Origin of the sequence: Streptomyces sp. NPDC015032 (assembly GCF_043080425.1) — a bacterium.
In the GTDB taxonomy this organism is placed as follows: domain Bacteria; phylum Actinomycetota; class Actinomycetes; order Streptomycetales; family Streptomycetaceae; genus Streptomyces.
In genome coordinates, this window is record NZ_JBIBVN010000010.1 from 115,344 (window position 1) to 172,294 (window position 56,951).

General features: G+C 69.8%; 50 protein-coding genes, 1 tRNA gene and 1 pseudogene (2 of these 52 cut by a window edge). 19 read left to right on the forward strand and 33 right to left on the reverse strand.

Translation table 11 applies throughout. The features are described from left to right. The 5 genes from ACF08M_RS17010 to ACF08M_RS17030 form a co-directional block, all read right to left on the reverse strand. On the reverse strand, window positions 1-912 hold the 5' portion of the coding sequence (locus ACF08M_RS17010; RefSeq protein WP_392186039.1) for a methyltransferase. 603 nt of this gene lie to the left of the window's left edge; the window shows 912 of its 1,515 coding nt (coding positions 1-912); the start codon lies at window positions 910-912; the stop codon falls past the left edge of the window. A 127-nt stretch (window positions 913-1,039) separates the two neighbouring features. Beyond that, a complete protein-coding gene (locus ACF08M_RS17015; protein WP_392186040.1) occupies window positions 1,040-1,663 on the reverse strand; it encodes a small secreted protein in 624 nt (207 codons plus the stop codon). 445 nt (window positions 1,664-2,108) lie between these two features. After that, window positions 2,109-4,571, reverse strand: a complete 2,463-nt coding sequence (locus ACF08M_RS17020; RefSeq protein ID WP_392186041.1) for a sodium-translocating pyrophosphatase — start codon at window positions 4,569-4,571, stop codon at window positions 2,109-2,111. 345 nt (window positions 4,572-4,916) lie between these two features. Then, complete coding sequence (locus ACF08M_RS17025) at window positions 4,917-5,402, reverse strand: ATP-binding protein (RefSeq protein WP_392186042.1); 486 nt, start codon at window positions 5,400-5,402, stop codon at window positions 4,917-4,919. A 558-nt stretch (window positions 5,403-5,960) separates the two neighbouring features. Then, a complete protein-coding gene (locus ACF08M_RS17030; protein ID WP_003967428.1) occupies window positions 5,961-6,314 on the reverse strand; it encodes an STAS domain-containing protein in 354 nt (117 codons plus the stop codon). A 78-nt stretch (window positions 6,315-6,392) separates the two neighbouring features. On the opposite strand from ACF08M_RS17030, the gene ACF08M_RS17035 reads away from it, so the two are divergent. Then, on the forward strand, window positions 6,393-8,930 hold the full coding sequence (locus ACF08M_RS17035; RefSeq protein ID WP_392186043.1) for a DEAD/DEAH box helicase: 2,538 nt from the start codon (window positions 6,393-6,395) through the stop codon (window positions 8,928-8,930). On the opposite strand, the gene ACF08M_RS17040 is transcribed toward ACF08M_RS17035, so the two are convergent. The 7 genes from ACF08M_RS17040 to ssd are packed head-to-tail and all read right to left on the reverse strand — an operon-like array spanning window position 8,812 to window position 13,901. Next, the gene (locus ACF08M_RS17040) at window positions 8,812-9,363 is read right to left on the reverse strand and encodes an Rv3654c family TadE-like protein (protein ID WP_392186044.1); all 552 of its coding nucleotides are present in this window, start codon (window positions 9,361-9,363) and stop codon (window positions 8,812-8,814) included. The two genes, ACF08M_RS17035 and ACF08M_RS17040, sit on opposite strands and share 119 nt — an antisense overlap. Beyond that, window positions 9,360-9,770: a TadE family type IV pilus minor pilin gene (locus tag ACF08M_RS17045; protein ID WP_392186045.1), complete on the reverse strand. Its 411-nt coding sequence runs from the start codon at window positions 9,768-9,770 to the stop codon at window positions 9,360-9,362. The genes ACF08M_RS17040 and ACF08M_RS17045 overlap by 4 nt, the downstream gene beginning before the upstream one ends. Then, window positions 9,757-9,957: a DUF4244 domain-containing protein gene (locus ACF08M_RS17050; RefSeq protein ID WP_392186046.1), complete on the reverse strand. Its 201-nt coding sequence runs from the start codon at window positions 9,955-9,957 to the stop codon at window positions 9,757-9,759. The genes ACF08M_RS17045 and ACF08M_RS17050 overlap by 14 nt, the downstream gene beginning before the upstream one ends. A gap of 59 nt (window positions 9,958-10,016) precedes the next feature. Continuing rightward, the gene (locus ACF08M_RS17055; RefSeq protein ID WP_392186047.1) at window positions 10,017-10,820 is read right to left on the reverse strand and encodes a type II secretion system F family protein; all 804 of its coding nucleotides are present in this window, start codon (window positions 10,818-10,820) and stop codon (window positions 10,017-10,019) included. Continuing rightward, on the reverse strand, window positions 10,817-11,698 hold the full coding sequence (locus ACF08M_RS17060) for a type II secretion system F family protein (protein WP_392186048.1): 882 nt from the start codon (window positions 11,696-11,698) through the stop codon (window positions 10,817-10,819). The genes ACF08M_RS17055 and ACF08M_RS17060 overlap by 4 nt, the downstream gene beginning before the upstream one ends. Further along, complete coding sequence (locus ACF08M_RS17065; RefSeq protein ID WP_392186049.1) at window positions 11,695-12,843, reverse strand: TadA family conjugal transfer-associated ATPase; 1,149 nt, start codon at window positions 12,841-12,843, stop codon at window positions 11,695-11,697. Before ACF08M_RS17065 ends, ACF08M_RS17060 begins: the two co-directional genes overlap by 4 nt. Further along, on the reverse strand, window positions 12,840-13,901 hold the full coding sequence (ssd, locus tag ACF08M_RS17070) for a septum site-determining protein Ssd (protein ID WP_392186150.1): 1,062 nt from the start codon (window positions 13,899-13,901) through the stop codon (window positions 12,840-12,842). The genes ACF08M_RS17065 and ssd overlap by 4 nt, the downstream gene beginning before the upstream one ends. A gap of 567 nt (window positions 13,902-14,468) precedes the next feature. Here ssd and ACF08M_RS17075 point away from each other — a divergent pair. Further along, window positions 14,469-15,308: an HAD family hydrolase gene (locus tag ACF08M_RS17075; protein ID WP_392186050.1), complete on the forward strand. Its 840-nt coding sequence runs from the start codon at window positions 14,469-14,471 to the stop codon at window positions 15,306-15,308. A gap of 578 nt (window positions 15,309-15,886) precedes the next feature. Here the strand turns inward: ACF08M_RS17075 and ACF08M_RS17080 are convergent. Next, on the reverse strand, window positions 15,887-16,711 hold the full coding sequence (locus ACF08M_RS17080; protein ID WP_392186051.1) for an oxidoreductase: 825 nt from the start codon (window positions 16,709-16,711) through the stop codon (window positions 15,887-15,889). Window positions 16,712-16,813: 102 nt separating this feature from the next. On the opposite strand from ACF08M_RS17080, the gene ACF08M_RS17085 reads away from it, so the two are divergent. Beyond that, a complete protein-coding gene (locus ACF08M_RS17085) occupies window positions 16,814-17,809 on the forward strand; it encodes an ATP-binding protein (protein WP_392186052.1) in 996 nt (331 codons plus the stop codon). A 236-nt stretch (window positions 17,810-18,045) separates the two neighbouring features. Here ACF08M_RS17085 and ACF08M_RS17090 read toward each other — a convergent pair. After that, window positions 18,046-18,751 (reverse strand): annotated as a pseudogene (locus ACF08M_RS17090) (hypothetical protein); the annotation flags it as partial. 301 nt (window positions 18,752-19,052) lie between these two features. Here ACF08M_RS17090 and ACF08M_RS17095 point away from each other — a divergent pair. The 6 genes from ACF08M_RS17095 (at window position 19,053) to ACF08M_RS17120 (ending at window position 27,813) form a co-directional block, all read left to right on the forward strand. Continuing rightward, complete coding sequence (locus ACF08M_RS17095; RefSeq protein ID WP_392186053.1) at window positions 19,053-21,989, forward strand: bifunctional SulP family inorganic anion transporter/carbonic anhydrase; 2,937 nt, start codon at window positions 19,053-19,055, stop codon at window positions 21,987-21,989. A gap of 258 nt (window positions 21,990-22,247) precedes the next feature. After that, a complete protein-coding gene (gene acs / locus ACF08M_RS17100; RefSeq protein ID WP_392186054.1) occupies window positions 22,248-24,203 on the forward strand; it encodes an acetate--CoA ligase in 1,956 nt (651 codons plus the stop codon). 219 nt (window positions 24,204-24,422) lie between these two features. Continuing rightward, window positions 24,423-25,829 (forward strand): Na+/H+ antiporter NhaA, encoded by a 1,407-nt coding sequence (gene nhaA, locus ACF08M_RS17105; RefSeq protein WP_392186055.1) that lies wholly within the window; start codon window positions 24,423-24,425, stop codon window positions 25,827-25,829. A gap of 47 nt (window positions 25,830-25,876) precedes the next feature. Continuing rightward, window positions 25,877-26,410 (forward strand): phage holin family protein, encoded by a 534-nt coding sequence (locus ACF08M_RS17110; RefSeq protein ID WP_392186056.1) that lies wholly within the window; start codon window positions 25,877-25,879, stop codon window positions 26,408-26,410. Then, window positions 26,407-27,504, forward strand: coding sequence for an alpha/beta fold hydrolase (locus ACF08M_RS17115; protein WP_392186057.1), 1,098 nt, complete (start codon window positions 26,407-26,409; stop codon window positions 27,502-27,504). The genes ACF08M_RS17110 and ACF08M_RS17115 overlap by 4 nt, the downstream gene beginning before the upstream one ends. Before the next feature lie 105 nt (window positions 27,505-27,609). Beyond that, complete coding sequence (locus ACF08M_RS17120) at window positions 27,610-27,813, forward strand: hypothetical protein (protein WP_361454176.1); 204 nt, start codon at window positions 27,610-27,612, stop codon at window positions 27,811-27,813. 303 nt (window positions 27,814-28,116) lie between these two features. Here ACF08M_RS17120 and ACF08M_RS17125 read toward each other — a convergent pair whose 3' ends face one another. From ACF08M_RS17125 to nth, 4 genes are all read right to left on the reverse strand, one after another. After that, a complete protein-coding gene (locus ACF08M_RS17125; RefSeq protein WP_392186058.1) occupies window positions 28,117-28,944 on the reverse strand; it encodes a M55 family metallopeptidase in 828 nt (275 codons plus the stop codon). 185 nt (window positions 28,945-29,129) lie between these two features. Beyond that, on the reverse strand, window positions 29,130-30,335 hold the full coding sequence (locus tag ACF08M_RS17130; protein WP_392186059.1) for a MarP family serine protease: 1,206 nt from the start codon (window positions 30,333-30,335) through the stop codon (window positions 29,130-29,132). Between the two features lie 89 nt (window positions 30,336-30,424). Continuing rightward, entirely contained in the window at window positions 30,425-31,309 is an 885-nt protein-coding gene (locus ACF08M_RS17135) for an NUDIX hydrolase (protein WP_392186060.1), read from the reverse strand. 63 nt (window positions 31,310-31,372) lie between these two features. Next, on the reverse strand, window positions 31,373-32,227 hold the full coding sequence (nth, locus tag ACF08M_RS17140) for an endonuclease III (protein WP_392186061.1): 855 nt from the start codon (window positions 32,225-32,227) through the stop codon (window positions 31,373-31,375). Between the two features lie 406 nt (window positions 32,228-32,633). On the opposite strand from nth, the gene ACF08M_RS17145 reads away from it, so the two are divergent. After that, a complete protein-coding gene (locus tag ACF08M_RS17145) occupies window positions 32,634-33,308 on the forward strand; it encodes a Crp/Fnr family transcriptional regulator (RefSeq protein ID WP_014046869.1) in 675 nt (224 codons plus the stop codon). Between the two features lie 163 nt (window positions 33,309-33,471). On the opposite strand, the gene ACF08M_RS17150 is transcribed toward ACF08M_RS17145, so the two are convergent. The 4 genes from ACF08M_RS17150 to ACF08M_RS17165 all read right to left on the reverse strand — a co-directional run bounded on the left by ACF08M_RS17150 (window position 33,472) and on the right by ACF08M_RS17165 (window position 36,007). Then, entirely contained in the window at window positions 33,472-34,302 is an 831-nt protein-coding gene (locus ACF08M_RS17150) for an MBL fold metallo-hydrolase (protein ID WP_392186062.1), read from the reverse strand. After that, on the reverse strand, window positions 34,299-35,207 hold the full coding sequence (locus ACF08M_RS17155) for an NUDIX hydrolase (protein ID WP_392186063.1): 909 nt from the start codon (window positions 35,205-35,207) through the stop codon (window positions 34,299-34,301). The genes ACF08M_RS17150 and ACF08M_RS17155 overlap by 4 nt, the downstream gene beginning before the upstream one ends. Window positions 35,208-35,378: 171 nt before the next feature. Continuing rightward, on the reverse strand, window positions 35,379-35,849 hold the full coding sequence (locus ACF08M_RS17160) for a RidA family protein (protein ID WP_392186064.1): 471 nt from the start codon (window positions 35,847-35,849) through the stop codon (window positions 35,379-35,381). Further along, window positions 35,849-36,007 (reverse strand): DUF4177 domain-containing protein, encoded by a 159-nt coding sequence (locus tag ACF08M_RS17165; protein WP_003967454.1) that lies wholly within the window; start codon window positions 36,005-36,007, stop codon window positions 35,849-35,851. Before ACF08M_RS17165 ends, ACF08M_RS17160 begins: the two co-directional genes overlap by 1 nt. A 71-nt stretch (window positions 36,008-36,078) precedes the next feature. Between ACF08M_RS17165 and ACF08M_RS17170 the strand changes: the two genes are divergently transcribed. After that, on the forward strand, window positions 36,079-37,089 hold the full coding sequence (locus tag ACF08M_RS17170) for an ArsA family ATPase (RefSeq protein WP_392186065.1): 1,011 nt from the start codon (window positions 36,079-36,081) through the stop codon (window positions 37,087-37,089). Next, the gene (locus ACF08M_RS17175) at window positions 37,086-38,567 is read left to right on the forward strand and encodes an ArsA family ATPase (protein WP_392186066.1); all 1,482 of its coding nucleotides are present in this window, start codon (window positions 37,086-37,088) and stop codon (window positions 38,565-38,567) included. The genes ACF08M_RS17170 and ACF08M_RS17175 overlap by 4 nt, the downstream gene beginning before the upstream one ends. Before the next feature lie 13 nt (window positions 38,568-38,580). Here the strand turns inward: ACF08M_RS17175 and ACF08M_RS17180 are convergent, their stop codons facing one another. Continuing rightward, the gene (locus ACF08M_RS17180; protein WP_187438703.1) at window positions 38,581-38,931 is read right to left on the reverse strand and encodes a WhiB family transcriptional regulator; all 351 of its coding nucleotides are present in this window, start codon (window positions 38,929-38,931) and stop codon (window positions 38,581-38,583) included. A 386-nt stretch (window positions 38,932-39,317) separates the two neighbouring features. Between ACF08M_RS17180 and ACF08M_RS17185 the strand changes: the two genes are divergently transcribed. After that, the gene (locus ACF08M_RS17185; RefSeq protein ID WP_392186067.1) at window positions 39,318-41,558 is read left to right on the forward strand and encodes a transglycosylase domain-containing protein; all 2,241 of its coding nucleotides are present in this window, start codon (window positions 39,318-39,320) and stop codon (window positions 41,556-41,558) included. 101 nt (window positions 41,559-41,659) lie between these two features. Here ACF08M_RS17185 and ACF08M_RS17190 read toward each other — a convergent pair whose 3' ends face one another. Further along, on the reverse strand, window positions 41,660-42,124 hold the full coding sequence (locus tag ACF08M_RS17190; RefSeq protein ID WP_362193320.1) for a GatB/YqeY domain-containing protein: 465 nt from the start codon (window positions 42,122-42,124) through the stop codon (window positions 41,660-41,662). 79 nt (window positions 42,125-42,203) lie between these two features. Here ACF08M_RS17190 and ACF08M_RS17195 point away from each other — a divergent pair, with 79 nt between their 5' ends. Both ACF08M_RS17195 and ACF08M_RS17200 read left to right on the forward strand, forming a co-directional pair. Continuing rightward, complete coding sequence (locus ACF08M_RS17195) at window positions 42,204-43,142, forward strand: metallophosphoesterase (RefSeq protein WP_392186068.1); 939 nt, start codon at window positions 42,204-42,206, stop codon at window positions 43,140-43,142. Between the two features lie 101 nt (window positions 43,143-43,243). After that, a tRNA-Pro gene (locus ACF08M_RS17200) sits at window positions 43,244-43,317 on the forward strand. A gap of 915 nt (window positions 43,318-44,232) precedes the next feature. Here ACF08M_RS17200 and ACF08M_RS17205 read toward each other — a convergent pair. Then, complete coding sequence (locus tag ACF08M_RS17205) at window positions 44,233-44,736, reverse strand: FBP domain-containing protein (protein ID WP_392186069.1); 504 nt, start codon at window positions 44,734-44,736, stop codon at window positions 44,233-44,235. A 301-nt stretch (window positions 44,737-45,037) separates the two neighbouring features. Here ACF08M_RS17205 and ACF08M_RS17210 point away from each other — a divergent pair, with 301 nt between their 5' ends. Next, window positions 45,038-45,208, forward strand: coding sequence for a hypothetical protein (locus ACF08M_RS17210; RefSeq protein ID WP_392186070.1), 171 nt, complete (start codon window positions 45,038-45,040; stop codon window positions 45,206-45,208). A gap of 544 nt (window positions 45,209-45,752) precedes the next feature. After that, window positions 45,753-46,559, forward strand: coding sequence for an SGNH/GDSL hydrolase family protein (locus tag ACF08M_RS17215; protein ID WP_392186071.1), 807 nt, complete (start codon window positions 45,753-45,755; stop codon window positions 46,557-46,559). 245 nt (window positions 46,560-46,804) lie between these two features. Here ACF08M_RS17215 and ACF08M_RS17220 read toward each other — a convergent pair whose 3' ends face one another. Then, on the reverse strand, window positions 46,805-47,194 hold the full coding sequence (locus ACF08M_RS17220; protein ID WP_392186072.1) for a nuclear transport factor 2 family protein: 390 nt from the start codon (window positions 47,192-47,194) through the stop codon (window positions 46,805-46,807). A 52-nt stretch (window positions 47,195-47,246) separates the two neighbouring features. Further along, on the reverse strand, window positions 47,247-48,083 hold the full coding sequence (locus ACF08M_RS17225) for a class I SAM-dependent methyltransferase (RefSeq protein WP_392186073.1): 837 nt from the start codon (window positions 48,081-48,083) through the stop codon (window positions 47,247-47,249). Between the two features lie 71 nt (window positions 48,084-48,154). On the opposite strand from ACF08M_RS17225, the gene ACF08M_RS17230 reads away from it, so the two are divergent. Then, entirely contained in the window at window positions 48,155-50,092 is a 1,938-nt protein-coding gene (locus tag ACF08M_RS17230; protein WP_392186074.1) for a S9 family peptidase, read from the forward strand. A 116-nt stretch (window positions 50,093-50,208) separates the two neighbouring features. Next, the gene (locus ACF08M_RS17235; protein WP_392186075.1) at window positions 50,209-51,138 is read left to right on the forward strand and encodes an SURF1 family protein; all 930 of its coding nucleotides are present in this window, start codon (window positions 50,209-50,211) and stop codon (window positions 51,136-51,138) included. A gap of 142 nt (window positions 51,139-51,280) precedes the next feature. Here ACF08M_RS17235 and ACF08M_RS17240 read toward each other — a convergent pair whose 3' ends face one another. From ACF08M_RS17240 to ACF08M_RS17265, 6 genes are all read right to left on the reverse strand, one after another. Next, complete coding sequence (locus ACF08M_RS17240; RefSeq protein ID WP_392186076.1) at window positions 51,281-52,588, reverse strand: hypothetical protein; 1,308 nt, start codon at window positions 52,586-52,588, stop codon at window positions 51,281-51,283. Next, entirely contained in the window at window positions 52,585-53,160 is a 576-nt protein-coding gene (locus tag ACF08M_RS17245; protein ID WP_392186151.1) for a SigE family RNA polymerase sigma factor, read from the reverse strand. Before ACF08M_RS17245 ends, ACF08M_RS17240 begins: the two co-directional genes overlap by 4 nt. 359 nt (window positions 53,161-53,519) lie before the next feature. Next, a complete protein-coding gene (locus tag ACF08M_RS17250; protein WP_392186077.1) occupies window positions 53,520-54,584 on the reverse strand; it encodes an aspartate-semialdehyde dehydrogenase in 1,065 nt (354 codons plus the stop codon). Next, window positions 54,581-55,852 carry an aspartate kinase gene (locus tag ACF08M_RS17255; RefSeq protein ID WP_392186078.1) on the reverse strand — a complete coding sequence of 424 codons (1,272 nt, stop codon included), beginning with the start codon at window positions 55,850-55,852 and terminating at the stop codon, window positions 54,581-54,583. The genes ACF08M_RS17250 and ACF08M_RS17255 overlap by 4 nt, the downstream gene beginning before the upstream one ends. A 432-nt stretch (window positions 55,853-56,284) precedes the next feature. Then, window positions 56,285-56,944: a DUF5063 domain-containing protein gene (locus tag ACF08M_RS17260; protein ID WP_392186079.1), complete on the reverse strand. Its 660-nt coding sequence runs from the start codon at window positions 56,942-56,944 to the stop codon at window positions 56,285-56,287. Then, window positions 56,937-56,951, reverse strand: the 3' end of a protein-coding gene (locus ACF08M_RS17265; RefSeq protein ID WP_392186080.1) for a hypothetical protein. 258 nt of this gene lie beyond the right edge of the window; the window shows 15 of its 273 coding nt (coding positions 259-273); its start codon lies off the right edge, out of view — the gene reads right to left on this strand; its stop codon occupies window positions 56,937-56,939. Before ACF08M_RS17265 ends, ACF08M_RS17260 begins: the two co-directional genes overlap by 8 nt.

Consider the following 56,951-nt stretch of genomic DNA (forward strand, 5'->3'; position numbering starts at 1 on the left):
GCGCTGCACGATCCAGGCGTCGCAGCCGTGCGGCACCCAGGAACTCAGGCGGTTCTGCCACTCCTCGCCCTCGACGTGCTGCCAGTTGGCGAGGAAATGGGCATATCCGCCTTCGTTCAACCGGTCGCCCGCCTGCTGCACCAGGGTCCGGCACAGATCGTCGCCGCCCATGCCGCCGTCGCGGTAGGTGAGACGGGCACCGGGCGAGATGACGAACGGCGGGTTGGAGACGATCAGGTCGTACGTCTCCGTACCGACCGGCTCGTACAGAGAGCCCTGACGCAGATCGGCCGCGGGGGCGCCGGAGAGGGCGAGCGTCAGCCGGGTGAAGTCCAGCGCTCGCGGGTTGAGGTCGGTGGCCGTGACCTGGGTGGCGTGCTGCGAGGCGTGCAGCGCCTGGATGCCGGAGCCCGTACCGACATCGAGCGCGGTGGCGACAGGCGTGCGGACGGTGATCCCGGCGAGCGTGGTGGACGCCCCGCCGACGCCGAGGACCACGCCCTCCTCGCGGGAACCGATGCCGCCCGCACCGCCGACCGCGCAGCCCAGGTCCGAGACGATGTACCAGTCCTGCCCCTCGGGCCCGCTGTACGGACGCACGTCGACCGTGGCCCGCACCTCGTCGGCGGTGTGCGTCACCCAGCCGTCCTCGACGCACTCGGCCAGGGGGAGCGCGGCGCGGGCCCGCTCGTGCGGGACGGGATGCTGGAGCAGGAAGAGCCGCACCAGTGTGTCGAGCGGGGAGCCGCCCCGGGTGGCCCGCAGCGCCGGGACCGTCTCGCTGCGGGCGAGCGCGGCGTAGGCGGGGGCACCGAGCAGGTCGAGGAGCCCGTCGGCGGTGAAGGCGGCGGCGAGCAGGGCTTCGCGGAGCCGGGGCGAACGGTCGGGCGCGGGGAGACTGGTCGTACTCACCCATTCATTGTGGCCGCTCCCGCTGACAGCGGCAGCGGCCCGGCACCCACCGGGGCCGCCGGGCACACGTACGACGGTGGCGATCGCCGCACCCGCCGTTTCGGCTACGGCTGCCGCAGCCGTTCGGTCACGACTCCTTGCTGGGCGAGGTCGACGGCGACGGGGCACCCGGCTTCGGAGAAGAGGTGCCCGGGGCCACCGATGCCGTCGGCTTCTGACAGCCCTTCTGCTTCGCCATCGCGGTGCCGACCTCGCCGGACTGGAGCTTCTTCAGCGCCTCGTCACCGCTGGTGCTGATCTTGTTCAGCTCGTCCGCGATACCCTTGAGACCGTCGGCGAACTTCGCCTGGTCCTTCGTGTCGAGGGCGTCGATCTTCTTCTGCAGGTTCGCGTACGCCGCGGAGGAGGTGTTGAGCTCCTTCACGGCCTCCTTGTGCGTGGTCTCGCCGCCGTCGACCGGCGGCGCGCCCGCCGAGTCGACAGCCGTGCCCAGTGCCTTGTACGCCTGCGAGATCTGCTGGAAGGCGGCCGAGTCGGTCTTCTGGACGTCGGCAGGCTTGCTGTTGTCCGCGGTCTGCTGCTGGATGGCGGCGTTGGCGTTCGCGATCTTCTGCAGTTGGGGCTGGACCTGGTCACAGACCTTCTTGGACCAGGCGTTCACCTTGTCGCTCTTGTCGTCGCTGCTGCAGCCCGACAGCGTCAATACCAGTACCGCACCGCCGGACAGCGCGGCCGCAAGCTTCTTGTTCACCGGATCGGTCCCTTCCAAGGCTCTCGGCCCCGGAACTTACACGTCGGGCGCCGCCCATCCGGGTGCCGGGCGTCCGATGAGTTACCTTTTGTAGCCATTTGCACCAAGGGAGACGAGGGAGATACAGCTCACCCATACGGCTCCCCGTAACTCTCCGTACAGATGAACATCCGTACGAGTGCACACACGGGCAGGTGTACCGGTTGGCGTACCGGCGTACCGGCGTACCGGCGTGCCGGGGCATCGGCGTGTCGGGGCATCGGGGCATCGGGGCATCGGCGTGTCGGGGCATCGACTGCGGTATCGCCGACGGACGACCGGATGGAACAACCGGGCGGACGACACACCAGAGTGCGTCGCGCGCCCGGTTGCCGGACGAGGCCGGCTACGTACCGCCACCCTCCTTGCGCCTTTCCCGCCTGCTGCCGGCCTTTCCGTCACCGCGTCACGAAACGGCCGCCTCACCGGGCGACTCGGCGGGCCTGCCACCGTCACCGGCCCTGCCACCGGGCTCGCCGCCGGACCCCTTCTCGTCCCTCACGGCGACTCCGCGCCGTTTGGAGGCGTAGACGGCGCCGATGATGACGGCGACGGCGAGCACCGCGACCACCGCCCGGACGCCGGCGCTCGCGTCCTGCCCATAGCTGAACTGCACCACCGCCGGGGCGATGAGCAGCGCGACCAGGTTCATCACCTTGAGCAGGGGGTTGATCGCCGGTCCCGCCGTGTCCTTGAACGGGTCGCCGACCGTGTCACCGATGACGGTCGCGGCATGGGCCTCGCTGCCCTTGCCGCCGTAATGGCCGTCCTCGACGAGCTTCTTGGCGTTGTCCCACGCACCACCGGAATTGGCGAGGAACACCGCCATCAGCGTGCCGGTACCGATGGCGCCCGCGAGATACGAACCGAGCGCCCCGACACCGAGCGTGAACCCGACGGCGATCGGCGCCAGGACGGCGAGCAGGCCGGGCGTGGCGAGTTCGCGCAGGGCGTCCTTGGTGCAGATGTCGACGACGCGCCCGTACTCCGGTTTCTCGCTGTAGTCCATGATCCCCGGGTGCTCGCTGAACTGCCGTCGCACCTCGTAGACCACGGATCCGGCGGACCGGGAGACCGCGTTGATCGCGAGCCCGGAGAAGAGGAAGACGACCCCGGCACCGAGGATCAGGCCCACCAGGTTGTTGGGCTGCGAGATGTCCAGGCTGAGTGTCATCTCCCCGGCCTTGGCCCCCACGTCGGTGACGGCGGTGGCGATCGCGTCGCGGTACGAGCCGAACAGCGCCGACGCCGCCAGTACGGCGGTGGCAATGGCGATGCCCTTGGTGATGGCCTTGGTGGTGTTGCCGACGGCGTCCAGGTCCGTGAGGACCTGAGCACCGGCGCCGGTGACGTCGCCGGACATCTCCGCGATGCCCTGCGCGTTGTCGGAGACCGGGCCGAAGGTGTCCATGGCAACGATGACACCGACGGTGGTGAGCAGCCCGGTCCCCGCCAGGGCCACCGCGAAGAGCGCCAGCATGATCGACGTCCCACCGAGCAGGAACGCCCCGTAGACGGCCAGGCCGATCAGCAGCGCCGTGTAGACGGCGGACTCCAGACCGATGGAGATACCGGCGAGCACGACGGTGGCCGGGCCGGTCAGTGAGGACTTGCCGATGTCCCTGACGGGGCGTCGGCCGGTCTCGGTGAAGTAGCCGGTCAGCTGCTGGATCAGTGCCGCCAGCACGATGCCGATGGCGACGGCGACCAGGGCGAAGACCCGCGGGTCGCCGTCGTGCGAGGCGATGGCGCTGTCGGTGACACCGGCCAGATCCGCGTACGAGGACGGCAGGTAGACGAAGACGCCCACGGCCACCAGGACGAGCGAGATCACCGCGGAGATGAAGAATCCGCGGTTGATGGCGGTCATCCCACTGCGGTCGGCGCGCCTCGGGGCAACCGCGAAGATCCCGATCATCGCGGTGACCACGCCGATCGCCGGAACGATCAGCGGGAAGGCCAGCCCGGCATCGCCGAAGGCGGCCGTGCCGAGGATGAGCGCGGCAACGAGCGTCACGGCGTACGACTCGAAGAGATCGGCGGCCATGCCCGCGCAGTCGCCGACGTTGTCGCCCACGTTGTCGGCGATGGTGGCGGCGTTGCGCGGGTCGTCCTCCGGGATGCCCTGCTCCACCTTGCCGACGAGGTCGGCGCCGACGTCCGCGGCCTTGGTGAAAATACCGCCGCCGACCCTCATGAACATGGCGATCAGCGCGGCCCCGAGGCCGAAGCCCTCCAGCACCTTCGGAGCGTCGGCGGCGTAGGCGAGGACGACACAGGAGGCCCCGAGCAGGCCGAGGCCCACGGTGATCATGCCGACCACGCCACCCGTGCGAAAAGCGATCTTCATCGCCTTGTGCGAGACGGCGGTGAGATCTTTTTCGGGTTCGCCTTCCGCCGGAGTCGCCTCGCGCGCGGCGGCGGCCACACGGACATTACTGCGTACGGCGAGCCGCATCCCGATGTATCCGGTGACCGCCGAGAAAAGCGCGCCCACCAGGAAGAACAAAGAACGGCCCGCGCGCTGCGACCAGTTGTCGGCCGGAAGCAGCAGAAGCAGGAAGAACACCACGACGGCAAAGATGCCGACGGTGCGCAGCTGCCGGGCCAGATAGGCGTTCGCGCCTTCCTGGACGGCGGCCGCGATCTCCTTCATGCGGCCGGTGCCCTCACCGGCCGCCAGCACCTGACGCACCAGCAACCGGGCGACGACCAGTGCGGCAACGGCAACGACCGCGACGACGGCCACGATGACGCGATTGTCATCGGTGAGCACCGCGGCCGCGAGAGATGCGGGCCGGCCGGAAGGTGTGGAAAGTGCGGAATCTTGCGTCAGTCCTGCCATTGGGGTGTTGAAGAACTCCGCCATACGTCCTCCTTGACGCTCAGCGCTCAAGACGTGGACGGATTGTAAGGAGCGGAAGCCGATCAAAACAGTGTGCGGTAAATGTAATTGACCTTCATGGGCGCATCGGTAAATGATCGCGGCCATGGATCGACCCGAATGCAGTAATGGGGCAGATACATTTTCCGTAGATCAATGATCACACAGAAATGAAAAAGGCCCTGCTCAGCAGGGCCTCAAAAGACGGATCAAGAAATTGATCGGGACGGGTCGAGCGCGGGGCGGGGACAGGTCGCGGACGGGTCGAGAACGGGTCGTGGGGCCCGAAGGAATCGGGGCCGGCGGGCCGTTCGTGACGTCTGCGGCGCCTCAGGGCAGCACTGTCACAGGCGCCTTCGGCCAGCTCATGCGGATCACTCCGCCGTTGGCTCCCGATCTGACTTCCACATCGTCGACGAGGCCGCTGATGACCGCGAGACCCATCTCGTCCTCACCGTCGACGTCGGCCTCGGAATCCGGCCCATCGAGCCCCACGCCGGGCGTGGCGCCGCGTGTCGCGGCGGCTCCGGCGGATCCGGGAACGGGTTCGGGCTCGGCACCCGGTCCGGGCACCTCGTCGCCGACCTCGATGGAGAAGGACTTCTCCTCCTCGATCAGCACGACCGAGACGGGAGCGGCGATGCCATGACTGCGGTGCAGCCCGACCGCGCGGCTGCAGGCTTCACCGACGGCAAGCCTGACCTCGTCGAGCACGGCTTCATCGACCCCCGCCCGGCGCGCCACGGCGGCTGCCACGAGGCGGGCCGTCCTGACGTGTTCGGGCTGGGCGCTGAAGCGGAGTTCAACGGTGGCCATGCGATCCCCCTCAGACGTACGGGCTTGCGTCCCGGGGACCCGGGCACACTGCCCGACACCCCGGCTCTTCATTCCGGTTCTTCTTCGGTTTTCTTCCGGCCTTCATTCGGACTGTTCCCGAACTTCTTCCGAACTTGTCCCGGAACCGACGAACCAGCCGACCGGCCGATCCGGTCGTCGGCCGCCGGGCAGTCGACCCACTGACGTCCGTCTGCCGATGGCCGGACGGACTCCCGACGGCCGGACGGACCAATTCGGACCGGCCGAATGGCGGACGGCCGAACGGCAGCGGCCGACCGACACCGGTCGGCAGGCGAACAGCCGACAGGCAACCTGCCGCCCATCGGCCCACCGGACGCCGCCTACCGGCAACCGACCGGACGCCGACCGACTGCCCGGCAACCGGAGCACCGGCTGTCCGGTCTCCCGGCCGCCGGTACCGGCTGTCCGGCCGACTGCCTGACTGCGGCAATCGGCCGTTCGGGCCCACCTGCGCCGTACCGGCCGCCCGTCACGACTGCCGGTACACCGGCCACTGGTCGGACCGCGGACCGGCCGTCAGTCGGTGGCCGCCACGGCCTCGTCGACCGTGGTGTGAATCGGGAACACCTTGGTCAGACCAGTGATCCGGAAAATCTTGAGAATGCGCTCCTGGTTGCAGACCAGGCGCAGCGAGCCCTCGTGGGCCCGGACACGCTTCAGGCCGCCCACGAGCACGCCGAGGCCGGTGGAGTCGAGGAAGTCGACGCCTTCCATGTCGACAACCAGGTGGTAGCTGCCGTCATTCACCAACTCGACCAACTGCTCGCGCAGCTTGGGCGCGGTATACACATCAATCTCGCCACCGACCTCGACGACCGTACGGTCGCCACCAGGGCCGGACACATTGCGAGTCGACAAGGACAGGTCCACGGATCCTCCAGCACCTTGCTATCGAGCGGTCGCCCCTCGGTCTCCCCGGCGGAGCCGGGGGACGGATCGCCAGCCGCGATGGCATTCAATCACTTACCAGCAGCCATGCACGACGCCTTGGGACCATTGTCCGTCACGCCAGTGACACACTCGGTGCCGATGGCCAAGAATCACCGCCCCAGTCGACCAGCCGAGAACAGGGACTCCCGCCCCTCTCCCGCCATGGTCCTCGACCGGCTCGTCGCAGTGGCGGGCCGGTCCGCGCGCATCACTCATACGGAGCACTTGCCCCCGCATGCGGGCACCCATGCCATCTGGCCCGATCGCATCCGGCCAGAAGTGATCGCTGCGATCCAGAAGGCCGGAATCGACCACCCGTGGGCGCATCAGGCGGCCGCCGCCGAGCATGCCCTGGACGGCGAATCCGTGATCATCGCCACGGGCACGGCGTCCGGCAAGTCGCTCGCCTACCTCGCCCCGGTGCTCACCGCCCTGCTCGACGGCTCCGAGGCCCCGAACGGCCGTGGCTCGACCGCCCTGTATCTCGCCCCCACCAAGGCCCTGGCCGCCGATCAGAGGCGCGCGGTGAAGGAACTCGCGGCACCGCTCGGCAACGCCATCAGACCCGCGGTGTACGACGGCGACACCCCCGTCGAGGAACGCGAATGGGTGCGCCAGTACGCCAACTACGTCCTGACCAACCCCGACATGCTGCACCGCGGGATACTCCCGTCCCACCCCCGCTGGTCCTCCTTCCTGCGCGCTCTGCGCTATGTCGTCATCGACGAGTGCCACACCTACCGGGGTGTCTTCGGCTCCCACGTCGCCCAGGTGGTGCGTCGGCTGCGCCGCCTCTGCGCCCGCTACGGAGCGCATCCCGTCTTCCTCCTCGCCTCCGCCACCGCGGCGGAGCCCTCCGTCGCGGCGGGCCGCCTCACCGGTCTCCCGGTCCAGGAGGTCGCCGACGACGCCTCGCCCCGCGGCGAACTGGTCTTCGCCCTGTGGGAGCCACCCCTGACCGAACTGCACGGCGAGAAGGGCGCGCCCGTCCGCCGTACCGCCACCGCCGAAACCGCCGACCTCCTCACCGATCTGACCGTCCAGGGCATCCGCTCGGTCGCCTTCGTGCGCTCCCGGCGAGGCGCCGAGCTGATCTCCGTCATCGCCAAGGAACGCCTCGCCGAGGTGGACCGCTCCCTGCCCGCCCGGGTCGCCGCCTACCGCGGGGGATATCTCCCCGAGGAGCGCCGCGCCCTGGAGCGCGCCCTGCACTCCGGCCGGCTGCTCGGCCTGGCCGCCACCACCGCCCTCGAACTCGGCGTCGACGTGTCCGGCCTGGACGCCGTCGTCATCGCCGGCTACCCCGGCACCAGGGCGTCGCTGTGGCAGCAGGCGGGCCGTGCCGGACGCTCCGGCCAGGGCGCCCTGGCAGTCCTGGTCGCCCGCGACGACCCACTGGACACCTTCCTCGTCCATCACCCCGAGGCGCTGTTCCAGCAGCCCGTGGAATCGACGGTCCTCGACCCGGACAACCCGTACGTCCTCGCTCCGCACCTGTGCGCCGCCGCTGCGGAGCTCCCGCTCACCGAACCGGATCTGGAACTCTTCGGTCCGGCCGCGGGCGGACTGCTGCCCCAGCTGGAGGCCGCGAAGCTGCTCCGCAGGCGGGCGTCCGGCTGGCACTGGACCCGCCGGGAGCGCGCCGCCGACCTCACCGATATCCGGGGCGAGGGCGGCCGCCCCGTCCAGATCGTCGAGGAGGGCACCGGCCGGCTGCTGGGAACCGTCGACGAGGCCGCCTCGCACACCGCCGTCCATGAAGGCGCCGTCCACCTCCACCAGGGCCGCACCTATCTGGTCCGGGAGCTGGATCTGGAGGATTCGGTGGCCCTGGTCGAGGAGGCGAGCCCGCCGTACTCGACGACCGCGCGCGACACCACGGCCATCGCCGTCCTGGAGACCGACACCGAGATCCCATGGGGTGACGGACGTCTCTGCTACGGCTCCGTGGAAGTCACCAACCAGGTCGTCTCCTTCCTGCGTCGCAAACTGATCACCGGCGAGGTGCTCGGCGAGACCAAACTGGATCTGCCGCCCCGCACTCTGCGCACGCGCGCCGTGTGGTGGACGGTCACGCAGGACCAGCTCGACGCCGCCCGCATCAACCCGGAGATCCTGGGCGGTGCCCTGCACGCCGCCGAACACGCGTCGATCGGGATGCTCCCGCTCTTCGCCACCTGCGACCGATGGGACATCGGTGGTGTCTCCGTGCCGTTGCACCCGGACACGCTGCTGCCCACGGTCTTCGTGTACGACGGCCATCCGGGCGGCGCCGGATTCGCCGAGCGGGCCTTCCACACCGCCCGTACCTGGCTGACCGCGACCCGTCAGGCCATCGCGTCCTGCGAATGCGAGGCGGGCTGCCCGTCCTGCATCCAGTCCCCCAAGTGCGGCAACGGCAACGACCCACTGCACAAACGCGGCGCCGTGCGTCTCCTCAGCGAACTCCTCCGATCCGCTCCGCCTGCCCCTGGGGAGCCAGGCTCTCCGGAACCGTCGGAGGCGGCGGCTCCGGAGGGCCAGGAACGGCCACCGGAGGGCCTGCCCGGGACCTGACCGCCGGCCCATACGGCCCGAAACGCACCCGGGCCGTCACATCGGCGACCTCGCCGCGCACCGTGCACCGGACCACCACGGCCCCTTGTGCCGCGGCCACCTCCCTGGCCGCCGCGCATGACTCCCGGGTCCCCTGCAGGGCCCGGTCGGCCGCGGCCAGAGCCGCCAGGTCCGCCGCACCGCCGGCCCGGTGCCGCACAACCACCACCTGCCCGAGCGCCAGCACAACCGCGAACACCATGCACAAGGTGGCCGTGGTCATCGCCACCCACACCGTCGCCAGCCCCCTGTCCCGGCCCGCCGGGCCCAGGTCCGGACCCCTGCCCCGCCCCCGGTCGTGGTTCCGGCGCCGGCCGCGGCCGGCGCCGCGATCCCCACGCGAGGCATACCACCCGACCGCCGCCCTCACGGAACCCCGCCCCCTCACAGTCATGGCGTTACCCCCACCGTGTCCTCGGCCAGTGCCGCCGCCTCCGCGTGGAGCGTCAGGGCCAACGGGCCGAGCCCGGGCATCGGCGCCGCCACCCGTACCCTCCACAGCTCCCCTGCCCGCCCCATCGTGATTTCGGCCCCGCCGGGTGCCGCCGAGCGGGCGGCATCCAGCACTTGCGGCTCCGGTTCCGACCGGGCCGCCGCCCTCGCCCCGGCCCTGGCCGCGTCCACGCACCGGATCTGGGCGGAGGCGGCCATCAGTGCCCAGACCAAGGCCAGGGCGAACACCACCAGTACCGGGATCGTCATGGCCGCTTCCGCCGTCACCGCGCCCCGGTCCCCGCCTCCCCCCGCAGTCCCGGAGCGGCCCCCGGCGCACCCCCCTGAACTTCTCCTAGAACTTCGCATCGAGTGCGTCCTTCAGCAGTGACTGCAGCGCGGACATGACCGGCTGGCTGGTCACCACCTTGTAGAGCACCGCCGCGAACGCGCAGGCCGCGATCGTCCCCACCGCATATTCGGACGTCGTCATTCCGTTGTCCGACCGGACTCGGCGCACCATGCTCCGCGCCCAGTTCCTGATTCGCTGCACCATTTCAACCCCCGCGAAATATGTAATTACTACTGAATGGATCCTTGGTCAGTGCTTTTCTTTCAGCCGGAACGAAGCAGGCCGGTCGCCAACCCGATCACCACCGGCGCCACCCCGACTGCCAGGAATGCGGGCAGAAAACAGAGTCCGACCGGCGCGGTGATCAGCACGCCTGCCCGTTGGGCACGCGCCACGGACGCACTCGCCCGCTCCGCCCGCATCGCCTCGGCCAGCCGAGCCACCGGCTCCGCTGCCGGGGCCCCGGTCGATCCCGCCCGGTCCAGGCAGCGGGCCAGGGCACCGGCGCCCGGCATCTCCCCGAACCGCCCCCAGGCCACCGCGGGTTCACCGCCGAGCCGGATCTCCGCCGCCATCCGCGCCAGACGCAGGCCGACCGGCCCGCCCAGCGACTCCCCCACGGCCTCCGCCGCTTCCCGGGGCCCGGCACCGGCCGAGATGCAGGCCGCCAGGAGATCGGCTGCCAGCGGGAGTTGGCGTACGGCCTCAGCCGTCTCCGCGGCATCCGCAACGCCGGCTCCCGGCTCGCGGCCGCGCCGGGACTGCTGCCACCGACGAGCGCCGTACGCCCCCGCCAGCCCGGCCACGCACCCCGGCAGGCCACCGATCAGAACCACGCCCGTCGCCACAGCCCCCAGTGGCGCGATCCACTCCTTCGCCCGGGCGAAGGAGACCGCTCGTCCGCGCCGACGCTTCTCCGGGCCGATCGCAAGCAGCACCGCACCCCGCCGGCGTACCAACCGCCTCCTCCGCCGCACTGCCAGGGCAAGGACCGGATACAGGACCGCGCCCAGAACCGCCCACACCGCCACCACCCGGTGGGCGGCTTCGCCGGTGACCCCGTTCACGCCGCCTCCCCTGCCCGTACGATGCGTCCGGCCCAGCAGAGCCCTGCCGCCTCCAGCAACCCGCCCGCCACCAGACAGACCAGTCCGGCAGGTGTGTGCAGCAGCACCCTCAGCGGATCGGCTCCGAGCGCCGCCCCCAGCCCCAGGCCCAGCACCGGCAGCAGCGCCAGCACGGCCACCGTCGACCAGGCACCCGCCAGCTGGGCCCGTAACTCCTCCCGCCTGCGGCGCTCGGCCCGCAGCGCACCCTCCAGGCGGTCCAGTCCCGCCGCGAGCCCGGCCCCGCCATCCACCGCTACCCGCCAGCAGGCCGCCACCCCGGCCAGCCCGTCCAGGCCCGGCTCCCGCGCCGCGTGTCCGAGCGCCCCCGGCACGTCGCCACCGAACCGCGCCGCAGCGGACACACCGGCCTCCGCCGCTCCCATCACCCCGGTCCCGCGGACAGCAACCAGCAGCGCCTGCCCCGGCTCGTGCCCGGCCCGCAGCTCACCCACGACGGCGCCGCACAGCGCCACCACCCCGTCGGCCCGGCATTCCCGCTCCTGCGCCAAGGCTCGTTTCCGCAGCCACCGCCGCACCAGCGGCACCGCGACCACTCCGGCCAGTACCGGGAGCACGGACTCCCCCAGCACGGCGATGACCAGCGCCGCCGGCAGACAGAGCCACTCCCGCCGCTCCCGCAGCCACCCCTGGAACCACCCCCGGCTCCATTCCCAGCGCGCGCGCAGCGGCGACTCCACCACTCCGTCGGTGAACAGCCCCCGGGCTCTCCTCCGCCCCTGGTCATGCGCCGCCACCAACCAACCCGCCACCGCGACGCACAGGACCGCCGCGCAGCTCGCGCCCGTCGACAGCCCCGCCGCCGCACCACCACTCACAGCGCACCCCCGATCAGCCGCCGCAGCCGTTCCCAACCCCGCTCCCGCACGAATCCGTCGGCTGCCCAGCACAGCGCCGGCACGGTCACCACCAGCCCTGCCGCGTCCCGTTCCAGGACCTGCACCTCGGCGATCCGCCGCTGCCCTGCCCGGTCCCTCACGAGATGGACCACCACCGACAGCGCCGCCGCCAACTGGCTGTGAAGTGCCGTCCGGTCCAGCCCCGCCGCCGTGCCCAGCGCCTCGAGGCGGGCCGGAACATGCTCGGCAGCATTGGCGTGAACCGTCCCGCAACCACCCTCGTGTCCGGTGTTCAGCGCGGCCAGCAGTTCGGTCACCTCGGCACCCCGTACCTCCCCCACCACCAGCCGGTCGGGCCGCATCCGCAGTGCCTGCCGCACCAGGTCCCGAAGGGTCACCCGTCCCGCCCCCTCCTGATTGGCGGGACGTGACTCCAGGCGCACCACATGCGGATGGTCGGGCCGCAGCTCTGCCGAGTCCTCGGCGAGCACGATTCGTTCACGCTCCCCGACCGCACCCAGCAGGCTCGACAGAAGGGTCGTCTTCCCGGCCCCCGTCCCCCCACTGATCAGATACGAGACCCGGGCCTCCACCAGGGCCCGCAGCACCCGGTCACCGCCGGGTGGCACGGTCCCCGCCGTGATCAGCTCCGTCAGCGAGAAGGCCCTGGGCCGGACCACCCGCAGCGACAGGCACGTCGAACCGACGGACACCGGCGGCAGCACGGCATGCATACGGGTGCCGTCCGGCAGCCGTGCGTCCACCCACGGCCGGGCATCGTCCAGCCGCCGCCCCGCCACGGCCGCCAGTCGCTGCGCCAGCCTGCGCACCGCGGCGGCGTCCGGGAACGTCACCCCGGTGAGTTCGAGCCCGCCGCCCCGGTCCACCCACACCCGGTCCGGCGCACAGACCAGCACGTCCGTCACCGCGGGGTCGGCGAGCAGCGGTTCCAGCACCCCGGTCCCGACCAGCTCGCCGCGCAACTCGTCGGCCGTACCGAGCACTTCGGCATCGCCGAGCAGCCGCCCATGGGCACGCAGCGCGGCCGCGACCCCTGCCGGGGTCGGCGCAGCACCGCTCTGCGCCAGCCGCTGTCGTACGGCGTCGAGCAGCGCCTCGGTCATGACGCACCCCCGGCCGCTCGTCCTCCCACACCCTCCGAGGCGAGCGCCCGCTCCCAGAAGGCCGTGCAGAATCTGGCCAGTGGACCGCGCGCGCTTCCGCCGGGCGGTGCCCCGCCGTCCTGAGCTGCCGACAACCCGGCGTCGAAGGGGAGTTCACCGGCAAGCGGCAGCCCGAGCGCCTGCGCCACCCACCGCTCGTCGAGGCCCGCCGCGTACGGACCCCGGGTCACCACCCGCAGGTCGTCCAGCACCATCCCGACCGTCGACGCCACACGTTTCGCCGCCGCGACCGCCCGAAGCTCCCCGGGTACCACCAACAGTCCGAGGTCCAGCTGCGCGAGTGCCTCCGCGACCGGTTCGTCGACCCGGCGCGGCAGATCAACAACCACCACCCCGCCGAGCCGGCGCGCGGCGGCCAGTACAGCCTGTATAGCCTGCGGCGGGATCACCACCCAGTCGTCACGGCCCCAGCTGAGCACCCGCAACCCGTGCAGTGCGGGCAGTGACTCCTCCAGCGCGCCTCCGCCGACCCTCCCTTTGGAATGGGCGAAATCCGGCCACCTCAACCCCTCTGCCCGTTCACCGCCGAGCAGCACATCGATGCCCCCGCCGAGCGGGTCACCGTCGATCAGCATGGTCCGCCGCCCGGCCCTTGCCGCGGTCACCGCAAGGGCACAGGCCAGTGTGGACGCGCCGGAACCACCTCGTCCGCCGATCACCCCGACGGTGAGTGCCGGCCTGCCCACGCCTTCCGCCGCATTGGCGATCTGATCGACGAGCCAGCCTTCCGAATCGGGCAGCCTCAGCACATACTCAGCCCCGATCTCCACGGCGCGGCGCCAGACGTCCGGGGCGTCCTGGTCCCGGCCGACGAGCATCACACCGCGCCTGCGCACTGCCCCGCGGCACCGTTGGGCGGCATCGTCCCCCACGAGAACCATCGGCGCCTGCTCCCAGCCGCCCCTGCGCTCGGGCAGCGCGTGATGAACTTCCGGTTCCGCTCCGGCAGCTGCGCACAGCCGCAGCAGATCGTCGAGAAGTTCCACATCCTCCGTCACGATCAGTGGTCCACCCCGCCGCACTTCGGCGACCAGCAGACGATCCCGTGCGTTGGACTCAGCCACGATCTCCACCCCCTTCTCACTGCACGTTCACCGCGGTTCGCGATGATCTCGGAGCGTTCCGAGATCGGCGATTCCGCATCCCGCGGACTTCGCGGCTGGAATCACCGTGCAGCGCTTCGGAAAATCGTGTGGATCTTGCTCAAAAACTGTGGACAACTCCACCGTTGTGAATAACTCGGTCACTCATACCGACGACTTCCGGAGAGCAGCACTTCCGCTACACACCGTGACGGGTCAAGGTGGTGAGAGGCGGCGCGAGAAACGGGCCGCCGCGGCCGAAATGGAGGCAGAGTGCTTGATTCCGCACGACAGAAACGCGTCCGGACATGCGACGACCCCCGCCGGGGGGGAGAGCGGGGGTCGTCCCCACGGCCGACTCGGGGGGGGGAGGAGCCGGACCGGGTTAGCACGGTCGCGAACGATCCGTGACTTCCATGGTGTACCCGAGAGGCTTCTCAGGCAAACCCACGCGCCGGAGTTTACGCCGAATGGTGGCCCTCTATGCTCTGCCTTGTGGAAAACCGCTTCTTGCCGCGCACAGCAGCCTTCTTTGACCTGGACAAGACGGTCATTGCGAAGTCCTCGACGCTGACCTTCAGCAAGTCCTTCTACCAAGGCGGACTGATCAACCGCCGCGCTGTACTGCGCACCGCGTACGCGCAGTTCGTGTTCCTCGCCGGGGGCGCAGATCACGACCAGATGGAACGGATGCGGGAATATCTCTCCGCGCTCTGCAAGGGCTGGAACGTCCGACAAGTGAAGGAAATCGTCGCCGAGACCCTGCACGATCTGATCGACCCCATCATCTACGACGAAGCGGCGACGCTCATCGAGGAGCACCACACCGCCGGACGCGATGTAGTGATCGTCTCGACCTCGGGCGCCGAGGTCGTCGAACCGATCGGCGAGTTGCTCGGCGCCGACCGGGTCGTCGCCACCCGAATGGTCGTCGGCGACGACGGCTGCTTCACCGGCGAAGTGGAGTACTACGCGTACGGACCGACGAAGGCCGAGGCGATCAAGGAGCTCGCGGTGTCGGAGGGGTACGACCTCTCGCGCTGCTACGCCTACAGCGATTCGGCGACCGACGTACCGATGCTGGAGTCGGTCGGACACCCGCACGCGGTGAATCCGGACCGCGCTCTGCGGCGCGAGGCGACGCTCCGCGAGTGGCCGGTTCTCGTCTTCGACCGTCCCGTCCGGCTCAAGCAGCGGCTGCCCACGTTCTCGATGCCTCCGCGCCCCGCCCTGGTCGCGGCAGCGGCGGTCGGCGCGGCCGCCGTCACTGCAGGGCTCGTCTGGTACACCTCCCGCCGCCGCGCCACCGCCCCCTCCGCCTGACGCACAAGCCGGGGAAACGGCCCCGATACGCCCTCGGGGCCCATCCCTTGGATCGGCCAACGGGACCGGACAAGGCGACCGATCGCCCAAATTCACCGACCGAAGCGAATTATCCGACTCACCCGTAATTGAACCTAAAAGTAAAGAACTGTGGTCAGCCCTACCGCTCACCCCGGCTCTGGAGTACAAAGGACTCAACGGCCCGCGAGACCAAGGACATCCGAGAGGATTAACCTGAAACGCAGAGAAGGCCCCACGGACCGAGCATGAAAACCGAGTACCCACGCGACGTCGACCCGTCGATTACGGGCCAGCCGCACCAGGGAGCGGGCGAAGTCCCCGCCCTGATGGGCACATATCGAGGACGCATGGTAACTGGGTAGACATGCCAGCGGCGGTACCGAGAACGGTACCGCCGCAACCCATTTGTCGGGCAGTGCAGTTGCTCCGGTGAAGTTACCCCGGAGTCGCTCCCACCTCTGTGGCAGCGCCGGGCCGGGGTCACGGTCCTGGAGCTACGCGATGAGGATCTTCAGTGCGTCGCGCCCGACACCGCGCAGCCGCCGCCTCGTCGCTCGTTACGCAGCACCGCGCTGCAGCGCCTCGCACACCGCCGTCGATTCCCTGACGCCCAGCTCGACGGCACGCCCGCAGTGCGCGATCCAGGCCGCCATCCCCTCCGGCGCCCCCGACAGATAGCCCTCGAACGCCGCAACGTACGCCGCCCGCCCCTGCTCGGCATGGCCCACCTCGGCGGGGCAGATCGATTTGGGGTCGAGCCCGCTTCCGATCAGCACGATCCGCTCGGCGGTCCGGGCGACGAGGCCGTTGTACGAACCGAAGGGCCGCAGGGCCAGCAATTCACCGTGTACAACTGCGGCGGTCACCAATGCGGGCGCCGAAGTCCCTGAAAGGATCAACCCGGAGAGCCCCTCCAGCCGCCCGGCCACCTCGCCGGCCTCCGGCAGTGGCGCTTCGATCAGCGGCTCGTCCACGGGTTCACCCGCCAGCCGCGGACGGCCGACAGCATCCTCGGGTTCCGCGCCGCCGGCCGCAACCAGATGCAGTCGCGCCAGGACACGCAAGGGTGACTGCCGCCAGATGGAGAGCAGTTGGCCCGCTTCGGCGGTCAGCCTCAGGGCCGCTCCGATCACATGCGCCTCACCACCACCGCTGAAGTCGGTGCGTCGGCGCACCTCCTCCAGATTCCAGTCGGCCCCAGACAGGGCCGCGGAGCCACGGGCGCCTCGCAGTGCCGCTTCGGCGGTGACCTCGTTGCTGCGGCGCCGCATGACACGGTGACCGTAGACCCGGTCGACGGCCTTGCGTACGGAGTCCACCGCGTCGGCGACTCCGGGCAGGGCACCCAGGGCGGCGAGCGGATCAGAGGCAGTCGTACTCATAAGTAGCGAGGCTACGCGCCCCCTGCACCGATACCACCCGGGAGTGGCCTTCTTCACGAAGTGTGACAGCAGACTGCGATCGCCCCGCTACCCTAGGTGAACATGAAGATCGCTTTCGTAGGGAAGGGCGGCAGCGGCAAGACCACGCTGTCCTCGCTCTTCATCCGCCACCTCGCCGCCAATGAAGTCCATGTCGTCGCGGTGGACGCCGACATCAACCAGCACCTCGGGGCCGCACTCGGCCTCGATGACCAGGAGGCTGCGGCACTGCCCGCCATGGGAGCACAGCTGCCTCTGATCAAGGAGTATCTGCGCGGCAGCAATCCCCGTATCGCCTCCGCCGAAACAATGATCAAGACGACCCCGCCGGGCGAGGGCTCGCGGCTGTTGCGGGTACGTGAGGACAACCCGGTCTATGACGCGTGCGCCCGCACGGTCCTGCTCGACGACGGGGAGATCCGGCTGATGGCCACCGGACCGTTCACCGAGTCCGACCTGGGCGTGGCCTGCTACCACTCCAAGGTCGGTGCGGTCGAACTCTGCCTCAACCATCTGGTCGACGGCCCCGACGACTATGTCGTCGTTGACATGACAGCGGGTTCGGACTCCTTCGCTTCCGGGATGTTCACCCGCTTCGACATGACGTTCCTGGTCGCCGAGCCGACCCGGAAGGGGGTCTCGGTCTACCGCCAGTACAAGGACTACGCGCGGGACTTCGGGATCGCGCTAAAGGTCATCGGCAACAAGGTCCAGGCCGAGGACGATCTGGAGTTCCTGCGCGCCGAGGTGGGCGACGACCTGCTGGTCACCGTCGGGCACTCCGACTGGGTACGGGCGATGGAAAAGGGTCGGCCCGCCCGCTTCGAGCTGCTGGAGGCGGACAACCGGATGGCTCTGCAGGCGCTGCAGAACGCCGCGGAGGATTCCTACGAGCAGCGGGACTGGGAGCGCTACACGCGACAGATGGTGCACTTCCATCTGAAGAACGCGGAGAGCTGGGGCAATGAGAAGACGGGCGCCGACCTGGCTGCCCAGGTCGACCCCGCCTTCGTGCTCGACGAGCGGTACGCGCAGGACGGCGCCACCCAGCCTGCCTGATCAGCCGGCTGCGCCCGCCTGTTCAGTCGACTCGGCCCGCCTGGCCGGTGGGCGCCCCGACGGGAGGATGTGTCTATTCCGCCGGGGCGCCATTGCACCCCAGGAGTCAGCTCGTAGCGCGACCGGTCCGCAACCGAAGGACACGCAGCACGGCGGCTGCGCCCGGCCATCAGGCACCCTCATCAGGCACCCCTTCACCGAGCGCTGCCTGCGGGCCGGCTAACGGCCTGATCCGCACCGGGCCGTGTCGTACCGGATTGGTTGAACATGAAGTTGTAGTCCATCGAGAGGTCCCAGATACCATCTTTCTTCTTCGGCCAGACCTGGTTGTTGACTCCGTTGAAGTCGTAGCGGATGCCCATCGCCCGTGCTGCGGCGACCATGTTCTTCTGCCCCTCCGGACAAGGGGTGCAGCCGCCGATGAGCTCCTTGTCGTAGTCGAAGGGAAGCGGCTTCTCGTCCTTGAGACCGGGGTCGTCGGTCTTCCAGCTCTTCACAAAGGACTTGGCCTGGCCGATCTCGCTCTTCCACTGGTCGACGGTCCGGGCTTCGGCGCCACCCTCGGGTCCACAGAAGTGGCCGTTGAAGTGGGTGCCGATCTCGTTCCCGTCCTCCCAGGCACCGCGCACCTGGGCGATGGTGTTCCGAAACACCACGATCCGCGGGGCTTCTGGCCAGGTGTCAGGCGTTGCGCCACGGGTTGCTTCGGCTGGCTGCCGTGAAGGCCGTCGAGCCATCGCCGATGAGCCGCAACGCGTTCTTGGGCGCGGCTCGATGGGCGTGCCTCTCCGCTCCGGCGCCCGGCTTCGCGGCGCCGGGTCCGGCGGCTCCGGCCCTTGGTTCCGAACCGTAGGAACAGCCTGCCAACGCGGCAGTCAGCGCGACGACCACGACGTCCAAGGCGATCCGGCCGACCGCGGACCTCTTCGCGGCGCCCCTCATCGTGGCAGCCGGCATCCGCCCACCCTCTTCCCTGCAGGTGCCTTCGCGTCGAGGTGCCGACACAGCGCGGCCAAGGTCGCATGCAGCGCTGCCGGAATCAGTGCGACAGGCCGCCCGAAAAGCTGCCTATTCACTTGAATGGGTGGTTGACTGGGCCATTTGACCTCAACCATGGACACAAATCTTTACTCTCCATTACGATCTATTTACTGAGAGTTGAGAAATCCCGCCGCTGCACGCCGTGACCCACGACCGCGTCCCCCACGTTCCGCGACCGCGCTGACCCGGAGGAGACGGGAAAATGTCTGCCTGCGCACCTACTCGCCATGACCACCCATCCCGCAGTTCACACCCACCCCGCGCCTCGGGAATCAAGCGACCACACAGCCCGCCGCCGCGCGGCGGACGCTTCCGCATCACGGGCGCCGACCTGTCCGCATCGATCACGGTCTTCCTGCTGGCCGTCCCCATGTCGCTCGGCCTGGCCGTCGCCATGGACGCCCCTTTGGGGGCCGGCCTCATCTCCGCCGCCGTCGGCGGTATCGTCGCCGGACTGCTCGGCGGCACCCCCCTCCAGGTCAGCGGCCCATCTGCCGGATTGACCGTGGTCACAGCCGAGTTGATCCAGATCTACGGCTGGCGTACCACCTGCGCCATCACCATCGGCGCCGGGCTGCTGCAAATCCTGCTGGGCTCGCTGCGGGCGGCGCGCAGCGCCCTCGCCGTCAGCCCCGCCATCGTGCACGGCACCCTCGCCGGAATCGGCGTGGCCATCGCGCTCGCCCAGCTGCACATCGTGCTCGGCGGCTCGCCCCAGAGTTCAGCGGTAGCCAACACCCTTGCGTTACCGGACCAGTTGAAAAGAGTGGGACCAGCCGCCCCGCTGATCGGCGTGTTGACCATCGCCGTCCTGGTCCTGTGGCCACGGATTCCCGGTCAGATCGGCCAAGTGGTACGGCGAGTTCCGGCGGCCCTCGCCGCGGTGGTGACCGCGACGACCACAGCCGCGATCGCCGCACCCGGGATCGCCCGGGTCGATCTGCCGTCCTGGCACTCGCATGCACTGCCGGAGATGCCCCACGGCCCCGTACTCGCCCTGGCCACCGCCGTGTTCACGGTGATGCTGGTGGCCAGTCTGGAGTCGATGCTCGCCGCGGTGGCTGTGGACAAGCTGTCGGCCGACCGTGTCGGCGAGCGAACCTCCGCCCGGTCGCAGGTCGGCTTGCCGCCCACCTCCACCGCCAACTCCACGCCCATGCCTGCACCGGCACCGGCACCGGCACCGGCACCGGCACCGGCACCGGCATCACAGTCGGGTTCGGGTTCGGGTTCGACATCGCCGTCGGCCCTGCCCCCGGCGTCCCCGTCAGACCCACCGAACCTGCCCGCCACACCTACGGCGCCCGTCTCTGACATCGCGGTTACCCCACCGTCCCCCTCTCCGCCACCCGCCAGGCGCTCCGATCTCGACCGTGAGCTGCGTGCCCAGGGCATCGCCAACGCCGTGTCCGGGCTGGTGGGCGGGCTGGCGGTGTCCGGCGGTGCGGTGCGGAGCTCGGCGAATGTGCGGGCGGGAGCAACGAGCCGCGCCTCCACCGTGCTGCACGGCGTCTGGATGGTTCTGGCCGCCGGGCTGCTGGTCGGCGTGCTGGAGTGGATCCCGCTGGCCGCGCTCGCCGCGCTGGTCATGATGGTCGGCATCCAGATGGTGAGCTTCGCCCACATCCGCAATGTCCACAAGCACCGGGAATTCCTGGTGTACGGGGCGACGATCACCGGCGTGGTCCTCTTCGGTGTGCTCATGGGCGTGGCGATCGGCATCGCGGTGGCGGTGGCCGTCGCCCTGCACCGGCTGGCCCGGACCAGGATCACGGTGACCGATCAAGGTGGACAGCATCTGGTCACTGTGCGAGGCCAGTTGACGTTCCTCGCGGTGCCTCGGCTCAGCCGGGCGCTCGGCCAGTTACCACAGGGCGAGGATGTCGTCGTCGAACTGGACGGCTTCTTCATGGATCACGCGGCGTACGAGGCGATCCAGGACTGGAGCCTTGCCCAGACGGCCCACGGCGGCCGGGTCGTCTTCACCGGCAGGTCGGGCGGGCGGATCGCCGAACCCGCCTCGTCGGCGCACTCCTGTTGCCGCCCCTGGACACCGTGGCGGAACCACCACTGTCACGACCGGCCCGAGCAGACGCCCGAGGACCACCACGGTCCCGGCGCCCCCTTCGACAGCGCCCGCCTCGACACGGACAGCGCTCCGGGCGGCGGATCGAGCCCAGCCCCCGGCGCCGAGAACGCCCACGGCTCCGACTCCGTCCCCGATGTCGGCCGCGCCTCCGGCCGTGGAGCCCACAGCGCCCCCGACCCGGCCGGCCCACCCGCCGCAGCCCGGCGCCGGACCGGCGGCAACCGCCTGGCCAATGGCCTGAGTTCGTTCCAGCGCAACACCGCCCCGCTGGTGCGCGAGGAGCTGGCCCGGCTGGCCCGCGAGGGCCAGCGCCCCTCCCAGCTCTTCATCACCTGCGCCGACTCCCGCCTGGTCACCAGCATGATCACGGCGAGCGGCCCCGGTGACCTGTTCACCGTGCGGAACATCGGCAATCTGGTGCCCCCGCCGGACACCGAGTCGGGTGACGACTCGGTGGGCGCCGCGATCGAGTACGCGGTGGACGTGCTGAAGGTGGAGTCCATCACCGTCTGCGGCCACTCCGGCTGCGGCGCGATGCAGGCACTGCTCGATGCCCAGCCGAACCCGGGCACTCCGCAGACACCCCTGTGGCGCTGGCTGAGACATGGGCTGCCGAGCCTGAAGCGGATGGCGTCCCGACATCACCCCTGGGCCCGGATCTCCGGCCGGCTGCCGACCGATGCGGTGGAGCAGCTCTGCCTCACCAATGTGGTCCAGCAGTTGGACCATCTGCGGGCCCATGAAGCGGTGGCGCAGCGGCTCGCCGAGGGCACACTCCACCTGCACGGAATGTACTTCCACGTGGGCGAGGCCCAGGCGTATCTGCTGACCGAGGGTGCGAGCGCCGGGCTCACGCTCGACGAGGTCTTCGACCGCGTGGACCCGGGCGACGCCCCAGCCCCGGCCGACGCCCTCACTCCCACCCCGGCCGACGCCCCCGTCCGTACCCTGGCGGCCGTGCACGCCTCCGGCGGCACCGACACCCCGGGGAGCACCACCGCCCCGGGCGACCCCTCCGGTTCGGGCGAGCGGGAGCACACTGAAGTCTGAACCACATGCGCCACCGGTCCGTGAGACCTAGTGGTCCCGCCTCCGCATCGCGCCGTGCGCTGCGCGACGCACCGTGTCGCTCTGCTCCGCGGCAGTCGGCATCGCGTCGCAGCGCAGCGCCCGCAAAGTGGAGGCGGGACTGTGTCTCGATACCCGAGAAACAGGTCTAAACCAATTCCGGGCAGACACTTGTCACCCGGCCTCTGGCCTGATGAGCTATGCCCCGGGACACAACGGACACCCTGAATGGGAGATGTCGTGAGCAACGAAAGCTTGGCCAATCTGCTTCGTGAGGAGCGGCGGTTCGCACCGCCTGCCGATCTGGCCGCGAACGCCAACGTCACGGCGGAGGCGTACGAGCAGGCCGAGGCGGACCGGCTGGGCTTCTGGGCCGAGCAGGCCCGTCGCCTGACCTGGGCCACGGAGCCGACCGAGACGCTCGACTGGAGCAACCCGCCCTTCGCGAAGTGGTTCGCGGACGGCAAGCTCAACGTCGCGTACAACTGCGTGGACCGCCATGTCGAGGCCGGTCATGGCGACCGGGTCGCCATCCATTTCGAGGGCGAGCCCGGCGACAGCCGCGCGATCACCTACTCCGACCTCAAGGAAGAGGTCTCCCGCGCCGCGAACGCGCTCACCGAACTCGGTGTCGGCAAGGGTGACCGGGTCGCCGTCTACCTGCCGATGATCCCCGAGGCCGCCATCGCGATGCTGGCCTGCGCCCGCATCGGCGCCGCGCACTCGGTGGTCTTCGGCGGCTTCTCCGCCGACGCCATCGCGGCCCGTATCCAGGACGCGGACGCCAAGGTCGTCATCACCGCCGACGGCGGCTACCGCCGGGGCAAGCCGTCCGCGCTCAAGCCCGCCGTGGACGACGCCGTCTCCCGTATCGACAGTGTCGAACACGTCCTCGTGGTGCGGCGCACCGGCCAGGACACCGCATGGACCGAGGGGCGCGACGTCTGGTGGCACGAGATCACCGGCCGTCAGTCCGCCGAGCACACCCCCGAGGCGTTCGAGGCGGAGCACCCGCTCTTCATCCTCTACACCTCCGGCACCACGGGCAGGCCGAAGGGCATCCTGCACACCTCCGGTGGCTACCTCACGCAGACCGCGTACACCCACAACGCGGTCTTCGACCTCAAGCCGGAGACCGACGTCTTCTGGTGCACCGCCGACATCGGCTGGGTGACCGGCCACTCGTACATCGTCTACGGCCCGCTGGCCAACGGCGCGACGCAGGTCATGTACGAGGGCACGCCCGACTCCCCGCATCAGGGCCGCTTCTGGGAGATCGTGCAGAAGTACGGCGTCACGATCCTCTACACCGCGCCGACCGCGATCCGTACGTTCATGAAGTGGGGTGACGACATCCCCGCCAAGTTCGACCTGAGCAGCCTTCGGGTCCTCGGTTCGGTCGGTGAGCCGATCAACCCCGAGGCGTGGATGTGGTACCGCAAGCACATCGGCGCCGACAAGTGCCCGATCGTGGACACCTGGTGGCAGACGGAGACCGGCGCGATGATGATCGCGCCGCTGCCGGGCGTGACGGAGACCAAGCCCGGCAGCGCCCAGCGTGCCCTGCCCGGCATCTCCGCCACGGTCGTGGACGACGAGGCCAACGAGGTTCCGAACGGCGGGGGCGGCTACCTCGTCCTCACGGAGCCGTGGCCGTCGATGCTCCGCACCATCTGGGGCGACGACCAGCGCTTCATCGACACCTACTGGTCGCGCTTCGAGGGCAAGTACTTCGCGGGCGACGGTGCCAAGAAGGACGAGGACGGCGATATCTGGCTGCTCGGCCGGGTCGACGACGTGATGCTCGTGTCCGGGCACAACATCTCGACCACCGAGGTCGAGTCGGCGCTCGTGTCGCACCCGTCGGTCGCCGAGGCCGCCGTGGTCGGCGCCGCCGACGAGACGACCGGCCAGGCCATCGTCGCGTTCGTGATACTGCGCGGTACGGCCGAGGCGTCCGAGGAGCTCGTCACGGAGCTGCGCAACCACGTCGGCGCCACGCTCGGCCCGATCGCCAAGCCGAGGCGGATCCTGCCGGTCGCCGAGCTGCCGAAGACCCGCTCCGGCAAGATCATGCGGCGTCTGCTGCGTGACGTCGCCGAGAACCGCGAGCTGGGCGACGTCACGACGCTCACCGACTCCTCGGTGATGGACCTCATCCAGACCCAGCTGCCGTCCTCCTCCTCCGAGGACTGACCGCAGCACGTACGTCCCCCGAGGGGCATCCGGCAACGCGCCGGGTGCCCCTCAGGCATTTATGGTGAAGATCACCGAATACAGCCCCACACGCCCCGGGTACAGTGGCAGCCGCGTCAACAAACCAATAAGAAATCTCCACAGGGTGTGCCGGGAAGTCTGGTCGGCAAGTGCATCAGCCATGCCATCGCTGCCGTACCGACCCGGAGGTCCTCACTCGTGGCCGCGCCCACCCCCGCACCCCCTTCCCCCCGCCGCACCTTTCTCGGGCGTCTGCCCCTCCCCGAGCGGAACTATCTCGCGGACGCGCTGCGCACCGAGACGGTCGGCGGCGTCATCCTGCTGGTCTCCGCGATAGCGGCCCTGGTGTGGGCGAACACCTTCGGTTCCAGTTACGCGGCCGTCAGCGACTTCCACTTCGGGCCCGCTTCGCTGGGCCTCAACCTCTCCGTGGCGCACTGGGCGGCAGACGGACTGCTCGCGGTCTTCTTCTTCGTCGCGGGCGTCGAGCTCAAGCGGGAACTGGTCGCGGGCGAACTGCGGGACCCCAAGGCGGCCGCCCTCCCCGTCGTCGCCGCGCTGTGCGGAATGGCGGCTCCGGCCGTCGTCTACACGCTCGTGGCCGTGACCGGCGGCGGTTCCACGGACGGCTGGGCCGTCCCCACCGCCACTGACATCGCCTTCGCCCTCGCCGTTCTCGCGGTCATCGGGACCTCGCTGCCGAGCGCACTGCGCGCCTTCCTGCTGACCCTCGCCGTCGTCGACGACCTCTTCGCGATCCTGATCATCGCGGTCTTCTTCACCGAGCAGATCAATTTCATGGCGCTGATCGGCGCCTTCATCGGTCTCGGCGTCTTCTACCTGCTGCTGCGCAGGAATGTCCGCGGCTGGTACATCTACGTACCGCTCGCCGTGGTCATCTGGGGCCTGATGTACAACAGCGGCGTACACGCCACCATCGCCGGTGTCGCCATGGGCCTGATGCTCCGCTGCACGGCACGGGACGGCGAGACCCACTCCCCCGGCGAGCACATCGAGCACCTGATCCGCCCGCTGTCGGCCGGTGTCGCCGTACCGCTGTTCGCGCTCTTCTCGGCCGGGGTCTCCCTCTCCGGCGGCGCGCTGGCGGATGTCTTCACCCGGCCCGAGACGCTCGGGGTGGTCCTGGGGCTCGTCGTCGGCAAGGCGGTGGGCATCTTCGGCGGTACGTGGCTGGCCACCCGCTTCACCAAGGCGGAGCTGAACAAGGACCTGGCCTGGGCGGATGTCTTCGCGGTCGCCTGTCTCGCCGGGATCGGCTTCACCGTCTCACTGCTCATCGGCGAACTGGCCTTCGCCGGCGACGAGGACATGATCAACGAGGTCAAGGCGGCCGTCCTGCTCGGTTCTCTGATGGCCGCCGTACTCGCCGGGGTGCTGCTCAAACTCCGGGTACGTAAATACCGGACGCTGTACGAGGCCGAGGAGCTCGACGAGGACGAGGACGGGGTGCCCGACATCTACGAGCAGGACGACCCGGAGTACCACCTGCGGATGGCTTCGATCTACGAGAAGAAGGCGGCCGAACACCGCCGCCTTGCCCAAGTGGCGGGGGCAGCGCGCAGCAAGCCGGACAGTCCGGCATGATCTGACACCAGATGTATTGAGCAGGAGAGCAGGAGAGGGAGTCAGGGATGAGCGACCCCGGCAACAACGCGGGCAGCGCCGACCGCAGTCTCGGACAGTTGGTCGCCGCGGCGACGGCCGAGATGTCCGCACTGGTGCACGACGAGATCGCCCTGGCCAAGGCCGAGGTGCGGCAGGACGTCAAGCGCGGCGTCACCGGGAGCGTGGCGTTCATCATCGCGGGTGTGCTGTTTCTGTTCGCGATCCCGGTGCTGAGCTTCGGGGCCGCCTACTGGATCCACACCTCGGGGCTGGGCCTGGCCTGGTGCTTCGGGATCGTGGGCCTCGCCTTCATCGTGCTGGGGGCGTTGCTCGCGCTGTTCGCGGTCGCCAAGTTCAAGAAGGTGAAGCCGCCGGAGAAGTCCATCGCGTCGGCCAAGCAGACGGCGGCTGTGCTGCAGGGCGTCAAGCCGCACCCGCGGCCCGCCGGCCCGACGGGGGAGAGCCGTCCGGCGGTCACGGGCAGCACACTGGCGGACAAGGCTCTGGAGAAGCCTCCGGTCCAGGACAAGGCGTCCGTTGTGGCACGCTCGTCCACATGACGGTACCCGATTCCAGCGCATCCGGCACAGAAGGCCCAGAAGGCCCGGAAGGCCCAGTTGGCCCGGAAGATCAGGTAGGCCACGCACGTCAGGCGGATCAGGCGCGCCAGGAAGGTCCGGACAAATCCGGTGCTCCCCGGTCGCATGGTTCGCCCGGCCCGGCGGGCGTGACCGGTATCGGAGGGCCGGTGCGGCTCGACGGGCCGTGGACCCACCGGGACGTGGCGGCCAACGGCGCCCGCTTCCACATCGCCGAGCTCGGCGATGGGCCGCTGGTACTGCTGCTGCACGGCTTTCCGCAGTTCTGGTGGACCTGGCGCCATCAGCTCACCGCACTCGCCGACGCCGGCTTCCGCGCCGTGGCGATGGATCTGCGCGGGGTCGGCGGCAGTGACCGCACGCCCCGGGGGTACGACCCCGCAAACCTGGCGCTCGACATCACCGGCGTCATCCGCTCGCTCGGCGAACCGGACGCGGCCCTGGTCGGACATGACATGGGCGGCTATCTCGCCTGGACGGCCGCGGTGATGCGCCCGAAGCTGGTACGCCGCCTCGTGGTCTCCTCGATGCCGCACCCACGCCGCTGGCGTTCCTCGATGCTCTCCGACTTCGCGCAGTCCCGGGCGGGCTCGTACGTCTGGGGTTTTCAGCGCCCGTGGGTGCCGGAGCGTCAGCTCGTCGCGGACGAAGCGGCGTTGGTGGGCCGGCTGATCCGCGACTGGGCGGGGCCTCGGACCCCGGAGTTCCCCAACGACGCGGTGGTCGACGTCTACCGGCGCGCGATGTGCATCCCGTCGACGGCGCACTGCTCGATCGAACCGTACCGCTGGATGGTCCGTTCCCTGGCCCGTCCGGACGGGATCCAGTTCAACCGGCGGATGAAACGACCGGTACGGGTGCCCACACTGCACCTCCACGGTTCACTCGATCCGGCGATCCGCACGCGCAGCTCGGCAGGGTCCGGCGAGTATGTCGAAGCGCCGTACCGTTGGCGACTTTTCGACGGTCTGGGACACTTCCCCCACGAAGAGGATCCGGCCGGCTTCTCGGCCGAACTCATCAGCTGGCTCAAGGATCCCGAGCCCGACCGGTAACCGCACGGCACAGTTGTCCGACGAACAGCCAATTGCCCGACGCATAAGCCAATTGGCTGACGGATGGGCGGTTACCGACCATGAGGCACGGGCAGACGTCGGGGTATGGGCTGGACGCACGACTTCGGTGACGCAGCACGCAACCGTCGCTCGACCGCCACGGCAGGTCCGAGCACTCATGAGGGGGGCGGCCCCCAGGGCCGGGTGCACGATATGCATGTTCTGCATGATCCCCGGCTCGGTATTCCGCGCATTCTGCGCCGTCGGGCCCGCTGGGTCTCGGCGCGACTGCGCCATCCACGCGGATGAGGTCCGCCCCGGCCGACCGGTGAGCGTTCACCGGCCGGGCGGGACTTCCGCATCCGGCTCCCGGCTGTCACCGGTCAATACGCGTGGAGCGCACGCGCGGCGCGCATGAAACCCCCGGGCGCGCTCAGTGTGCCCGGAGCGGCCGCACGCGCCCGCGTCGGCTGCACACGCCCGGTGCGACCGCCCGGCGGGCGGCCCTGGCAGGCTCCTGATGAGCCGGCCAGGGCCGCCCGGACAGGCTGTCGGCGAACGCTCCGGGTCCTGTGCCAGCCCTTGGAGGAGCTCACAAAATGGCAGTTCCTCTCAGCCGGGTTTGATGGTGGCGAGCTGGACGAGCAGCAGGACCAGCCGGTATGCCTCGGCGAAGTCGGCGGCCGTGAACGTGACCGTACGGCCGCCCTCGGCGCGTGAGACCCCCGGCACGAGTGTCGCCAGATCAACCGTGGTCGGGCTGTGGAGGTCGACCTCCACAGCCAGCGGTCCGCCCATGGCCAGCGGCGAAACCTGCGCCCGCCGCGCCATGGCTTCGGCCGCCGCCCGGCGCAGCCGCTCCCGGGCTTCTTCGGGGTGCAGGACGACAGCGGCAGCCTGGCCGAGCGCTTCCTTGACGGCGACGGTGACGGCGGAGGGGACCAGATCGCTCAGTTCGGCGCAGGCGGTGTCGTCGCCGCTGAACAGCACGACCGGCACACCCATGTGCCCGGCCATGGTGGCGTTGAGACCGATCTCGCCCAGGGAACGCCCGGCCACCCGCACGTCGAGGATGTCGTCGCTCATGGTGTGCGCCAGCACGGCAGGCCCACTACCGGCACGGGCGTGGTAGCCGACCAGCATGACGGCGTCGATGTGTTCGTCGAGCCCTCCGAGCATGCCCAATGAGCGCGGCTTGCCCCGTACCAGGCGGGCCCGTCGGTCGAGTTCCTCCGGCAGCAGGTTGCGGAACGTACCGTGCGCGTCGGCGACCAGAACCACAGCGGTGGGTTCGGCCTCCAGAACACCGGCGATCACGGCGTTCGCCTCGGCCGTCATCAACGCCCGGCCGCGCTCGTAGTCGTAGCGATCCGGATTCGTCTCGGTGGGATGCACGATCCCCGAGATGCCCTCCATGTCAACAGAGATCAGCACCTTCATAAATCAGGGAGTCTACGCGTCGTGCTCAGCACGCCGGGGAGCCGCACAACGTGACCTCCCGCCGAACCGGTGCGCCCCCTTCGAATCCACCGGAAATCCGACGAACCCTCGCGGTCACAGGGCTGGAGCCTCTCGCTTGGATCACGCCGGACTCGCAGGGTCCGGCCTGATCCGAACGACAGCCCTTAGAGCGCGCACGACTGGCTGTCGACCTGCTGGCCCGCCGAGAGGCCGTGCGCGATGTCCTCCCGGATCTCGTCGGCCGTCAGCGCGTAACCGGTGTTCGGGTCGTCGAGCGACTTCGCGAAGACGACCCCGTACACCTTGCCGTCGGGGGTCAGCAGCGGTCCGCCCGAGTTGCCCTGCCGGACGGTCGCGAAGAGCGAGTACACATCGCGGCGGACGGTGCCCCGGTGGTAGATGTCAGGGCCGCTGGCGTCGATACGCCCCCGGACGCGCGCGGCTCGTACGTCGTACGAGCCGTTCTCCGGGAAGCCCGCGACGATGGCGCTGTTGCCGGTCCGGGCGTCGCGATCGGTGTCGGCGAACTTCAGCGGCTTCGCGTCGAGGTCGGGTACGTCGAGGACGGCGATGTCGCGCCGCCAGTCGTAGAGGACGACCTTCGCGTCGTACAGCCGTCCCTGGCCGCCGATCTGGACGGTCGGCTCGTCGACGCCGCCGACGACATGGGCGTTGGTCATCACCCGGCGGTCGGAGAAGACGAAGCCGGTGCCTTCGAGGACCTTGCCGCAACTCGGGGCCGTACCGACGACCTTGACGATGGACTCCTTGGCGCGGGCCGCGACGGGGCTGCCGACCAGCGCCGGATCCGGGGCCTGGACCTCGGTGATCGGCTCGTTGACGAAAGGACTGAAGACCTGCGGGAAGCCGTTCTGCGCGAGGACCGAGGAGAAGTCCGTGAACCAGGTGGAGGCCTGGACGGGCATCACTCGGGAGATACCGAGCAGGACCGAGGAGCTACGGACCTCCTTGCCCAGCGTGGGCAGCGAGGTCCCCGCCAGTGCCGAGCCGATCAGCCAGGCGACCAGCAGCATCGCGACCACGTTGACCAGGGCGCCGCCGGTGGCGTCGAGGGCGCGCGCCGGCGACCACGTGATGTGTCTGCGGAGCTTGTTCCCCAGGTGGGTGGTGAATGCCTGCCCCACCGAGGCACAGACGATGACGATGACGACGGCGACGACGGCTGCCGTCGATGAGACCTCGGAGCCGTTCGTCAGCTGGTCCCACAGGACCGGCAGCAGATAGACGGCGACGAGACCGCCGCCCAGGAACCCGATCACCGACAGGATGCCGACGACGAACCCCTGGCGATAGCCGATGACCGCGAACCATACGGCGCCGGCCAGCAGCAGGATGTCCAGCACGTTCACCGTCTATAGCCTCGCAGATTCGTCACCGGGCCCCGATCCTTCGACTGGGTCCGGGCACGGCCGGACAGCGCAGCACGGAAGTCAGCCTGTCATGCGTGCCAGTCGAGCGGCACCTGCTTCGCGGTGTCCCATGGGCGCTCCCAGCCGGCGAAGTGCAGAATGCGGTCGATCACTCCGGCCGTGAAGCCCCAGACCAGGGCGGATTCGACCAGAAATGCCGGGCCGCGGTGACCACTCGGATGGACGGTGGTCGCGCGGTTGGCCGGATCCGTGAGATCCGCCACGGGGACGGTGAAGACCCGGGCCGTCTCACCCGGATCGACGACGCCGACCGGGCTCGGCGACCGCCACCAGCCGAGGACCGGTGTCACGACGAAACCGCTCACGGGGATGTAGAGCCGGGGCAGCACGGCGAAGAGCTGGACCCCGCGGGGATCGAGGCCGGTCTCCTCCCGGGCCTCCCGCAGAGCGGCCCTGAGCGGCCCCGTGGTCGCCTGGTCGCCGTCCTCCGGATCCAGGGCGCCGCCGGGGAAGGACGGCTGCCCGGCGTGGGAACGCAGGCTTCCGGATCGCTCCATGAGAAGCAGCTCGGGGCCACGCACGCCCTCCCCGAACAGTACGAGTACGGCGGACTGCCGCCCGGCGCCGCTCTCGGGCGGCAGGAAACGGCTGAGCTGGTCCGGCTCGATGGTCTGCGCGGCGCGGGCGACCGGGGCGAGCCAGTCGGGCAGGCCCTTGGCCGTGACGGTGACGGCGCCGTCACAGCCGACGCCTGCCGGGGCGGCGGCGACCGCAGCCGCTGCGACCGCCGCCGCGGGACTGACGGCCGCGGGACCGGCCGCCGCGCCGCCGCCCGTCGTAGTGCGGGCCGTCGCCGGTGCGGCCGCCGCTTCAGCGCTCTGCTCACGCGCGGTGACCTGCTCGTGCGTGTTCGCTTCGCGCGTGCACTGCGCGCTCTCTTCGTGCGTCTTCATAGGCACCCCTCGTCTCACAACGCCTGTCGTCACGCATTTCGTTCCGGAGCGAACGACCGCAGGTCAGCCCGCCCCCGGGCCGGGCGCGGGCTGGCCCGGGTAATCCGGCGGCGGACTCAGCCGTTGACCGGGCTGACCGCCCATCTCGTACTTCAGCAGCTTCTTGGCCTTCTCCGGGTCCGTCTCGCCCTCCCCGTACGCGGGGCAGAGCGGGGCGATCGGACAGGCCCCGCAGGCGGGCCTGCGGGCATGGCAGATGCGGCGGCCGTGGAAGACCACGCGGTGGGAGAGCATCGTCCACTCGCTCTTGGGGAAGATCGCGCCGATCTCGGCCTCGACCTTCTCCGGGTCCTCCTGCTCCGTCCACTTCCAGCGGCGGACCAGGCGTCCGAAATGGGTGTCGACCGTGATCCCCGGTACGCCGAAGGCATTCCCGAGCACGACGTTTGCGGTCTTGCGGCCGACCCCCGGCAGGGTGACGAGGTCGGCGAGGCGGCCCGGCACCTCGCCGCCGAACTCGTCCCTGATCGCCACGGAGAGACCTATCAGCGACTTGGTCTTGGCCCGGAAGAAGCCGGTCGGCCGGATGAGCTCTTCCATTTCCTCCGGAACAGCCGCCGCCATGTCCTCGGGCGTGGGGTAGGCAGCGAAGAGCGCGGGGGTCGTCTGGTTGACCCTCAGGTCGGTGGTCTGGGCGGAGAGGACTGTGGCGACGAGAAGCTCGAAGGGGTTCCTGAAGTCCAGCTCGGGGTGGGCGTACGGGTAGAGCTCGGCGAGCTCACGGTTGATCCTGCGGGCACGGCGGACCATCGCCAGGTGAGATTCCGGTTTCGCTCCAACCTTTGCGCCGGACGTCGCGGCCTTCGCTCCGGCTTTCCCGGGCCTCGCTCCGGCCTTCCCGCGTTTCAGGGTGGGCATCGCGGCGGAATCAGATACGGACTCCGGCGTGGCCCCCGACTCGGCCGGCTTGGCTGCCGCCTTCCTCGCAGCCTTCACTCCAGGCCTCGGAACCTGCTCGACGGCAGGGCGTTTTGTCGCTTTTTTCGGGCGGTGCGCACCCTGTTCGCCCACAGCGGAATCACGGCCTTCCAACACCCCATCAGCCCCCTTGGCCTGCACTCTCACCGGCGATTTGGACACCCGGCCAGCCTAGGGCCACACACGGACATCCGCCCCGGTCACCGCGTATCCGTCCCCGATCGGCCCCCTGCCGCACGGTTCGGCACGCCCGTGCGTCAAACTGGTTTGTGATCGATCGCACTGTTTTACCGTCCGGCATGATGGGGACCACGGTTCCCTGAACAGGCCGACAAGGAGAGAACTCGTGGACGACGTTCTGCGGCGCGCCCCGCTTTTCGCGGCGCTCGATGATGAGCAGGCCGCGGAGCTCCGCGCCTCGATGAGTGAGGTGACCCTCGCACGCGGCGACGCGCTCTTCCACGAGGGCGACCCGGGCGACCGCCTCTATGTGGTCACCGAGGGCAAGGTGAAACTCCACCGCACCTCGCCCGACGGGCGCGAGAACATGCTGGCGGTCCTCGGCCCCGGCGAGCTGATCGGTGAGCTGTCGCTCTTCGACCCGGGCCCGCGCACCGCGACCGCGACCGCGCTGACCGAGGTCAAGCTCCTCGGCCTCGGCCACGGCGACCTCCAGCCCTGGCTGAACGCCCGCCCCGAGGTGGCCACGGCCCTTCTGCGCGCCGTCGCCCGTCGGCTGCGCAAGACCAACGACCAGATGTCCGACCTGGTCTTCTCGGACGTACCGGGCCGTGTCGCCCGCGCCCTCCTCGACCTGTCGCGCCGCTTCGGCGTCCAGTCGGAGGAAGGCATCCATGTCGTCCACGACCTGACCCAGGAGGAGCTGGCCCAGCTGGTCGGCGCCTCCCGCGAGACGGTCAACAAGGCGCTCGCCGATTTCGCCGGACGTGGCTGGCTGCGTCTGGAGGCACGCGCCGTGATCCTGCTGGACGTGGAGCGCCTGGCCAAGCGGTCCCGCTAGCCGACCGACGGACGGCCGACCGGCCGGCCGACCGTCCCGAAGTTCCGCCGCCCGAAGGCCCGCCGCACGACGGCGGACCGGACAGGGGTGGACGCCCGTCTCCGTACGGAAGGCCCTGCCACGCGGCTCCGTCGCACGGCAGGGCCTTTCTGCGCGTCCGCCCTCAGATCAGCCCGTGGTCGCCCAGGTACTCCAACTGCGCCAGCACCGAGAGTTCCGCCGCGGGCCACAGGGACCGGTCCACATCCGCATACACCTGCGCCACCACCGCCGACGCCGTCCGGTGCCCCGCCTCGACCGCCGTCTCCACCTGGGCCAGCCGGTGCGCGCGGTGGGCGAGGTAGAAGTCGACCGCGCCCTGCGCGTCCTCCAGCACCGGGCCGTGCCCCGGCAGCACCGTGTGCACGCCGTCGTCGACGGTCAGCGAGCGCAGCCTCCGCAGCGAATCGAGGTAGTCGCCGAGCCGCCCGTCCGGGTGCGCGACGACCGTGGTGCCACGTCCGAGGATGGTGTCCCCCGTCAGCACCGCCCGGTCGGCCGGCAGGTGGAAGGACAGCGAGTCCGCGGTGTGCCCCGGGGTCGGCACGACACGGAGCTCCAGCCCTCCGGTGGTGATCACGTCACCCGTGGTCAGGCCCTCGTCACCGAGGCGGAGCGCCGGGTCCAGGGCACGCACCTTCGTACGGGTCAGCTCGGCGAAGCGTGCCGCGCCCTCCGCGTGGTCCGGGTGCCCATGGGTGAGCAGGGTGAGCGCGATCCGGCGGCCCGCCCGCTCGGCGGTGCCGATGACGGCCCGCAGATGTATGTCGTCCAGCGGCCCCGGGTCGATGACGACCGCGAGGTCGGAGTCGGGCTCGGCGACGATCCAGGTGTTGGTCCCGTCCAAGGTCATCGGCGAGGCGTTGGGGGCCAGGACGTTGACGGTACGGGTGGTGGCGGGCCCGGACAGGACCCCGCCGCGTGGCTGTCCGGGCAACGCGTGCGCGTCGCTCATAGCTCTTCGCCTCCCGCACCACCGGCACCGGCCGGCCCGCTCGGGATGTGCTTGGTGAACTCGTCGTGCCCCGGCCAGCTCAGCACCAGCTCGTCACCCTCCAGCCGCGCCTGCGCGAGTACGGGAGCGAGGTCCTGGGAATCCGCCGCCTTCAGCGCCTCGGCAGCCGTCCCGTACGGCCTGAGTGCCCGGAGCGTCGACACGGTCGGCGGCATCATCAGCAGCTCGCCCCGGTCGTACCCGTCGGCCGCGTCGCCGGGCCCGATCCACACCGTACGGTCGGCCTCCGTGGAGGCGTTGCGGGTGCGCTGGCCCTCAGGAAGCGCGGCGACGAAGAACCACGTGTCGTAGCGGCGCGGCTCGAACTCGGGGGTGATCCAGCGCGCCCAGGCGCCCAGCAGGTCGGAGCGCAGCACCAGACCTCGCCGGTCCAGGAACTCCGCGAAGGACAGCTCTCGCGCGACCAGTGCCTCGCGATCGGCCTCCCAGTCGGCGCCGGTGATATCGCTGACGACCGTGTCGGCGGTCGGACCGGCGAGGAGGACTCCCGCCTCCTCGTACGTCTCACGGACGGCCGCGCAGACGATGGCCTGGGCCTCGGCCGGCGTGTCGACGCCGAGCCGCGCGGCCCAGCTGTCCAGCGCGGGTCCGGCCCAGCCGACGAGCCGATCGTCGTCGCGCGGGTCGACTCCGCCCCCCGGATAGGCATATGCGCCGCCCGCGAAAGCCATGGAGGCGCGGCGGCGCAGCATGTGAACGGCGGGGCCGCTCGCGGTGCCAGTGGCAGGGTCCCGGAGCAGCATCACGGTGGCGGCCCGCTTCGGGGCCGCGGCCGTCAGCTCACCTGCGGCGAGTGCCCGGATCCGGTCGGGCCATTCCGGTGGGTACCACTGACCATTGGACATGGCCGGAGGCTATCCGGAACCGCGCCGATGTTCGAGAGCACGTTGATCCTCTGTGCATGCCCCGTACACATATGATCCCGCCCGGTCATCACGACCGGGCGGGATCAGCGAATCAACAACGGTCGGCACCCGCACTGCGCCGCTCTCGCCGGACCGCGGCAGCCGTACGGCTCAGGCCCCGACCAGCTCGACCTGGACCTCGACCTCCACCGGCGCGTCCAGCGGCAGCACCGCGACGCCCACCGCGCTGCGCGCGTGCACGCCCTTGTCGCCGAGGACCGCGCCCAGCAGCTCACTGGCGCCGTTGATCACGGCGGGCTGCCCGGTGAAGTCGGATGCCGAGGCGACGAAGCCCACAACCTTCACGACTCGCGCGATCCGGTCCAGATCGCCCGCGACGGACTTCACGGCGGCCAGCGCGTTGAGCGCGCAGGTCTTCGCCAGTTCCTTGGCCTCGTCGGCCGTGACTTCCGCACCGACCTTGCCGGTGACCGCGAGCTTGCCGTCCACCATCGGCAACTGGCCCGAGGTGTACACGTACACCCCCGACTGAACGGCCGGCTGGTACGAGGCCAGCGGCGGTACGACATCCGGCAGCGTCAGCCCGAGTTCGGCGAGCTTCGCCTCGACAACGCCCGCCATTACGCCTTCTCCCGCTTCAGGTAGGCCACGAGTTGCTCGGGGTTGTTCGGGCCGGGGACGACCTGGACCAGCTCCCAGCCGTCCTCGCCCCAGGTGTCCAGAATCTGCTTGGTCGCGTGCACGAGTAGGGGCACGGTCGCGTATTCCCACTTGGTCATGGCCCGACTGTAATGCCTGGCACGCACAGCCTCGTGCGTAGCCCGCGGCCCGACTGGTTAGGCTCGAATACGTGAGCAGGTTCCAGGTCGTCAGCGGCAAGGGTGGTACCGGTAAGACCACGGTCGCCGCCGCCCTCGCCCTCGCCCTCGCGACCGAGGGCAGGCGCACCCTCCTCGTGGAGGTCGAGGGCAGGCAGGGCATCGCCCAGCTCTTCGAGACGGAGTCGCTTCCGTACGAGGAGCGCAAGATCGCCGTCGCGCCCGGCGGCGGCGAGGTGTACGCCCTCGCGATCGACGCCGAACGCGCCCTTCTCGACTACCTCCAGATGTTCTACAAGCTCGGCAGCGCGGGCCGGGCGCTCAAGAAGCTCGGCGCGATCGACTTCGCCACGACGATCGCGCCCGGCGTACGGGACGTGCTGCTGACCGGCAAGGCATGCGAAGCCGTGCGCCGCAAGGACAAGCAGAACCGGTACGTCTACGACTACGTGATCATGGACGCGCCCCCCACCGGGCGCATCACCCGTTTCCTCAATGTGAACGACGAGGTGGCGGGGCTGGCCCGGATCGGCCCCATACACAATCAGGCGCAAGCCGTGATGCGCGTGCTGAAGTCCCCCGAGACCGCGGTCCACCTGGTGACCCTGCTGGAGGAGATGCCCGTCCAGGAAACCACGGACGGCATCGCGGAGCTGCGGGCGGCCGAACTGCCGGTCGGCCGGGTCATCGTGAACATGGTGCGTCCGCATCTGCTGGACGAGGACGCGCTGCGCACCGCGGCGGGCGGCCGCCGCAAGGAGATCACCAAGGCACTGACGCGGGCCGGTGTGACCGGCTCGGCGGGGCTCGTGCGCCTCCTGGTCGAACAGGCCGCCGAGCACGCCCAGCGGGTCGAGCTGGAGCGCGAGCAGCGCACGCTGCTCGCGGGCCTGGAGCTGCCGGGGTACGAACTCCCGCTGATCGGCGAGGGCATGGACCCGGCCGGGCTGTACGACCTGGCGACCGAGCTCCGCAAGCAGGGCGTCGGCGACGGGGCGGGCGAAGAAGAGGGACAAGGGGTGGGACACGGGGTGGGCACATGACACAGGCCGCGGACACGGACGAAGCCACCGTCACGGACACGCACAGGGCCACCAGCACGGCCACCGCGGCCACACCTGCCCCCGCACCCGTGCTGGACACCGACGCGCTGCTCGACGACCCCGGCATCCGGATCGTCGTGTGCTGCGGTTCGGGCGGGGTCGGCAAGACCACGACCGCCGCGGCGCTGGGCGTACGGGCGGCCGAGCACGGCCGCAAGGTCGTCGTCCTCACCATCGACCCCGCCCGCAGGCTCGCCCAGTCCATGGGGATCGACTCGCTCGACAACGTCCCGCGCCAGGTGCCGGGTATCACCGGCGAAGGCGCCGGGGAACTCCACGCGATGATGCTCGACATGAAGCGGACCTTCGACGAGATCGTCGAGGCCCACGCGGACGGCGAGCGGGCCCGCGCGATCCTGGAGAACCCCTTCTACCAGTCCCTGTCGGCCGGTTTCGCGGGCACGCAGGAGTACATGGCGATGGAGAAGCTCGGCCAGCTGCGCGCACGCAACGAGTGGGACCTGATCATCGTCGACACCCCGCCGTCGCGCTCCGCGCTGGACTTCCTGGACGCGCCGAAGCGGCTCGGTTCGTTCCTGGACGGAAAATTCATCAAGCTGCTGATGGCCCCGGCGAAGATGGGCGGCCGGGCCGGGATGAAGTTCCTCAACGTCGGCATGTCGATGATGACCGGCACGCTCGGCAAGCTGCTCGGCGGTCAATTCCTGCGCGATGTGCAGACCTTCGTGGCGGCGATGGACACCATGTTCGGCGGCTTCCGCACCCGGGCGGACGCCACGTACAAACTGCTGCAGGCGCCCGGCACGGCGTTCCTCGTCGTGGCGACACCGGAGCGGGACGCGCTGCGCGAGGCGGCGTACTTCGTGGAACGGCTGGCCGCGGAGGAGATGCCGCTCGCCGGTCTGGTGCTCAACCGTGTCCACGGCAGCGACGCCGCCCGGCTCTCCGCCGAGCGTGCTCTGGCCGCCGCAGAAAATCTTGACGGGGTCGGCATTGTGGATCAGCCAGCCGGGAAGGTTGGACTTGGTGACCCGGCCGACTGGTCGGTCGCGTCCCCCGAAACCGTGGCCACCCCGTACACCGCCCCCGAATCTTCCGAGCACGAGTCCCGTCACGAGTCCCGTCACGAGGCCGCGTACCCGCATGGGCACGAGGTCACCAAGAACTGCGAACCAGATCCGGAAGCAGAGGCGGAAGCAGAACCGGTAGCAGGCCGGAACAGAGATCCTGAGGCGGCTCCTGTCGAGCAGCTGACCGCAGGCCTGTTGCGGCTGCACGCGGAACGGATGCAGGTGGTCGCGCGCGAACAGCGCACACGCGATCGCTTCACTGCTCTGCATCCCGAGGTAGCCGTGACCGAAGTGGCCGCGCTGCCCGGTGACGTACATGACCTTGCGGGGCTACGGGCCATCGGGGACCGGCTCGCGACCGGTTCCGCCCCGGCCGGAGCTGCGTAGCCGCCCGTCGTGACTATCCCACCGCGGCGTACCTCTCATGCAGTTCGTCGTCGTCCAGCCCGATCGCCACGGGCAGGATGCCCGCGGACTGCTCGTACTCGCTGCGCGCGGTCTCCAGCAGCCGACGCCACGATGTGACGGTGGGCCGCCTGCGCAGCAATGCGCGGCGCTCCCGTTCCGTCATTCCACCCCATACGCCGAATTCGACGCGGTTGTCCAGCGCGTCGGCCAGGCACTCGGTCCGCACCGGACATCCGGTGCACACCGCCTTGGCTCTGTTCTGCGCTGCCCCTTGTACGAACAGTTCATCCGGATCGGTAGTGCGGCAGGCTGCCTGCGCACTCCAGTCGGTTACCCAGCCCATCACGGCGCCGTCCTCTCCCGAATCGAGGCTCCCCCACGGCGGCAGCGGCATATTCACCGCTGCCAGTTGAGGACGTTACGGAAGGCGGGGACAGCACAACACCCCCTTCGGGCCCAATCTTGAATGGCCCGAACGGACTATGCGTATGCGGCAGATCACCCAGGGGAGTGAGGTGAGGACATACGTGAATACCCCCGAAGAATTGGGACAGTTCTCCCGGATCACAACGGACGTTCGGTGACATAGGAGGCGAATTCGGGAGCGCCTGAACGCGTGGCCGGATCATGCACGGGGGTTGATGCGGAACGGGACTGTTGTGACAGTTGAGAGCAGCTTAGGCCAAGGCATATACGTGTGTCCGGCGAATGAGAACGTAGGCTGCCCCCATGCCAAAGAAGCGCTCAGGCGGGGGTCTCACGACGACCCAGCAGGCCGCCAAGTTCCTCGGTGTCGCCGCACTTTCCGGAGTCGTGCTCGCGGGCATCGCACTGCCGGCCGCCGGAGCACTGGGCCTGGCCACCAAGGGAACGGTCGAGGGATTCGACGAAATCCCGGCCAATCTCCAGACTCCGCCGCTGAGCCAGCGCACCACGATCCTGGACAGCAAGGGCGGAATGATCGCCTCCGTGTACTCGCGCGACCGCACGGTGGTCAAGCTGGAGGACATCTCGCCGTACATGCAGAAGGCGATCGTGGCGATCGAGGACGCCCGCTTCTACAAGCACGGAGCGATCGACCTCAAGGGCATCCTGCGCGCGATGAACCGCAATGTGCAGACGGGGGGTACCGCGCAGGGTGCGTCGACGCTCACGCAGCAGTACGTGAAGAACGTCTTCGTCGAGGAGGCCGGTGACGACCCGGACAAGGTCGCACAGGCCACGCAGCAGACCATGGGCCGCAAAATACAGGAGCTGAAGTACGCGATTCAGGTCGAGGAGAAGCTCGGCAAGAAGCGGATTCTGACGAACTACCTGAACATCACCTTCTTCGGGCAGCAGGCATACGGCGTCGAGGCCGCCTCCCAGCGCTACTTCTCCAAGTCGGCGAAGGATCTGACGCTGGAGGAGGCCGCGCTGCTGGCCGGCATCGTGCAGTCGCCGAGCCGTTACGACCCGGTCAACGACCCGGCGGAGGCGACCAAGCGTCGCAACACCGTGCTCCAGCGAATGGCCGACGTCGGCAACATCACCCAGGCCGAGGCCGACAAGGCCAAGGCGAACCCGATCAAGCTGAAGGTCAAGAAGCCGAAGAACGGCTGCATCACGGCCGTCAGTGGCGCGGGCTTCTTCTGTGACTACGTACGCAACGTCTTCCTCACCGACCCGGCTTTCGGTAAGACCAAGGAAGACCGGGCCAAGGTCTGGAACCGGGGCGGTCTGACGGTCCGGACGACGCTCGACCCGCAGTCCCAGAAGTCGGTGCAGAGCTCGGTCAAGAGCCACGTCTACAAGTCGGACAAGGTCGCGACGGCCGTGACGCTGGTCCAGCCGGGCACCGGCAAGATCATGGGAATGGGCCAGTCCAAGCCGTACGGCTTCGGGCCCAACGAGACGCAGTACAACTACTCGGTCGACAAGAAAATGGGCGGCTCGAACTACGGCTTCCCGACCGGTTCGACGTTCAAGCCCTTCCTCGCCGCTGCGGCCATAGAGGGCGGCAAGCCGGCCACCCAGGTCTACCCGTCCCCGTACGAGATGGACTACCCGGACACGGTGCAGTCCTGCGGAAAGCCGTGGGTCAACGACGGCGTGCCGAAGTATCACCTGGAGAACGAGAACGAGTCCGAGAAGGGGCCGTACGCGCTGAGGGAGGCGATGGAGAAGTCCGTCAACACCTACTTCGTGCAGATGCTCCAGGACATCGGCATGTGCCCGGTCTCGCAGATGACCGACAAGCTGGGCGTGGTGCAGGGCGACGGCACCAAGCTGCCGCAGAACCCGTCCACGCTGACCCTCGGGTCCAACGGTCTGTCGCCGCTGACGATGTCCAGCGCGTACGCCGCGTTCGCCAACCGCGGTACGTACTGCACGCCGATCGCCATCGAGTCGGTCAAGACGGCGGACGGCACCTCGCTCCCCGTACCGAAGACCAGTTGTTCGCAGGCGATGTCGCAGACGACGGCCGACACCATCAACACCCTGCTGCGCGGCGTGGTCGACTCCGGTACCGGTCAGGAGGCGGGCCTCAACAGCCGCGACAACGCGGGCAAGACCGGTACGACCGACTCCCGCAAGAACGCCTGGTTCGTCGGCTACACCCCGAACATGTCCGGCGCGGTCTGGGTCGGCAGCCCGTCCCAGAGCGTCGAAATGGAACACGTCACCATTGGCGGCGTCTACCAGGACAAGGTGTACGGCGGACAGGTCCCCGGACCGATCTGGCGTGACGCGATGACGGGAGCCCTCGACGGAGTGGCCGCCCCCGCCTTCAACACCGTCAACATCCCGGATCAGCGGAGCGACGAGGGCGACGGGGGCGACCGGGGCGACGAGGAGGACAGGGGCGATCCGGGCGCCGGCGGATCCAAGCCCGGCAAGCCCGGCAAGCATGGCGGGAAGCCCGGTGGCAACAACCCGTTCCCCGGCGGCCACCCGGGCCAGACCAACGGCGACACGCAGGGCCCCTGACCCGTACGGCCCACGCATATGAAGGTGGGGCGCCCCGGACCGAGAGAAATCCCGGTCCGGGGCGCCCCACCTTCATATGCCCTCTTCGTAGGTGCCCGGCCTCAGCCCGCCAAGAGCTTCTTCACCGCGGCGGCCACCCGGCCGCCGTCCGCACGTCCCGCGACCTTCGGGTTCACGATCTTCATGACGGCGCCCATCGCCCGCGGTCCCTCGGCCCCCGCGGCCCTGGCCTCCTCCACGGCAGACGCCACGATCGCACCCAGCTCGTCATCGCTCAGCTGCTTCGGCAGGTACGCGTCGAGGATTTCCCCCTCCGCCTTCTCACGCTCGGCCTGCTCAGTCCGGCCGCCCTGGGCGAAGGCCTCGGCCGCCTCGCGGCGCTTCTTCGCCTCCTTGGCGATCACCTTCTGCACCTCGTCATCGGAGAGCTCGCGCGCCGTCTTGCCGCTGACCTCCTCCTTCGTGATGGCGGTGAGGGTCAGCCGGAGCGTCGACGAGGTCAGCTCGTCACGCGCCTTCATGGCCGTGGTGAGGTCTTCCTTGAGCTTGGACTTGAGCGTGGTCATGTGCTGATTGTGGCAGGTACGGGGCGCCCGCCGCCCGCCGGTTTTCTTCCTGCCGCACGGTGTCTGCCACGATGGGCGCATGCGCGCACGCTACGGAGTACCCCTGAAAGTCACGGCAGTCGGCGCAGCGGTCGGCGCAGCCGGCCTCGCCTACGCCGCCGGATTCGAGGCCCGCTCGTTCCGCCTGCGACGGGTAGCCATTCCCGTTCTCCCGCACGGGGCACGCCCGTTGCGCGTACTCCAGGTCTCCGACATCCACATGGTGAGCGGCCAGCGCAAGAAGCGCGCGTGGCTGCAGTCGCTGGCCGGCCTGCGTCCGGACTTCGTCGTGAACACCGGCGACAACCTCTCGGACCCCGAGGCCGTACCCGAGCTGCTCGACGCGCTCGGTCCGCTGATGGAGTTCCCGGGCGTGTACGTCTTCGGCTCCAACGACTACTACGGCCCCAAGCTCCGCAACCCGGCCCGCTATCTCTTCGAGAAGGTCCAGGGCAAGCACGGCCTCAACGGGAACGCCCCGGCGGTCGGCGCCGTCCACAACCCGTGGGAGCCGATGCGCGACGCCTTCGACGAGGCGGGCTGGCTGGGCCTGTCCAACACCCGCGGCCGCCTCAAGACCGACGGCCTGGAGATCGCCTTCACCGGTCTGGACGACCCGCACATCAAGCGCGACCGCTACGCGGAGGTCTCGGGCGGCCCCGAGACGGGCGCCGACCTCTCCATCGGCGTGGTCCACGCCCCCTACCTGCGCTCCCTCGACGCCTTCACGAGGGACGGCTACCCCCTGATCCTGGCCGGTCACACCCACGGCGGCCAGCTCTGCATCCCCTTCTACGGGGCCCTGGTCACCAACTGCGACCTGGACACGGACCGGGTCAAGGGCCTCTCCACCCATTCTGTCGAGGGCCGCCGCGCCTACCTCCACGTCTCCGCAGGCTGCGGCACCAACCGCTACACCCCGGTCCGCTTCGCCTGCCCGCCCGAGGCAACCCTGCTGACCCTGACCCCCCGCACCTGAGCGCCCACGGGCCCCTCGCCCTCAGCTGCACATAAACCGGATTTCGCCTGTGGGCGCGGGTGGGCTAAAGTAATCGATGTCGCCAGGACACCGGCGACGATCGGGGTGTAGCGCAGCTTGGCAGCGCGCTTCGTTCGGGACGAAGAGGTCGTGGGTTCAAATCCCGCCACCCCGACAGCTGAAACACCAGGTCAGAGACTCATTCGCTTGATCGCGAATGGGTCTCTTTCTTATCCGGAGCAAGTACGAGCAGGCGCCGCTCTACGCGAAAACGCGTGCCCCGATCACCGCAGCTGTATTCACAAACTCCGCCATCCCGCCGATACTGACAGTAACGGATCGACAAGGGACCACAGGACGGTTCCGCCAGAGAGACGGGGGACTCATGATCTTCATTGCTTCCACGGCGGTTGCGTTCGCGGCCGCGGTCGGGGTGTGCTTGGCCGTACTGCGGCGCAGAGGCGGCTCGGGGGAAAATGGGGCACTGCAGCGTGGGGCAGCGGACCAGGGGCTCGCACAAGGGCTGGGCGTAACCCCGAGGGCATAACCACCACCCCGTGCGGGACAACCTCAAGCGCTTCGGCTGACAGTCGAGGGGGCCAAGGGGGGCCGACGACGACGGTCTTCCCCGTACTCTCATGGCCGACCACGGACAGAACCTTGCGCGTCAGTTCAGGTCACATGACAGGCACACAAGGCCACTTGAGTTCGCGATCGCGTTCGGGACGAAGAGGGCGTGGGTTCAAACCCCGCCGCCCCGACAGAGAAATACCAAGTCAGGCCCGGTGCTGAGAGATCAGCACCGGGCCTGATGTGCTGTGCGGCCCCGTTTTGGGTGAGCACGGATACCCGCAGACGCCGCCTTCTCAGGCTGGAAGCGTGCGGACTTCGCGGCCGACCACAACTGCGCCTTCTGAAAGAGCCTTCGGTGGCCCAGTGACCCAGCGACCCGGCGGTTCGGTGAACGGGCGACCCGCGCACCGGATACGGCGTGGTTCGACCGGGACGACCGCTTCACGCCCGGCCGGGTGCGGTCAGACCCCGATCGGACGTCCGAGATCCGGGCCCGCCCCTCGGTCACGACCGGGGCTCACGCCGCGGTGACCTTGGCCACAAAGGCATCCAGGTTGTCCGACATGCGCGCGAGGCGTTCGTCCAGGCCCAGGGACTCCTCGTATCGCCCGGAACGCAGCTTCGGCTGCCTCTTGCCTCGCACGTACAGGGGGCAGGCGAGGTCTCCGCAGATGTAGATACCGACCGTGTTGCCCTCGCGCCCCCGGGCACCCGCCAGGGGGGCGGCGAGCAGCGAGACCCCGGAGGAGGCATGGCCGGTCAGGCAGACCTGGCACATGCTGGACTTCACAGCGCTGGTGCGCTTCACGGAGGGTATCCGCAAGGAGATCCCCAGCGGGCCCTGCGCCCGGGGCAGCACGAGGCGTGCCCTCAGTGGGGCTCCCGGATCCACCCATCCCAGGAAGTCCAGGTCGTCCCAGGGCAGTTCTGCGAAGTCGAGCGGCAATCGAAGCCGCGCCGCATCACCCTTGGTGCAGTTCACGAAGGATGAGCGGATCTGATTCTCACCGAGCGGGTCCACGGGCGCCGACACTACGTCCGCCCCGACCGGTTCCGCATCTCAATATTTTGCTTGATGCGCCGGTCGGAGCCTGCCCCGCCTGGAGCGCCACCACACCCGGCGGGCCGTGGGCCGGCCGGTACGCCCCGGGGCGCCGCCCGCCCCTTTCTCATGCACGGCGCCGGGTGTCGGGGCGCGGCCCACCCCTGGCGCGAGCCGACGTAAGCGTTCCCGGTAGCAGCCACCCGAAATGCACCCTTCGTACGCACATGCGAATCTGGAAGTGGCCCATCATCCTAGATCCGCTACAGGAGGCACGATCGTGGGCAAGAAACAGAGTCGGCAGAACCGGGGGGCCCGCACCGGCGGCCACGAACGCAGCGCCGCTCCGGAGACGAAGGAACAGAAGCAGCAGCCGGTTGACCCGAACCCGGTGCACTCGATCTCGGAGCAGGTCTCCCACCGGAAGCAGCGAAGGTTCGGCCACAACTGATCCCATAGATCCACAGACCCAAAGACCCGCGAAATCCGCCCTCTGCGGTGGCATCCCCGAGTCGGATGCCACCGCAGAGGGCGGTTTTCGTTGTGCGCTACGGCATGTGTCCGGCCAAAGGGAAGGTCACCCGCGCGCCGAGGACGTCCTCACACGCCCGTAGCGAATCACCTTCGACCGGCCAGGCCGCCGTGCGCGGCACTCAGGCCGGAACGGCCGACTCCCAGGCCGAAGTGCAGGGCATCCAGGTCGGAACGGCCGGCGCCCGGGCACATGAGGACATGACCCCCGGACATGCGCACCCATGACGGCATGACACCCGCGACACGCGGCCCTCGTACGCGCATGCATATGCATGTGTCTCATGCAGATCTCGGGGCGCCCAGAGGTTTATCTACGCGCGGAGCCATGTCGCCCGAACGATCATTCGGGCATATCAGACCGGTTCTTCCGCAGCTATTACCGGCGAGTACCAGTAGCTGCTAGAAACGTGGCGCTCAATCAACCCCCCACCCACCCCCCACACTTCGGAGGGCTGACAGCCATGTCAGTACGGAGATTCTGGGCGTCCGCATCCACTCTGGTCCTCGCCGCCGCGGCCGCTCTGGGTATCGCCCAGCCGGCCTCGGCAAGCTCCTCGGCCGACGCCGGCGGGTACGTCGCTCTTGGCGACTCGTACTCCTCCGGCGTCGGCGCCGGGAGTTATCTCTCCGACAGCGGCGACTGCCGCCGCAGCACCAACGCCTATCCCTACCTCTGGGCTGCTGCGAACTCGCCTTCCTCCTTCGCGTTCGTCGCCTGCTCAGGGGCCACGACGAGTTCGGTGGCCAATACCCAACTGGGCGCGCTGAACTCGTCCACCGGCCTGGTCAGCGTCACCGCAGGCGGCAACGACGTGGGCTTCGCCAGTGTCATGCAGGACTGCGTACTGTCCGGCGAGGCCACCTGCCTGAGCAGCGTGAGCTCGGCCGTGTCGCAGATGCAGAACTCGCTGCCGTCCGGCCTCGGTTCGCTCTACGGATCCATTCGGTCGCGGGCCCCGCAGGCACACGTCGTGGTGCTGGGCTACCCGCGCTTCTACCAGCTGAGCGGCGGTTGCGTCGCCGGTCTCTCGGAGAAGGAGCGGGCGGCCATCAACAACGCGTCCGACGTCCTGAACGGTGTCATCGCCAAGCAGGCGGCCGACGCCGGGTTCACGTTCTCCGGCGTGGCGGACAAGTTCGCCGGACATGAGCTGTGCTCCGGCGACGCGTGGCTCCACAGCGTGTCCATCCCGGTCTACAACTCGTACCACCCCAAGGCCGCCGGACAGTCGGGCGGCTATCTTCCGGCCTTCCGCTCGGCCGTGTAGGACGAGGACGAGGGAGGTACAGAGGGGCGGCGGGCTGCCGGGGATGTTCCCGCGGTCCGCCGCCTCTCTGTCGCGGACCTCCGACCCCATGCACCGGTCTTGACCAGCCCACGCACCGGTGCACCGGTCGGAGGACGAACGAAACGGCTCCGCCCCCGGACTCCCCGGCCCCGTATCGTCCCGGCTGTCCCGGTGTCCCCGGACGTCCCCCGTGTCCGTCGGCGTCCCCGTGCAATCGCCCGGTCTCAGTACCGCTCCACGAGGTGCTCCCGGCCCGCCGGGGGCTCGTACGGCTCGGGCCAGAAGTCGGTGATCCCGCCTATCCGCCCCTCCGCGTCGAACGTGAAGAAGTGAAGGGCGTGCAACTCCTGCAGACCGACCATGAAGAGCGTCCGGGCAGCGACCTGCCGCCCCTCCTGGTCGGCCACGACGCGTTCGACACGGACGTGCCAGTCGCCCGGGTACTCCCGGTTGAACCGCATGTACCGCTCCTTCCCACGGATGCGTTCGCGCGTCTGCGGGAGGTCGTACAGCACGTCGTCGGCGAGGGTCGCGGCGAAGGCGTCCCAGTCGCGGTGGTCGGCCGCGGTCCAGTACGTCTCCACCGCGGTGCGCAGATCAGCAGTCGTGGTCATGGTCCGAGTCTGAACCCCACCACTGACAACGGGCCTTGAATGCCGCCTCCGGTCAGGAGCCGGCCGGCCGCGACGCCTTGATCGAGTACATCAGCGGGATGCGCGGACGGTCGGCGGGGAAACGGTAGAAACCTTCGCCCTGCCGTTGCAGCGACGGGAAACGGGCGAAGAGCGAGAAGTCGTGCTCGTGCAGGAACTCGATGCGCAGTCCGGTGGCGGCCAGCGCCGACACCACGTCGCCGATCGGGTGCTGCCATTCGACGCTGCGGTTGTGGACGGTCGGTGCGTCGAAGTCGGCGTAGGTGCCCGCTGTCTCGTCCACCCACGCGGCGCGGCTGAAATAGTCGTGCACGACCTTCGCACCGGTCGAGTCGTCGAGGCAGTCCGTGAGCGGGTGGAACTCCGCGAGGTAGAGGAAGCCCCCGGGCGCCACGAGCGAGGCCGCCGTCTCGGCCCAGCGCCGGGTGTCGGGCAGCCAGTTCAGCGCGCCGACACCGGTGTAGACGATGTCGTACGACGAGTCGGGGACGGCCTCGGCGGCGTCGTGGACATCGGCGGCGACGAACGCCGCCCGGTCCTGGGTGAACCCGAGCTCCCGGGCCAGGCCGCGCGCCGTCTCGACGGCCGGTTCGGAGAAGTCCAGGCCGACGACGTGCGCGGCGCCGTGCCGGGCCCAGGAGAGGGTGTCGACCCCGATGTGGCACTGCAGGTGCAGCAGGGACTTGCCCGTGACATCCCCGACCTCGGCCAGTTCGAAGTCGCGCAGGGCGTCCTTGCCTGCGCGGAACGACTCGACGTCGTAGAAGTCGCTCGTGGCGTGGATGGGGACCCGCTCGTCCCAGTGCGCCCGGTTGGCCTCGTGCCAGTCGGCAGGGGTCGGTGCATACATGCCCGGCAGGTTATCCACAGGCTGAGGACGATGCGAACGGATTATTGGCGCTCCGGCGCAGAATGGACGGCATGACTGAGATCACTGGTTCGACGTCCCTCTCCGCGCCTGCGGCCCTCTCCGCACCGGAGACGGCATCCGAGACAACACCGGGGGCCGCACAGGAAGCGGCTTCCGCACCGACCACGACCGCTTCCGCGCCGGAGTGGGAGCAGCGTTTCCGGGCGCCCCGGGTGTCCTTGCCCGACTGGGCGGAGGACGCGCCGGACCGCTCTCTGTTCGTCTCCAACGCCACGGGCACGTACGAGCTGTACGCATGGGACCGCGCCACCGGCGAGCAGCGCCAGGTGACCGACCGGCCGAACGGGACGACGGACGGCGTGCTGACACCGGACGGCGAGTCGATCTGGTGGTTCAGCGACACCGACGGGGACGAGTTCGGGGTGTGGATGCGTCAGCCGTTCCACGGCGGCGGGGGCGGCGAGACGGTGGACGAGCCGGCGGCCCCCGGTCTCGGTGCCTCGTACCCGGCCGGGCTGGCGATCGGGCGTGACGGTACGGCGGTGGTCGGCCGTTCGACCGACGAGGACGGGACGACGATCCATGTCGTGCGGCCCGGGGCCGCGCCCGTCGAGATCTACCGGCACCGTGAGTCGGCGGGCGTCGGTGACCTCTCGTACGACGGGACGCTGATCGCCCTGGAGCACACCGAGCACGGCGACGCGATGCACTCCGCGGTGCGCGTGGTGCGGCCGGACGGGTCGACGGTCGCCGAGCTGGACGACACCGAGGGCGGTACGAAGGAGCTGGGCCTGTCCGTGCTGGGCTTCGCCCCCGTGGCCGGGGACACCAGGCTGCTGGTCGGGCATCAGCGGCGGGGCCGCTGGGAGCCGATGATCTGGGATCCGATGACGGGCACGGAGACGGATCTCGCGGTCGATCTGCCCGGCGATGTGGGCGCTGAATGGTATCCGGACGCCTCCGCGCTGCTGATCGTGCACGGCTTCGAGGCCCGCAGCGACCTGTGGCGGTACGAGCCGGGTGCCGGCGGTGCTCCCGTCCGGGTGGAGACTCCCGCCGGTTCGGTGTCGGGTGCCACGGCCCGGCCGGACGGCACGGTGGAGTACCTGTGGTCGTCGGCCGCACAGCCGCCCGTCATCCGGTCCACCTCGGGTGCGGTCGTGCTCGATCCGCCCGGCTTGAAGGCTCCGGCGTCCGTGCCCGTGGAGGACGTGTGGGTGGACGGGCCCGGGGGCCGCGTCCACGCGCTCGTACAGCGGCCCGCCGGGCCGGCCGAGGGGCCGTTCCCCACCGTCTTCGAGATCCACGGCGGCCCGACCTGGCACGACAGCGACGCCTTCGCCTCCGGTCCCGCCGCCTGGGTGGACCACGGCTACGCGGTCGTCCGGGTCAACTACCGCGGCTCCACCGGGTACGGCCGTGCCTGGACGGACGCGCTCAAGCACCGGGTCGGCCTGATCGAGCTGGAGGACATCGCCGCGGTACGGGAGTGGGCGGTGAAGTCCGGGCTCGCGGACCCGGCGAGGCTGGTCCTGGCCGGTGGCTCCTGGGGCGGCTACCTGACCCTGCTCGGCCTCGGTACGCAGCCGGACGACTGGGCCCTGGGTCTGGCGGCGGTCCCGGTCGCCGACTACGTCACCGCGTATCACGACGAGATGGAGGACCTGAAGGCGATGGACCGCACGCTGCTGGGCGGCACGCCGGAGGAGGTTCCCGAGCGCTTCGAGGCCTCGTCCCCGCTGACATACGTCGACGCCGTCCGGGCTCCTGTCTACATCTCGGCGGGCGTCAACGACCCGCGCTGCCCGATCCGCCAGGTCGAGAACTACGTGGACCGGCTGAAGGCCCGTGCCGCGGTGCACGAGGTCTACCGGTACGACGCGGGGCACGGTTCGCTCGTCGTGGAGGAGCGGATCAAGCAGGTCCGCCTGGAGCTCGACTTCGCCCGACGTCACCTGGCCCCGCGGCCGGGCCCGTCCGGCGAGTAGTCCGGACCCGTCCGGCGAGCAGGGGCGCCGGTTCCCGTCCCGTGCGGACCACCACCGCCGGACATCAATCGGCACCCCGCGCCGGGAGGCGGGAGCGGGGACCGTACCGTGGAGGGGTGTACCGGTTCCTGCTGACCCCACGATGGTGGGGGATCAACCTCTTCGTCGTGCTGGCCATCCCGTTCTGCGTCTTCATGGGCACCTGGCAGCTCGGCCGCTTCGAGGACCGCGTGCAGACGCACGACGCCGCCGAGAAGCAGCCCGCCCCCGGCACGCGGGCCGCCAAGCCGATCGACGACCTCCTGCCCGTCGACACGGTGACCTCCGGCCGCCCCGCGACCGCCACCGGCCGGTACACCGACCAGTTCCTGGTGCCTGGCCGGGAGTTGGACGACAAGCGGGGCTTCTACGTCCTGAACCTGCTCCGCACGGAGAGCGGCAAGGCCCTGCCGGTCGTGCGCGGCTGGCTGCCCGGCGAGCCCGGCCGCACCACCGTGCCCGCCGCACCGGCCGGCGAGGTCACGGTCACCGGCGACCTCCAGGCGTCCGAGAACGCCGGCACACCGGGCGTCGACTCGGCAGGCGGGCTCCCCGACGGCCAGCTCAGCATGATCAGCGCGGCGTCCCTGGTCAACCTCGTCCCGTACGACGTCTACGACGCATGGGTGACGGTCCAGGACACCGGCGCCACCAGCGCGCTGCGCCCCGTGCCGGCCGCCGTGCCGCAGGGCACCGGACTCGACCTGAAGGCCTTCCAGAACCTCGGCTACACCGGGGAGTGGTTCGTCTTCGCCGGGTTCGTGCTCTTCATGTGGTTCCGGCTGGTCCGCCGCGAGGCCGAAGCGGCGCGCGACCTGGAGCTGGGCCTCGTCCCGGACACGGAGACGGCCGCGGCCCCGGACATGGGCTCGGACCTGGATACGGACAAGGGCACGGACACCCGCCCCGCCACCCCCGACCCCTCCGCGCCCTCTGACCCCGACGACCCCGCCACCCCCGACGACCCCGACGTGAGGGTCGGCACCGTCCGGGCCGTACACGAGTGAGGGGGGCCGTCCGCCGAATCGGCCGACGGCCCCCTCACTCGTACGTCATGGGTCATGTATCTGACGTCATGCGCGGTACGCGCAGACCTCGTCCCGGCGTCGCGCTCCGTCCCGTAACACCCGTCCCGTAACACCCGTCCCGTCACGTCGCGGGAGCCAGCACCCCGGTCCGGTAGATCGTGCCCGCGCAGGCGTTGGTGATCTTCGCCTCCGCGACCGGCGCTCCGGGTTCCGGCGTGTGCGTGACGGCGACGCTGCCGTCCAGCGTCCCGCCACCGTCCTCGCTTCCGAGCTGCGGACTCGTGTCAGTGACCCCGTCCGGCGTGCCCGCACCGGGACCAGCGGACGTGGCGCCACCCGCGCCGTCCGTCGGTGTCGGGCTCGGTGAACCTCCGGAGGCCGGGCAGGTGTCCTTCGGTACCCAGGCGAACTTCACCTCGTACGCCATGGAGGGCTTCAGCCGCACCGTCCCCTGCTCCTGTGAGGGGTCGGGCAGCCCGGCCGCGGCGTCACCCGCCGTGTGCTGGACAACCGTGATCCTGGACGGGTCCGCCGCGCCCATCGCCTGGAAGCCCACACTGCCGCCACTGCTCACCGAACAGCCTGTGCCGGAGACATTGGCGATCCGGAAGGTGCCGTACACCGTGCCGTCGGCACCGGCCGCGCCCGTCTCGGCCGAGGCGACCGAGAGCTGTCCCGGGTCGCAGTCCGGCATGGCCGCCGCCGCGGAGGCGGACGGGTCCAAGACCCCGCCGGCCAGACCGCCATCGGTGCCCTGGCCGCGGCTGTCGGACGGGCTGCTCGTGCTCGTGGAGGGGCTCGGGCCGCCGTCGGCCTGTCCGCCGGTGCTGCCGCCGTCGCTCTTCCCGTCGGCCGCCGAGCCGTTCTCGGTGCCGTTGCCGCCCTGCGCCTGCTCGCCGTGTCCGGCGATCGCGGGGTTGGCGGCGTTCGCACCGTCGGAGTTCGCGACATGGACGAAGGCGGGGACGGCCGTGCCGATGAGCAGCGCCGCCGCTGCCATGCCGACGACGGCCTGCCGTCGCCGGGCACGCCGGGCGGGCACCGCGCGCTGCAGCAGGTCGAGGGTGCCGTCACCGGGTTCGATGTGCTGGACGGCCCCGTGCAGCATGCGGCGCAGCGCGACCTCGTCCAGGTCCGCGCCCCCGCCCGCATCCGAGTCCGCATCCAAGTCCGCACCCGGGTCGGCAGCCGCATTCACCTGCGCGACACGCTCCGACCCGCCGTTCCCCGACCCGTCGTTCCCCGATCCCTCGCGTTCCGGCCCGTCGTTCCCCGGTCCCTCGCGTTCCGGCCCGTCGCGCTCCGGCCCGTCGTTCACAATTCCGTTTCCAGTCCGGTCGATCCGGGACTCGTGCTCGCGGCCGGTCTCGTTTCCGTGGTCGCGGCCGTTCTCGCGGCTGTTCTCGTTTCCGTGGTCGCGCCGGCTCATCCCTGCGCCTCCATCACGACGCGCAGCGCCGCGATCCCACGCGAGCCGTAGGCCTTGACCGAGCCCAGCGATATGCCCAGGGTCTCGGCCACCTGAGCCTCCGTCATGTCCGCGAAGTAACGCAGCACCAGTACCTCCCGCTGGCGCCGTTGCAGTCCCCGCATCGCCTTGATCAGCGCATCCCGCTCCAGTTGGTCGTACGCGCCCTCCTCCGCACTCGCCATGTCCGGCATAGGCTTGGAGAGCAGCTTCAGCCCGAGGATGCGGCGGCGCAGCGCGGAGCGCGACAGGTTGACGACGGTCTGACGCAGATACGCGAGTGTCTTCTCGGGGTCCCGTACCCGGTTGCGCGCCGAGTGCACGCGGATGAACGCCTCCTGCACCACGTCCTCACACGAGGCGGTGTCGTCCAGAAGGAGCGCCGCGAGGCCGAGCAGCGAACGGTAGTGGGCACGGTAGGTCTCGGTGAGATGGTCGACCGTGGTTCCGGCAGCCACGCTCTCCTCAGCGCCCTCGCGCTGCGACGGCATGCGTGCGGGCCGCGCAGCGGGCATCGGCGCGATCACCGGCATGCCGCCGGGCGCGCGGGGCCGTCTGAGCGGTCGCACCGAAGTGCCGCGCAGGGGGCCCACCACTGTGATTTCGAGAACCTCTGCCACGCCAGTTGGACACGTTTCCCCCCGTCAGGGTTGTACGCGCGCGGCACCGCGTTTGACACGGTGCGACATGCCCTCATACGTACCTGCTCTTCCCCAAGTGCCCCGAATGCGCGCCCCACCGCGCAAGAGGTGACCGCATAGACGCGCGCCTTCCGGCCAGCGGTTGCACCGGGCCGAAAGGTCATCGTCGGACACCCCGACACCCCAGCTCAAGAGGTTCAGACCTTCAACTTGCTCACAGGGCATTCACAGAGAGTACAAAACAGGTTCGATCAGGACCGGGGGAATTCGGCGGCCACCGATTCGGCGATCTGCGCCACGTTCAGCGCCGCGCCCTTGCGGAGGTTGTCGCCGCAGACGAACAGCTCAAGGCCCCGGGGATCGTCCAGCGACCTGCGCACCCGCCCGACCCAGGTCGGATCGGTGCCGACCACGTCGGACGGTGTCGGGAAGTCCCCCGCCGCCGGGCTGTCGTACAGCACCACACCCGGTGCCGTCGCGAGGATCTCGTGGGCCCGGTCGACCGCGATCTCGTTCTCGAACCGTGCGTGCACGGACATCGAGTGCGTCGCGATGACGGGTACGTACACACAGGTCGCCGCCACCCGCAGGCCCGGCAGGTCCAGGATCTTGCGGCACTCCTCGCGGATCGCCAGTTCCTCCGACGACCACCCGTCCCCGGCCTCGGTTCCGGCCCAGGGCACCACGTTGAGGGCCACCGGTGCGGCAAAGGGGCTGCCTTCCGCGTCCCCCACTGCCCGGCGCACGTCCCCGGGCCTCGTGCCCAGTTCCGTGCCGGCCACCATCGACAGCTGTTCGCGCAGCGCGGCGACGCCGTCGCGGCCCGCCCCGCTCACCGCCTGGTACGAGGAGACGACCAGTTCCCGCACGCCGAATTCGGCGTGCAGCGCACCGACCGCGACGATCAGCGAGAGCGTGGTGCAGTTCGGACTCGCGACGATGCCGCGCGGCCTGATCCGTACGGCATGCGGATTGATCTCGGGCACGACCAGCGGAACATCCGCGTCCAGGCGGAACGCGGCGGAGTCGTCGATGACGACCGTGCCCTTCGCGGCGGCGATCGGCGCCCACTGGGCGGAGACCTCGTCGGGCACCAGGAACAGCGCCACGTCGACGTCGTCGAAGACGTCCTCGGTGAGTGCGAGGACTTCGCTCTCCTCGCCGCGTACGACCAGCTTGCGGCCCGCCGAACGCGGCGAGGCGATCAGCTTCACCTCGCCCCAGACATCCGCGTGCTGCGAAAGGATCTGGAGCATGACACCGCCGATCGCCCCGGTCGCTCCGACGACCGCGAGCGAAGGACGGCGGGCGGTCATCGGCCGGTGCCCCCGTAGACGACGGCCTCGTCGGAGTCGCTGTCGAGACCGAAGGCGGTGTGCACGGCGCGCACGGCCTCGATGACGTCGTCGGCGCGGGTGACCACCGAGATACGGATCTCGGATGTCGAGATCAGCTCGATGTTCACCCCGGCATCCGACAGCGCCTCGAAGAAGCCCGCCGTGACACCCGGGTTGGTCTTCATACCGGCGCCGACCAGGGAGATCTTCGCGATCTGGTCGTCGTAGCGCAGCGACTCGAAGCCGATCGTGCCGCGGGTCCGCTCCAGGGCGTCGATGGCCTTGCGGCCCTCGGACTTCGGCAGCGTGAACGAGATGTCGGTCAGACCGGTCGCCGCGGCGGAGACGTTCTGCACCACCATGTCGATGTTGACCTGGGCGTCCGCGATGGCGCGGAAGATCGCGGCGGCCTCGCCCGGCTTGTCGGGCACACCGACGACGGTGATCTTGGCCTCGGAGACGTCATGGGCGACTCCGGAGATGATCGCGTGCTCCACCTTCTGGTCCCCTTGCGGCTCGTTGCTGACCCAGGTTCCGCGCAGTCCGGAGAAGGACGAGCGGACATGGATCGGGATGTTGTAGCGGCGTGCGTACTCCACGCACCGGTGCAGCAGCACCTTGGAGCCGGACGCGGCCAGCTCCAGCATGTCCTCGAAGGAGATCCAGTCGATCTTCCGGGCCTTCTTCACGACCCGGGGGTCGGCGGTGAAGACACCATCCACATCGGTGTAGATCTCACAGACCTCGGCGTCCAGCGCGGCCGCGAGCGCGACGGCGGTGGTGTCGGACCCGCCGCGACCGAGGGTGGTGATGTCCTTCTTGTCCTGGGACACACCCTGGAACCCCGCGACGATCGCGATGTTCCCCTCGTCCAGCGCCGTACGGATACGGCCCGGCGTCACATCGATGATGCGCGCTTTGTTGTGGACCGAGTCGGTGATGACGCCTGCCTGGCTGCCCGTGAACGACTGGGCCTCGTGACCCAGGTTTTTGATCGCCATCGCCAGCAGGGCCATGGAGATCCGCTCTCCGGCGGTCAGCAGCATGTCGAACTCACGCCCGGCAGGGATCGGGGATACCTGCCCGGCGAGATCGATCAGCTCGTCCGTCGTGTCGCCCATCGCTGACACCACGACAACCACCTGGTTGCCGTTCTTCTTGGCATCGACGATTCGCTTGGCGACACGCTTGATGCCTTCGGCATCGGCTACGGAGGAGCCTCCGTACTTCTGCACGACAAGGCCCACGTGCGCTCCTCGCTCAGTCCATTACTGCGGTCGGCTCAGTTTAACGAGCAGTCCGGAAACGCCCCGCTGATACCACATGGTGAGATGTCCCGCTCAGCACGTGATCATCGGCGTGGCGCCCCCGAACTGCTCGTACGGGTCTGCTGCCCGCCCATCGGGGCCGCACTCCCGTATGTGGTCCAGCACACACGCGTCGCGGGCGCGTCCGCGATTCACGAGCCGTCCACCTCCAGCGTGGACCGGAAACCCACGGTCCGCTCTTCGGAGGCCCCCACCATGCGTACGGCGGCTCCGCGCACTTCCCGTGCTCCTGGCCCCTCTCCGCCGTCCCCCTGGCCGCGGCTCCCGCCCACGCGGGCGGCACCTGCTTCGCCAGGGACGGCGCCCCGTGGTGCGACGGGGGCGAGGCCGGGCGGCCGGTCCGCACCGCCGCTACTGCACCGGCCGCAGGCCCAGTGGCCCCGCGATCTCCTCGGCCATCACCCGGCCCGCCTCCTCGGCCAGGTCGTCGTCGACGGTCTCCGAGTCCGTGTCCAGGCCGTCCAGTTCCTGGAGGGGCTGGTTGAGGCGGATGTGGGCGATCAGGGACTGGAGGGCGCGCAGGGTGGCGGACGCGGTGGAACCCCAGTTGGAGAAGTAGGAGAACTGCCACCACCACAGGGCCTCGGTCGTGCGGTCCTCTTCGTAGTGGGCCAGACCGTGGCGCAGGTCGGTGACCAGGTCGGCGAGGTCGTCGGAGATACGGGCCGGGACCGGGGCCTTGCGGGGCTCGTACGGGTCGAAGACCTCGGAGTAGACGTCGATCGGCTCCAGCAGGGCGGCGAACCGCTCGCGCAGGCCGTCGGCGTCCGGCTCCGTACCCAGGTCCGGCTCGTAGCGCTCGTCGGGGACGATGTCCTCGTACGCGCCGAGCCTGCCGCCCGCCAGCAGCAGCTGGGAGACCTGGAGCAGCAGGACGGGAACGGCTTCCTCGGGCTCCTCGACCTTGGACACCTCGGTGACCGCGACGATGAACGTCTTGATCTGGTCGGCGATCTGGACAGCGAAATCGTCGGGGTCCTGCGTGACGGAGTTCAGCGTGGCGTCAGACATCGAGGGG

Bases quoted from the DNA above. Each gene is read 5' to 3' on its own strand.
- ACF08M_RS17175 (WP_392186066.1), top strand. From the start codon at position 37,086: ATGACACAGGCCGCGGACACGGACGAAGCCACCGTCACGGACACGCAC.
- ACF08M_RS17155 (WP_392186063.1), bottom strand. From the start codon at position 35,207: ATGTCCAATGGTCAGTGGTACCCACCGGAATGGCCCGACCGGATCCGG.
- ACF08M_RS17120 (WP_361454176.1), top strand. From the start codon at position 27,610: ATGGGCTGGACGCACGACTTCGGTGACGCAGCACGCAACCGTCGCTCG.
- ACF08M_RS17180 (WP_187438703.1), bottom strand. From the start codon at position 38,931: ATGGGCTGGGTAACCGACTGGAGTGCGCAGGCAGCCTGCCGCACTACC.
- ACF08M_RS17125 (WP_392186058.1), bottom strand. From the start codon at position 28,944: ATGAAGGTGCTGATCTCTGTTGACATGGAGGGCATCTCGGGGATCGTG.
- ACF08M_RS17185 (WP_392186067.1), top strand. From the start codon at position 39,318: ATGCCAAAGAAGCGCTCAGGCGGGGGTCTCACGACGACCCAGCAGGCC.
- ACF08M_RS17035 (WP_392186043.1), top strand. From the start codon at position 6,393: ATGGCATTCAATCACTTACCAGCAGCCATGCACGACGCCTTGGGACCA.
- ACF08M_RS17250 (WP_392186077.1), bottom strand. From the start codon at position 54,584: ATGACCGCCCGCCGTCCTTCGCTCGCGGTCGTCGGAGCGACCGGGGCG.
- ACF08M_RS17080 (WP_392186051.1), bottom strand. From the start codon at position 16,711: ATGAGTACGACTGCCTCTGATCCGCTCGCCGCCCTGGGTGCCCTGCCC.
- ACF08M_RS17150 (WP_392186062.1), bottom strand. From the start codon at position 34,302: ATGAGCGACGCGCACGCGTTGCCCGGACAGCCACGCGGCGGGGTCCTG.
- ACF08M_RS17245 (WP_392186151.1), bottom strand. From the start codon at position 53,160: ATGCCGGTGATCGCGCCGATGCCCGCTGCGCGGCCCGCACGCATGCCG.
- ACF08M_RS17260 (WP_392186079.1), bottom strand. From the start codon at position 56,944: ATGTCTGACGCCACGCTGAACTCCGTCACGCAGGACCCCGACGATTTC.
- ACF08M_RS17195 (WP_392186068.1), top strand. From the start codon at position 42,204: ATGCGCGCACGCTACGGAGTACCCCTGAAAGTCACGGCAGTCGGCGCA.
- ACF08M_RS17225 (WP_392186073.1), bottom strand. From the start codon at position 48,083: ATGTATGCACCGACCCCTGCCGACTGGCACGAGGCCAACCGGGCGCAC.
- ACF08M_RS17215 (WP_392186071.1), top strand. From the start codon at position 45,753: ATGTCAGTACGGAGATTCTGGGCGTCCGCATCCACTCTGGTCCTCGCC.
- ACF08M_RS17240 (WP_392186076.1), bottom strand. From the start codon at position 52,588: ATGAGCCGGCGCGACCACGGAAACGAGAACAGCCGCGAGAACGGCCGC.
- ACF08M_RS17065 (WP_392186049.1), bottom strand. From the start codon at position 12,843: ATGACCGAGGCGCTGCTCGACGCCGTACGACAGCGGCTGGCGCAGAGC.
- ACF08M_RS17115 (WP_392186057.1), top strand. From the start codon at position 26,407: ATGACGGTACCCGATTCCAGCGCATCCGGCACAGAAGGCCCAGAAGGC.
- ACF08M_RS17045 (WP_392186045.1), bottom strand. From the start codon at position 9,770: ATGCGAAGTTCTAGGAGAAGTTCAGGGGGGTGCGCCGGGGGCCGCTCC.
- ACF08M_RS17095 (WP_392186053.1), top strand. From the start codon at position 19,053: ATGTCTGCCTGCGCACCTACTCGCCATGACCACCCATCCCGCAGTTCA.
- ACF08M_RS17050 (WP_392186046.1), bottom strand. From the start codon at position 9,957: ATGGTGCAGCGAATCAGGAACTGGGCGCGGAGCATGGTGCGCCGAGTC.
- ACF08M_RS17220 (WP_392186072.1), bottom strand. From the start codon at position 47,194: ATGACCACGACTGCTGATCTGCGCACCGCGGTGGAGACGTACTGGACC.
- ACF08M_RS17085 (WP_392186052.1), top strand. From the start codon at position 16,814: ATGAAGATCGCTTTCGTAGGGAAGGGCGGCAGCGGCAAGACCACGCTG.
- ACF08M_RS17165 (WP_003967454.1), bottom strand. From the start codon at position 36,007: ATGACCAAGTGGGAATACGCGACCGTGCCCCTACTCGTGCACGCGACC.
- ACF08M_RS17135 (WP_392186060.1), bottom strand. From the start codon at position 31,309: ATGAAGACGCACGAAGAGAGCGCGCAGTGCACGCGCGAAGCGAACACG.
- nth (WP_392186061.1), bottom strand. From the start codon at position 32,227: ATGCCCACCCTGAAACGCGGGAAGGCCGGAGCGAGGCCCGGGAAAGCC.
- ACF08M_RS17110 (WP_392186056.1), top strand. From the start codon at position 25,877: ATGAGCGACCCCGGCAACAACGCGGGCAGCGCCGACCGCAGTCTCGGA.
- ACF08M_RS17025 (WP_392186042.1), bottom strand. From the start codon at position 5,402: ATGGCCACCGTTGAACTCCGCTTCAGCGCCCAGCCCGAACACGTCAGG.
- ACF08M_RS17160 (WP_392186064.1), bottom strand. From the start codon at position 35,849: ATGGCGGGCGTTGTCGAGGCGAAGCTCGCCGAACTCGGGCTGACGCTG.
- ACF08M_RS17190 (WP_362193320.1), bottom strand. From the start codon at position 42,124: ATGACCACGCTCAAGTCCAAGCTCAAGGAAGACCTCACCACGGCCATG.
- ACF08M_RS17040 (WP_392186044.1), bottom strand. From the start codon at position 9,363: ATGACTGTGAGGGGGCGGGGTTCCGTGAGGGCGGCGGTCGGGTGGTAT.
- ACF08M_RS17075 (WP_392186050.1), top strand. From the start codon at position 14,469: ATGCTCTGCCTTGTGGAAAACCGCTTCTTGCCGCGCACAGCAGCCTTC.
- ACF08M_RS17020 (WP_392186041.1), bottom strand. From the start codon at position 4,571: ATGGCGGAGTTCTTCAACACCCCAATGGCAGGACTGACGCAAGATTCC.
- ACF08M_RS17230 (WP_392186074.1), top strand. From the start codon at position 48,155: ATGACTGAGATCACTGGTTCGACGTCCCTCTCCGCGCCTGCGGCCCTC.